49 protein-coding genes, 3 pseudogenes and 1 other annotated feature (1 of these 53 running past the window's edge) are annotated in these 57,671 nt (G+C 40.0%); of the genes and pseudogenes, 24 read left to right on the top strand and 28 right to left on the bottom strand.

The genetic code is table 11. From position 1 onward, the window contains the following. Positions 1-344, bottom strand: partial view of a TetR/AcrR family transcriptional regulator gene (locus tag Q0Y52_RS16320; RefSeq protein ID WP_297823470.1) — the 5' portion only. It extends 253 nt beyond the left edge of the window; 344 of the gene's 597 nt are visible here — the first part of the coding sequence; it begins with the start codon at positions 342-344; the stop codon falls past the left edge of the window. Between the two features lie 459 nt (positions 345-803). Here Q0Y52_RS16320 and Q0Y52_RS16315 point away from each other — a divergent pair, with 459 nt between their 5' ends. Next, positions 804-980: a hypothetical protein gene (locus Q0Y52_RS16315; protein ID WP_297823468.1), complete on the top strand. Its 177-nt coding sequence runs from the start codon at positions 804-806 to the stop codon at positions 978-980. Positions 981-1,117: 137 nt separating this feature from the next. Here the strand turns inward: Q0Y52_RS16315 and Q0Y52_RS16310 are convergent, their stop codons facing one another. After that, the gene (locus tag Q0Y52_RS16310) at positions 1,118-3,571 is read right to left on the bottom strand and encodes a CHRD domain-containing protein (RefSeq protein ID WP_297823466.1); all 2,454 of its coding nucleotides are present in this window, start codon (positions 3,569-3,571) and stop codon (positions 1,118-1,120) included. 304 nt (positions 3,572-3,875) lie between these two features. Between Q0Y52_RS16310 and Q0Y52_RS16305 the strand changes: the two genes are divergently transcribed. Next, positions 3,876-4,999 (top strand): IS3 family transposase gene (locus tag Q0Y52_RS16305; protein ID WP_297820814.1). Its coding sequence is split into 2 segments (ribosomal slippage): positions 3,876-4,107 and positions 4,107-4,999, totalling 1,125 coding nucleotides; the frame shifts between segments, so codons are not numbered across the junction. A gap of 94 nt (positions 5,000-5,093) precedes the next feature. Here Q0Y52_RS16305 and hisIE read toward each other — a convergent pair. The 9 genes from hisIE to hisG are packed head-to-tail and all read right to left on the bottom strand — an operon-like array spanning position 5,094 to position 13,340. Next, on the bottom strand, positions 5,094-5,714 hold the full coding sequence (hisIE, locus tag Q0Y52_RS16300) for a bifunctional phosphoribosyl-AMP cyclohydrolase/phosphoribosyl-ATP diphosphatase HisIE (RefSeq protein WP_297823464.1): 621 nt from the start codon (positions 5,712-5,714) through the stop codon (positions 5,094-5,096). A 1-nt stretch (position 5,715) separates the two neighbouring features. Further along, positions 5,716-6,489 carry an imidazole glycerol phosphate synthase subunit HisF gene (gene hisF, locus Q0Y52_RS16295; RefSeq protein ID WP_297823462.1) on the bottom strand — a complete coding sequence of 258 codons (774 nt, stop codon included), beginning with the start codon at positions 6,487-6,489 and terminating at the stop codon, positions 5,716-5,718. 8 nt (positions 6,490-6,497) lie between these two features. Continuing rightward, on the bottom strand, positions 6,498-7,496 hold the full coding sequence (locus Q0Y52_RS16290; RefSeq protein WP_297823460.1) for a branched-chain amino acid aminotransferase: 999 nt from the start codon (positions 7,494-7,496) through the stop codon (positions 6,498-6,500). 50 nt (positions 7,497-7,546) lie between these two features. Then, positions 7,547-8,290, bottom strand: coding sequence for a 1-(5-phosphoribosyl)-5-[(5-phosphoribosylamino)methylideneamino]imidazole-4-carboxamide isomerase (hisA, locus tag Q0Y52_RS16285; RefSeq protein WP_297823458.1), 744 nt, complete (start codon positions 8,288-8,290; stop codon positions 7,547-7,549). 36 nt (positions 8,291-8,326) lie between these two features. Next, positions 8,327-8,932 (bottom strand): imidazole glycerol phosphate synthase subunit HisH, encoded by a 606-nt coding sequence (gene hisH / locus Q0Y52_RS16280; RefSeq protein ID WP_297823456.1) that lies wholly within the window; start codon positions 8,930-8,932, stop codon positions 8,327-8,329. A 2-nt stretch (positions 8,933-8,934) separates the two neighbouring features. Then, on the bottom strand, positions 8,935-10,005 hold the full coding sequence (hisB, locus tag Q0Y52_RS16275; RefSeq protein ID WP_297823454.1) for a bifunctional histidinol-phosphatase/imidazoleglycerol-phosphate dehydratase HisB: 1,071 nt from the start codon (positions 10,003-10,005) through the stop codon (positions 8,935-8,937). Next, complete coding sequence (gene hisC / locus Q0Y52_RS16270; protein ID WP_297823451.1) at positions 10,002-11,099, bottom strand: histidinol-phosphate transaminase; 1,098 nt, start codon at positions 11,097-11,099, stop codon at positions 10,002-10,004. Before hisC ends, hisB begins: the two co-directional genes overlap by 4 nt. A gap of 2 nt (positions 11,100-11,101) precedes the next feature. Continuing rightward, positions 11,102-12,406 carry a histidinol dehydrogenase gene (gene hisD / locus Q0Y52_RS16265; protein WP_297823449.1) on the bottom strand — a complete coding sequence of 435 codons (1,305 nt, stop codon included), beginning with the start codon at positions 12,404-12,406 and terminating at the stop codon, positions 11,102-11,104. Positions 12,407-12,440: 34 nt separating this feature from the next. Continuing rightward, positions 12,441-13,340 (bottom strand): ATP phosphoribosyltransferase, encoded by a 900-nt coding sequence (hisG, locus tag Q0Y52_RS16260; RefSeq protein WP_297823447.1) that lies wholly within the window; start codon positions 13,338-13,340, stop codon positions 12,441-12,443. Positions 13,341-13,409: 69 nt separating this feature from the next. Continuing rightward, positions 13,410-13,519, bottom strand: a sequence feature (His leader region). Between the two features lie 235 nt (positions 13,520-13,754). On the opposite strand from hisG, the gene Q0Y52_RS16255 reads away from it, so the two are divergent. Further along, on the top strand, positions 13,755-14,033 hold the full coding sequence (locus tag Q0Y52_RS16255) for a hypothetical protein (protein WP_297823445.1): 279 nt from the start codon (positions 13,755-13,757) through the stop codon (positions 14,031-14,033). Positions 14,034-14,090: 57 nt separating this feature from the next. Here the strand turns inward: Q0Y52_RS16255 and Q0Y52_RS16250 are convergent, their stop codons facing one another. The 5 genes from Q0Y52_RS16250 to tsaA form a co-directional block, all read right to left on the bottom strand. Next, a complete protein-coding gene (locus tag Q0Y52_RS16250) occupies positions 14,091-14,639 on the bottom strand; it encodes a cupin domain-containing protein (RefSeq protein WP_297823444.1) in 549 nt (182 codons plus the stop codon). 526 nt (positions 14,640-15,165) lie between these two features. Further along, on the bottom strand, positions 15,166-17,163 hold the full coding sequence (locus Q0Y52_RS16245; protein WP_297823442.1) for an ATP-binding protein: 1,998 nt from the start codon (positions 17,161-17,163) through the stop codon (positions 15,166-15,168). Between the two features lie 1,192 nt (positions 17,164-18,355). Next, on the bottom strand, positions 18,356-19,195 hold the full coding sequence (locus tag Q0Y52_RS16240; RefSeq protein ID WP_297823440.1) for an MBL fold metallo-hydrolase: 840 nt from the start codon (positions 19,193-19,195) through the stop codon (positions 18,356-18,358). A 140-nt stretch (positions 19,196-19,335) separates the two neighbouring features. Further along, entirely contained in the window at positions 19,336-21,051 is a 1,716-nt protein-coding gene (locus Q0Y52_RS16235) for a proline--tRNA ligase (RefSeq protein WP_297823438.1), read from the bottom strand. Positions 21,052-21,141: 90 nt separating this feature from the next. Then, positions 21,142-21,843: a tRNA (N6-threonylcarbamoyladenosine(37)-N6)-methyltransferase TrmO gene (gene tsaA, locus Q0Y52_RS16230; RefSeq protein ID WP_297823436.1), complete on the bottom strand. Its 702-nt coding sequence runs from the start codon at positions 21,841-21,843 to the stop codon at positions 21,142-21,144. 179 nt (positions 21,844-22,022) lie between these two features. Here tsaA and serB point away from each other — a divergent pair, with 179 nt between their 5' ends. Next, positions 22,023-23,087, top strand: a complete 1,065-nt coding sequence (gene serB, locus Q0Y52_RS16225; RefSeq protein ID WP_297823548.1) for a phosphoserine phosphatase SerB — start codon at positions 22,023-22,025, stop codon at positions 23,085-23,087. A gap of 111 nt (positions 23,088-23,198) precedes the next feature. Here serB and Q0Y52_RS16220 read toward each other — a convergent pair whose 3' ends face one another. Both Q0Y52_RS16220 and Q0Y52_RS16215 read right to left on the bottom strand, forming a co-directional pair. After that, positions 23,199-23,342: a hypothetical protein gene (locus tag Q0Y52_RS16220; RefSeq protein ID WP_297823434.1), complete on the bottom strand. Its 144-nt coding sequence runs from the start codon at positions 23,340-23,342 to the stop codon at positions 23,199-23,201. 688 nt (positions 23,343-24,030) lie between these two features. Next, entirely contained in the window at positions 24,031-24,270 is a 240-nt protein-coding gene (locus Q0Y52_RS16215) for a hypothetical protein (protein WP_297823433.1), read from the bottom strand. Between the two features lie 160 nt (positions 24,271-24,430). Between Q0Y52_RS16215 and radA the strand changes: the two genes are divergently transcribed. Beyond that, the gene (gene radA / locus Q0Y52_RS16210; RefSeq protein WP_297823431.1) at positions 24,431-25,795 is read left to right on the top strand and encodes a DNA repair protein RadA; all 1,365 of its coding nucleotides are present in this window, start codon (positions 24,431-24,433) and stop codon (positions 25,793-25,795) included. A 524-nt stretch (positions 25,796-26,319) separates the two neighbouring features. Here the strand turns inward: radA and ettA are convergent. After that, positions 26,320-27,987 carry an energy-dependent translational throttle protein EttA gene (gene ettA, locus Q0Y52_RS16205; protein WP_297823429.1) on the bottom strand — a complete coding sequence of 556 codons (1,668 nt, stop codon included), beginning with the start codon at positions 27,985-27,987 and terminating at the stop codon, positions 26,320-26,322. A gap of 159 nt (positions 27,988-28,146) precedes the next feature. Between ettA and Q0Y52_RS16200 the strand changes: the two genes are divergently transcribed. The 9 genes from Q0Y52_RS16200 to Q0Y52_RS16155 all read left to right on the top strand — a co-directional run bounded on the left by Q0Y52_RS16200 (position 28,147) and on the right by Q0Y52_RS16155 (position 36,310). Then, positions 28,147-29,142, top strand: coding sequence for a Gfo/Idh/MocA family oxidoreductase (locus Q0Y52_RS16200; RefSeq protein WP_297823427.1), 996 nt, complete (start codon positions 28,147-28,149; stop codon positions 29,140-29,142). Positions 29,143-29,299: 157 nt separating this feature from the next. Next, the gene (gene glyA, locus Q0Y52_RS16195) at positions 29,300-30,556 is read left to right on the top strand and encodes a serine hydroxymethyltransferase (protein WP_297823425.1); all 1,257 of its coding nucleotides are present in this window, start codon (positions 29,300-29,302) and stop codon (positions 30,554-30,556) included. A gap of 248 nt (positions 30,557-30,804) precedes the next feature. Then, positions 30,805-31,254, top strand: a complete 450-nt coding sequence (gene nrdR / locus Q0Y52_RS16190) for a transcriptional regulator NrdR (protein WP_297823423.1) — start codon at positions 30,805-30,807, stop codon at positions 31,252-31,254. 51 nt (positions 31,255-31,305) lie between these two features. Further along, positions 31,306-32,457, top strand: a complete 1,152-nt coding sequence (gene ribD, locus Q0Y52_RS16185) for a bifunctional diaminohydroxyphosphoribosylaminopyrimidine deaminase/5-amino-6-(5-phosphoribosylamino)uracil reductase RibD (RefSeq protein ID WP_297823421.1) — start codon at positions 31,306-31,308, stop codon at positions 32,455-32,457. Between the two features lie 229 nt (positions 32,458-32,686). Next, positions 32,687-33,787, top strand: a complete 1,101-nt coding sequence (gene ribBA / locus Q0Y52_RS16175) for a bifunctional 3,4-dihydroxy-2-butanone-4-phosphate synthase/GTP cyclohydrolase II (protein ID WP_297823546.1) — start codon at positions 32,687-32,689, stop codon at positions 33,785-33,787. A 73-nt stretch (positions 33,788-33,860) separates the two neighbouring features. Continuing rightward, the gene (gene ribE / locus Q0Y52_RS16170) at positions 33,861-34,337 is read left to right on the top strand and encodes a 6,7-dimethyl-8-ribityllumazine synthase (RefSeq protein ID WP_007642230.1); all 477 of its coding nucleotides are present in this window, start codon (positions 33,861-33,863) and stop codon (positions 34,335-34,337) included. After that, positions 34,338-34,760: a transcription antitermination factor NusB gene (nusB, locus tag Q0Y52_RS16165; RefSeq protein ID WP_271864090.1), complete on the top strand. Its 423-nt coding sequence runs from the start codon at positions 34,338-34,340 to the stop codon at positions 34,758-34,760. It begins immediately after the preceding gene. 59 nt (positions 34,761-34,819) lie between these two features. Then, positions 34,820-35,782 (top strand): thiamine-phosphate kinase, encoded by a 963-nt coding sequence (gene thiL / locus Q0Y52_RS16160; RefSeq protein ID WP_297823416.1) that lies wholly within the window; start codon positions 34,820-34,822, stop codon positions 35,780-35,782. Between the two features lie 45 nt (positions 35,783-35,827). Next, entirely contained in the window at positions 35,828-36,310 is a 483-nt protein-coding gene (locus tag Q0Y52_RS16155; protein WP_297823414.1) for a phosphatidylglycerophosphatase A, read from the top strand. 350 nt (positions 36,311-36,660) lie between these two features. On the opposite strand, the gene dxs is transcribed toward Q0Y52_RS16155, so the two are convergent. Genes dxs through xseB form a run of 3 tightly spaced genes read right to left on the bottom strand, consistent with a single transcriptional unit; the run spans position 36,661 to position 39,711 of the window. After that, positions 36,661-38,523 (bottom strand): 1-deoxy-D-xylulose-5-phosphate synthase, encoded by a 1,863-nt coding sequence (gene dxs / locus Q0Y52_RS16150; protein WP_297823412.1) that lies wholly within the window; start codon positions 38,521-38,523, stop codon positions 36,661-36,663. Positions 38,524-38,578: 55 nt separating this feature from the next. Then, positions 38,579-39,469 (bottom strand): (2E,6E)-farnesyl diphosphate synthase, encoded by an 891-nt coding sequence (ispA, locus tag Q0Y52_RS16145; protein WP_297823410.1) that lies wholly within the window; start codon positions 39,467-39,469, stop codon positions 38,579-38,581. Next, positions 39,469-39,711, bottom strand: a complete 243-nt coding sequence (gene xseB, locus Q0Y52_RS16140) for an exodeoxyribonuclease VII small subunit (RefSeq protein ID WP_297823544.1) — start codon at positions 39,709-39,711, stop codon at positions 39,469-39,471. Before xseB ends, ispA begins: the two co-directional genes overlap by 1 nt. 306 nt (positions 39,712-40,017) lie before the next feature. Between xseB and pomA the strand changes: the two are divergent. The 3 genes and pseudogenes from pomA (at position 40,018) to Q0Y52_RS16125 (ending at position 43,270) form a co-directional block, all read left to right on the top strand. Beyond that, positions 40,018-40,786, top strand: a pseudogene (gene pomA / locus Q0Y52_RS16135) (flagellar motor protein PomA). Between the two features lie 3 nt (positions 40,787-40,789). Continuing rightward, entirely contained in the window at positions 40,790-41,704 is a 915-nt protein-coding gene (locus tag Q0Y52_RS16130) for a flagellar motor protein MotB (protein WP_297823409.1), read from the top strand. 390 nt (positions 41,705-42,094) lie between these two features. Continuing rightward, positions 42,095-43,270, top strand: coding sequence for a hydroxymethylglutaryl-CoA reductase (locus tag Q0Y52_RS16125; protein WP_297823407.1), 1,176 nt, complete (start codon positions 42,095-42,097; stop codon positions 43,268-43,270). Positions 43,271-43,686: 416 nt separating this feature from the next. On the opposite strand, the gene Q0Y52_RS16120 is transcribed toward Q0Y52_RS16125, so the two are convergent. From Q0Y52_RS16120 to Q0Y52_RS16100, 5 genes are all read right to left on the bottom strand, one after another. Then, positions 43,687-44,235 (bottom strand): DUF3833 domain-containing protein, encoded by a 549-nt coding sequence (locus Q0Y52_RS16120; protein ID WP_297823405.1) that lies wholly within the window; start codon positions 44,233-44,235, stop codon positions 43,687-43,689. Next, positions 44,232-44,681: a chalcone isomerase family protein gene (locus Q0Y52_RS16115; protein WP_297823404.1), complete on the bottom strand. Its 450-nt coding sequence runs from the start codon at positions 44,679-44,681 to the stop codon at positions 44,232-44,234. The genes Q0Y52_RS16120 and Q0Y52_RS16115 overlap by 4 nt, the downstream gene beginning before the upstream one ends. Before the next feature lie 92 nt (positions 44,682-44,773). After that, complete coding sequence (locus Q0Y52_RS16110; protein WP_297823402.1) at positions 44,774-46,027, bottom strand: cyclopropane-fatty-acyl-phospholipid synthase family protein; 1,254 nt, start codon at positions 46,025-46,027, stop codon at positions 44,774-44,776. 2 nt (positions 46,028-46,029) lie between these two features. Then, complete coding sequence (locus tag Q0Y52_RS16105) at positions 46,030-46,758, bottom strand: DUF1365 domain-containing protein (protein WP_297823400.1); 729 nt, start codon at positions 46,756-46,758, stop codon at positions 46,030-46,032. Then, positions 46,758-48,023 (bottom strand): FAD-dependent oxidoreductase, encoded by a 1,266-nt coding sequence (locus tag Q0Y52_RS16100; RefSeq protein ID WP_297823398.1) that lies wholly within the window; start codon positions 48,021-48,023, stop codon positions 46,758-46,760. Before Q0Y52_RS16100 ends, Q0Y52_RS16105 begins: the two co-directional genes overlap by 1 nt. A 190-nt stretch (positions 48,024-48,213) precedes the next feature. Here Q0Y52_RS16100 and Q0Y52_RS16095 point away from each other — a divergent pair, with 190 nt between their 5' ends. From Q0Y52_RS16095 to Q0Y52_RS16085, 3 genes are read left to right on the top strand one after another with little or no spacing between them, the layout of a single operon-like run. Further along, entirely contained in the window at positions 48,214-48,792 is a 579-nt protein-coding gene (locus Q0Y52_RS16095) for an LON peptidase substrate-binding domain-containing protein (RefSeq protein ID WP_366939305.1), read from the top strand. Between the two features lie 56 nt (positions 48,793-48,848). After that, on the top strand, positions 48,849-49,463 hold the full coding sequence (locus tag Q0Y52_RS16090) for a sigma-70 family RNA polymerase sigma factor (RefSeq protein WP_297823394.1): 615 nt from the start codon (positions 48,849-48,851) through the stop codon (positions 49,461-49,463). Then, a complete protein-coding gene (locus Q0Y52_RS16085) occupies positions 49,456-50,127 on the top strand; it encodes a ChrR family anti-sigma-E factor (RefSeq protein ID WP_297823392.1) in 672 nt (223 codons plus the stop codon). Before Q0Y52_RS16090 ends, Q0Y52_RS16085 begins: the two co-directional genes overlap by 8 nt. Positions 50,128-50,180: 53 nt before the next feature. Here Q0Y52_RS16085 and Q0Y52_RS16080 read toward each other — a convergent pair whose 3' ends face one another. Beyond that, on the bottom strand, positions 50,181-50,954 hold the full coding sequence (locus tag Q0Y52_RS16080; protein ID WP_297823390.1) for an outer membrane protein assembly factor BamD: 774 nt from the start codon (positions 50,952-50,954) through the stop codon (positions 50,181-50,183). Positions 50,955-51,126: 172 nt separating this feature from the next. Between Q0Y52_RS16080 and rluD the strand changes: the two genes are divergently transcribed. The 4 genes and pseudogenes from rluD to pssA all read left to right on the top strand — a co-directional run bounded on the left by rluD (position 51,127) and on the right by pssA (position 57,506). After that, the gene (gene rluD / locus Q0Y52_RS16075; RefSeq protein ID WP_297823388.1) at positions 51,127-52,110 is read left to right on the top strand and encodes a 23S rRNA pseudouridine(1911/1915/1917) synthase RluD; all 984 of its coding nucleotides are present in this window, start codon (positions 51,127-51,129) and stop codon (positions 52,108-52,110) included. A 1-nt stretch (position 52,111) separates the two neighbouring features. Beyond that, positions 52,112-52,870: a peptidoglycan editing factor PgeF gene (pgeF, locus tag Q0Y52_RS16070; RefSeq protein ID WP_297823386.1), complete on the top strand. Its 759-nt coding sequence runs from the start codon at positions 52,112-52,114 to the stop codon at positions 52,868-52,870. A 200-nt stretch (positions 52,871-53,070) separates the two neighbouring features. Next, a pseudogene (gene clpB / locus Q0Y52_RS16065) lies at positions 53,071-55,642 on the top strand (ATP-dependent chaperone ClpB). A gap of 1,071 nt (positions 55,643-56,713) precedes the next feature. Then, a pseudogene (gene pssA / locus Q0Y52_RS16060) lies at positions 56,714-57,506 on the top strand (CDP-diacylglycerol--serine O-phosphatidyltransferase). Positions 57,507-57,671: the final 165 nt, after the last annotated feature.

Here is a 57,671-nt window from a genome sequence, read left to right as displayed (position 1 = left end):
AAGGTTACGCTTAAATATTCTCTAAAAACGTCGAGGTGTTTTTCATAAGGCATATATTCAGATAAAAAAACATCAAATAGATATAAAACTTTTTGCTTAGTCGAAGTCTTCTTGTCGCTTTGATTCAGCAAGTTATGGTGATGTTTTTCAATAAAATTTCGAATTATTTCAAAAACAATTTCTTCTTTGTTGCTGAAATAATCATAGATGGTTCCTTTTCCAATTCCTGCGGTTTTAGCAATCTCAGTGATAGTTAAATTTTTCATTCCCTTTTCTAATAAAAGCTCAGTACAAGCAATCGCTATGTCCCTTCTCTTCTTATCTTTATCTACTTTAATTGCCATTTGATCCACAAAGTGTAAGTTGCCTATGAATGACCGACAGTCGGTCATTCATTAATTCGTGTTCATCATAATTTATACCTGTTAAAAAATATATGGTTATTTAATCGATTCTTAACACAATTTAGGCAAAAAAAGTGTGGACGACGCAGCTAAGCTTTCGACGAGACTGACTGGCCAGAAACAGAGTTGACTGAACGTGTAGCTAAGCTTGTTTTGGTAGATTCAAGTGGCTACCCATTTGAATCCCTTTCTGTGCCTATTGGGTTTCGGCTCTCTCAATCACCTCTGCTCAAATATTTGCTTGGCAATATCATGCTCAGATCAGTAGTGAGAAGCAGTATTGAAAATGTATATGGTAATCCAAAAAAAGGTACCGAAAATTTAGTTGACCGATATTTTGGGCTGAACATCAGATAGGGCAACCGAGAAGCACTCGGAAAGCGTTTTATTGATACAAAAGTGGGTCAACTTGCAGACTGGATAGGTGAGTTGACCCATCCTGCTTTCATCATGTGGGGTGAGCAAGACAGCTTAATACCTATCAGTGTTGGTCAACGTTTTTATCGAGAAATAGCTCATAACGAATTTATATCCTTCAGTGGTTTAGTACATGTTCCCCACGAAGAGGCTCCCTAAAGTGACAGTTGATGCTGCAGAGAGGTTTTTGCATAGCGACTAAACGTCATTCGTTTAGATAATAAAAAAATTTTACTTCTAGAAAAAAAAACGGGCGACTTAGCCCGTTTTTGTTGGTTTATATTTGACTGTTGTCACTAAAAACCTAGGATGATTTGTCCACGAATTTCACCATTTGGATTCTCGGCCGTATGAAAATTAGTGTATAGAGCTTCAGCTTGCATTAAGTCTACTTGTGCCATGTTCAACACTGTACCCGCTGTCACAATGAATCCACCATTTCCTATATCGTTTAGCGCTAGCACTACACCACCATTTACATCCACTTCACCCGCATGAATGTGTGCCATAGTCGGACTTATATCAAATACGTTAATTGTGCCGATGATTAACCCCGTTGTAGTGTTTAATGTAATAGCGCCAGTTCCGCTTGCATCTGTCATCACCGCGGGTACTTCTTGATCACCTGTTGGTGCTACGCCATATACTTCTATGTTTGCGGCGGTAATTTGCCCTCTTAATTCACCGCTAGGATTAGCAGGCGTATGCACATTGACGTAATGCCCTCCTGACAATAATAAGTCTGCGGTGGCTTGATCTAAATTTACTTCCCCCCCTGATGTCCATAAATTTACGTCAGATGTATCTTGGGCCAATGCGACTAATACACCACCATTCACACCCGCATACCCGGTATGGATGTGAGCCATAGTGGCATCTGCAACATCTGTGGTGGCGAGAGCTAAAGTGACACCGTTATCCGTGGTATCAAAAAGTGCATAACCGCCACCCATGCCACTACTCATTACTTGTGGGATCTCTTGTAAACCACTTAGCGGAAAGGTCACGACGACAGTAGTATCTGGGACAATTTGTCCACGTACTTCGCCGCTTGGATTATTTGGCGTATGAACATTCAAATACCAATCACCACTAAGTAAGTCGTTTAATAAGCCTGCTGTAATCCCAGTTTGCTCTAGTGCAAAAGTACCATTACCCATATCGGTTAATCCAAATGCAACACCGCCATTCGTACCAATGTCACCATCATGCACGTGTGCTGCACTAGCATCAGTAACCATGCTGGCATCTAAAGTGATTTTAAATGCGGGCAATGACTCATCTATCTCAACTTTTGCAGTAGCTAAAGACATGGTATCAACCATAGGGACTTCTTGCTCTCCCTGTAGTATGATATTGAAGGTTGTTGAAGCAGTAAAACTAGGTGCTAGATCATCAGCCGTGATTAATGTAGGACCGTCATCTGCAATAAGGCCATCAATAGCAATAGCTGTATATACCTTGTTGACTTCTAAGCTCAAAGTGCCAGTTTCTATCGCCGCATCTTTTGAACCTGCGCCGGTTACGGTGACGACATAATCACCCGCTGCTAATTCAACATAACCTGTCTCGGACAATATAGGTGTGGTAAAAGGCACGCCTGGAAAAGTTGGGTTCACTGCGCTTATGTTACCGTCTACCGTTACATAAATGTCCACTGTGCTAGCGTCTGGCGATGCATGAAATATTCTTACTTTCGCAGCAGTAGCGATTGGACGGGGTACATCTACAACCAGATCAAGGCCAATGCTTGCTAAATCACTGTTAGCAAAAGCTGTATAAAACATACCACTTTCAACACTGATGGCTGCATCGTCGATGGCTACGGTGTCTTCAGCCCCATCTACAGCAATATCAATAGTGTAGTCTCCTGCGTCAACTGCTACATAAGCAGTCACGTATGGATAACTGATACCATCGAATAACGTCAAGGCATTGTTAGCAATTACGTCAACAGCGGGGGCGTCAGATACAGCATGCACAACACGCACATTTGCTTTTGAATTTACGTCCCAAATTTTAAATGATGAGGTGCCGTCTGCAACAAGCAAGGTAACAGGAGAGCTGCCTGTACCAGTATTTTGCGTTGCAACTACTAATAAATCTGCGTCTGCAGGCAAAGCAATTGTGCCAGAATCAAACACAACTGTTTTTGATCCCGCGGGTGCGATCCTGATTTGATAATCACCACCAGCGACTTCTACTTGGCCAGTGCTATCTTTAAATGATGCAGTGGCTAGTGGTTGTTCTGCTTCTATGTCTGCATCTGGCGCAGTGACATAAATGTCTACCATTGGAGCTGCTGCAGCTGCGTGAACTATCTGCACACGCACATTTCCTGCAGTGATGCTAGACCTATCGGTTGATACAACTAATGGTTCAATTGTCCCATCAGTAGTAGAGCCTACTGCCAATACGTTATAGGATTTCTCGCCTTCAAGAGCAAGTGATGCAGTGATGACATCCGCGGTGCCACCAGGGACATTTGCTTCAACTCGCACTGCATAAGTCCCTTCGTCAACGGTGATCCAACCAGAGGAGACTTGATAATCAACGTTTTCTAGGCCAGCGAGCACAGCTGCGCCTGCGTATATGTTTACTGTTGGTGCGTCGGGTACACCATGAATAATTCGAAGATCAGAAGTGAGGGTTGGAGTTTCGTCGATAATAACAACATCATCGTCACCGCCGCATGCTGCTAGCACTGTTGTGAATACCGAAACCGTTAGAAGCTTTTTAAAAATATTCATATACGTACCTTATGATTGTGTATAAGTTTTTATTCGTCGTTTAAATTTACGCCTTTAAAAATATGTTAGATCAATGTTAAGTTTTTAAAATTTAGAATTTAACGTTTATTTATTTGCAGGTTATTGATTGTTATAAAGTTATTTTTTTAACGAATTCAATTAAAATCTTGACATCAGGATGTAAAAGAGGAAGCAGCTTGGTCTTGTTTTTGGGAGTAACTATTTTGCGAGTTATATATAAATGATCTTCCCCTAAATTTGTAGACATTTTTTACTTAGAAAGCGAAGTAAGGTAAAAAGTGTTATGAATAAAAAATATCCTGATGAATTTAAGCAAGAAGCCGTTCGACAAGTGTTGGAAAAAGGCTTCTCGGTACCCAGTGTTGCTAAGCGCTTAGGTATTTCCGATAAATCTTTGTATTACTGGGTCAGTAAAGCGAAAAAACCGCCCCAACAATCTGCTGAGAATGAGGAAATACGGAAGCTCAAAGCTGATTTGAAGCGCGTCACAGAAGAAAGAAACATCCTAAAGGAAGCCGCCGTGTACTTTGCAAGCGAGTCAAAGAAAAGTACACGTTCATAAAATCACGGCTCCAAATCTATCGCGTAAGCACCATGTGCAGAGTGCTGAACGTTCACCGCAGCGGTTTTTACGCGTGGTTAAAAGAACCGCAGTCTAAGGCCGAAAAAGACAACATACGATTGCTTGAGCAGATTAAAGCCAGTTATGTGCAAAGTGGTGGAGTTTACGGCAGTCCACGTATCACGCATGAATTGCGACGTTCAGGTGAAGCTTGTGGTGAAAACCGCGTAGCGAAGTTAATGAAACAAGCTAAATTGAGAGCCAATATTGGCTACAAGCGGCGGTACTTTAAATCAGCTATACCATCGGTCATTGCTGATAATCACCTCCAACAGCAGTTTGTTGTATGTGAGCCTGATGAAGCGTGGGTTTCGGACATCACCTATATAAAAACGTACGAAGGTTGGCTCTACTTAGCCGTGGTGGTGGACTTGTTTTCTCGAAAAGTGATTGGCTGGTCGATGCAATCAACGATGACGTCTGACATTGTCATAAAAGCGATGATAATGGCTATTTGGAGACGACCTAAAGCAACAGGTGTTGTAGTGCATACTGATCAGGGTAGTCAATACGCTAGCGGTGATTACAGGGACTTCTTAACTGCACATAATATGCAACCTAGTATGAGTCGTCGCGGTCATTGTTTAGATAATGCTGTTGCGGAAAGCTTTTTCCATTCACTTAAAACCGAGAGAGTGAAGCGAAAAGTGTACGCAACACGAAGTGATGCAAGAGCAGATTTGTTTGATTATATAGAAATGTTCTATAATCCAACACGACTGCACAGCCACCTTGGTTATGTGTCCCCCGATGAATATGAAAACACATATTCAAAGGCAAGCTGAATGTCTACTAAACTGGGGGAAGATCAAAATTTGTTTCGACATACATTCCTATTCCTTCATATTGCATGAAGGAATAGATAATAACCTTAGACAACTATTTTAAATGACGTTGTTTTAATACTTCGATCACATCAGATAAACTCAAGTCGCTCGCTTGTAGTAATACAATTAAATGATACAACAAATCTGCAGACTCATTTTTTAACTCTTCTACGTCTTTTACCGTAGCGGCAAGTGCTGTTTCAACGCCTTCTTCACCGACTTTTTGCGCGATACGTTTGATACCTTTGCTGTATAAGTGAGCGGTGTAACTAGAGTCAGGATCGGCTCCTTTTCGTGAGGCAATCACATCCTCCAATTCAGCAATAAAGCTGATGTTAGCTGATTGACTATCGTCCCAGCAAGTTTCTGTGCCTTTGTGGCATGTAGGTCCGATTGGATTAACCAAAGCAAGTAAAGAATCATCGTCACAGTCGCTGGTGATTTCAACTAGACCTAAATTATTTCCAGACTCTTCACCTTTAGTCCATAAACGTTGTTTTGAACGACTAAAGAAGGTTACCAAGTTTGTTTCTAAGGTTTTATCCAATGCCTCTTGGTTCATAAAGCCCTGCATCAACACTTTACCACTGACTGCGTTTTGCACGGTGCAAGGGATCAAATTATCCATTTTATCCCAAGCCAGTTTCGCCACATTTTCTTTTGTAATAATCATTTTAATCTCTAATAGCTATGTTTTGCATACGTAAATAGGCTTTTAATACTGGTATAGGAATAATGCCCTTGTGAAATATTGATGCGGCTAATGCGCCATCAACATCTGCTTGTTCAAAAACGTTTTTAAAATGCACGCTTTGACCTGCTCCTCCTGAGGCGATCAAGGGTACACCACAGTTTTTTCGAATAGCCGCCAGTTGTTTGATATCGTAACCTTCACGTACACCATCTTGGTTCATGCAATTAAGTACAATTTCACCAGCACCACGTTGTTGTACTTCTTTAACCCAATCAGCGGTTTCCCAAGCCGTGACTTGGGTGCGAGTTTCATCGCCTGTGTATTGATGAACTTGATATTTAGCCGTTTCTTCATTGAAAAAACTGTCGATACCCACCACCACACATTGTTGGCCAAAGGTATCGTGAAGGCGGGTGATCAATTCAGGATCAGCCAAAGCGGGTGAGTTAACAGATATTTTGTCAGCACCCATTTCTAATATTTTACCCGCTTCTTCAATCGTTTTAATGCCGCCTGCGACACAAAACGGGATATCAATGACCTGTGCAATGCGGGTTACCCAACTTTTATCCACAACGCGCTTATCGCTGGATGCAGTGATGTCGTAAAACACTAATTCATCAGCACCTTGTTGAGCATACTGCTGAGCTAAGGGCACTATGTCGCCGATGATTTCGTGATTACGAAACTTCACTCCCTTGACGACTTTGCTATCTTTGACATCTAAGCAGGGGATAATGCGTCTAGCTAACATAAAAAACCTTATTTAACTTGTGTTAACCAATGGTGCTTGTCTGGCGCTTTGCCCCATTGAATATCGTTTAGTGCTTGGCGTAATTTTTTGGTGGTTGGGCCGTGTTCGCCTACTCCCACTGTGTGCTCTTTACCATTATGGATTAGAGTGCCTACTGATGTCAGAACGGCAGCTGTGCCTGATAAGGCAGCTTCAACATGAGGTTTAGCAGCTCTTTTTAATAATTCTTCAACAGTTAATCGGGTTTCAGTGACTTTCATGCCCATATCTGCCGCTAAGGTTAAAATCGAGTTGCGGGTAACACCATGTAAAAAAGTTGGATCTAATGCTTTGGTGATAATTTCGTCGCCATCAATTAATAAGAAGTTAGCTGCGCCTGTTTCCTGCACGTCACCATTTGGGCAGAACAATATTTGATCAGCCTGTACATCGTGTTTTGCAGCTAAAATTGGACCTAGTGCACTGGCATAATTGCCACCACTTTTGATCATTCCCATATGTGGGGCACAGCGCAAACCTGTTTCGTCAAGTAACACCCTAAGCGGCTTTGAGCCGCCGGCAAAGTAGTCACCTACAGGTGAAATCAGCACATATAACATAGAACTAGCACTTGGTGCAGCGGCTTTACCTATCGCCGCTTCAGTGCCTATATGTGTAGGACGAATATACATCGACCCAGGTGGCTCTGGAATATCGGCACTGTATTGTGCCGTTATGTCTAAAATCATCTTAGATACTTGGTTTTGGTCAATTTCTGGTAACGACAACAATTGGCTGCTTTGTGCAAAACGGGCAAGGTTTTGATCCATACGGAACACATGGACACTGCCGTCGGCATGTTTGAAGGCTTTTAGTCCTTCAAAGCAGGTGCTGGAGTAATGCAACACATGGGCGCCGGGATGTAATTGAATGCTGTCAGATGCAACAATTGCTGCTTCATTCCATTGATTATTTTCAAAGGTAGTGAATGCCATATGTGGCATAAACACTGTACCAAAAGCTGCCATGATAATTTCCTAATTTGTTATTTTAAGTCTGTTGCCAACATGTGGTGCTGTTAATCTTGTGCCGAGTTCCAACATTCAATTGCTTGTTCTACTGTGAATTTACCTTCCAAGAGAGCACGACCTAAAATGACACCACTTACCTTGGTAGGTTTAAGCACTGCGATGTCGGTCAGGTTACCAATACCACCAGACGCTTGCCAACCTACACTCGAAAATTGTTTTGTCATTTCAGTGTAAAGTTGATGATTAGCACCTTGTAAAGTACCGTCACGGCTGATGTCAGTGCAAAGCACATGCTTCGCGCCCACAGATAAGAAGTTTTCAAGTAAAGCTTCAATCGACACGCCAGAGTTTTCTTGCCAGCCATGGGTGGCGATAAATTTGTTACCTGAGTCGTCAATGTTGATGTCCAGCGCGAGCACTATGGCCTCTGCGCCATATTTTGTGATCCAACCTTTAACCAGCTCAGGCTCTTTGACTGCCAATGAGCCAATGACCACACGTTTAACGCCTATATCTAGAAGTTGTTTCACATCAGCTTCGCTGCGAATACCGCCACCTACTTGAAAGTGCATGCGACCAGTGGCAACCATCTTACCAATGAGTTCGAGTTGACGCTTACTGGTATTTTTGGCACCGGTTAAGTCAACAATATGTAACCACTTTGCCCCTTGGTCCGCATAACTATGCACGACATCGATAGGGTCGAGTTTGTATTCGGTTTTCTGTTCATAGTCGCCTTGGTATAAACGCACTACTGAACCTTCTATTAAATCTATCGCTGGGATGATCATATTTTGCCTATTAATCCTTTCTTAAGACTCAGTCTTTTATAAATCGATAAAGTTTTTCAAAAGGTGTGCACCTGCGTCACTCGAACGCTCAGGATGAAATTGCACACCAAAAAAGTTGTCTTTGTGAATAGCTGCAGAAAAGTCCATGCCGTATTGGCAACTGGCCATTGTAAATTCTGAAACTGCCACAGCAAAACTGTGAACAAAATAAAAGTAACTACCCGCATTGATGCCTTTAAATAATCGCGCATCGGCATCGGGCGTCACGGTATTCCAACCCATATGAGGTAAACGTAAATCGCCTACTTGCAATCGTTTTACTTGTCCGGGAATAAGACCTAAACAAGGCGTGTTATTGCTAAGGCTTTCTTCTGACTTTTCAACCATCAACTGCATACCTAAGCATATGCCTAAAACTGGTTGAGTCAGTTCTTGAATACAGCTGATTAATTGTTTTTTCTCAATGCTGGCCATGGCTGCATTCGCACTACCTACACCGGGTAAAAATACTTTGTCGGCTGTTTGAATGATATGTATGTCGTCACTCACTGTGACGTGTGAACCTAAACGTTCAACAGCAAATTTTACCGATGAAATATTCGCGCAGCCAGTATTAACAATAACAATTTGTTGCGATGCCATGTTTACAAGGCACCTTTAGTACTTGGTAACGTTTCACCTTGTTTGTGAATAGCTTGTCGTAATGCGCGGCCAAATACTTTAAACAAACTTTCAACTTGATGGTGAGCATTGCCCTCTGTAGTCGAAAGGTGCAGTGATAAACCCATAGCCTGAGCAATAGAGTAAAAAAAGTGTGGCACCATTTCGGTAGCCATATCGCCTACTTGGTCGCGGCTAAAAGGAGCATCAAATTTTAAATGCGGTCGGTTAGATATATCTAAAATACATTCGGCGCGACATTCATCCATAGGTAATGCAAAACCAAAACGGCCAATACCGCGTTTGTCACCTAGTGCATTTTTAAGTGCTTCGCCAAGTGCAAGGGCGGTGTCTTCTACGCTGTGGTGGTCGTCTATATGTAAATCGCCATCTACCGTTAGTGTTAATTCAAAACCTGCATGAGTGGCAACTTGATCAAGCATATGGTCAAAGAACCCAAGGCCTGTTTGAATTGTCGATTTCGCACTTGAGTCTAAATTTACTGTGACATTGATATTGGTTTCAGAGGTTTTGCGTACTACGTGGGCTACACGTGAAGACGCCAATAACTGTTTTTCAATCCCTTGCCAGTTGTTATTTTCGCGATTGTACTTGATACCTACAATCCCCATGTTTTCAGCTAGCTGGATATCAGTATCGCGATCACCAATCACAAATGAACGGGTAAAATCAATTTTACCTTGTTGCAAATAGTCTTTCACTAAACCTAGTTTAGGCTTTCGGCAAGCGCAGTTGTCATTATCGAAGTGTGGACAAATTAATACATCGTCAAACGTCACGCCTTGGCTAGTAAAAATGTCCATCATCTTGGTGTGGGCTAAGTCAAAATTGGCTTGAGGGAAACTCTCTGTTCCCAATCCATCTTGGTTTGACACCATCACTAAACGAAAACCATTTTGCTGTAGCTTGAGCAACACAGGTAAAACATGTGGTTCGAAGACTAATTTTTCTAAACTATCAAGTTGTTTGTCGATGACTGGCTCTTCAACCAAGGTACCATCGCGATCAATGAAAAGAAGGGGTTGCTGGCTCATGCTGATTTTTCCTGCTGTGTAAAAAAGCTTGCCATTAACGCTAGCAATTTTTCGTTTTGTTGTTGAGTACCAAGCGTAATACGCAGGCAATTAACTAAGTTTACTTGTTTAGACTGGTCACGTATAAGTACTGAGTTGGCCACCAAATAGTCCATTAACCCTTGTTTTTGGGGATGGCGGAACAATATAAAATTAGCTTTATCATCACCGACTAATTCGAGCTCAGGGAATTGACTCAACCGTTGTTTGACTAATTGACTTTGCTGTTGCAAATATTCTACTTGCTCAGTCATTTGCTTGAGCCCTTTTGGACTGAGTGCTTGGGCTGCAATTTGTGCGACCGGCTCTGGCATAGGGTAGGGTGCAATCACCTTCATGATGCTGTAAATAATGTCATTGTTGGCTAAGGTAAAGCCACAGCGTAACCCTGCTAATGCAAACGCTTTGGATAAGGTACGCAACACGACTAAATTTGGATATGTTGCTAATTCAGTGGCCCATGTATTGTTGGCATCAAATTCAAAATAAGCTTCGTCAACCACGACTAAGGCTGAGTCAGCGAAGTGCTCTAATACTTGTTTAAGTTGCGCCTTGCCAATCGATGTACCTGTTGGATTATTGGGTGAACAAATAAACACTAAGTTCACTTTACCTTTGTAAGCACTAATGGCAGAAACATCTAAAGAAAAATCTGCATTCAAAGGCGCTCTCTCGACACCTATATTGCATGTTTCAGCGCTGATGGCGTACATACCATAAGTCGGTGGGCAAATTAAAATACTGTCTTTGCCCGGTGAACAAAATGTACGGATAAGTAACTCAATGCCTTCGTCGGCCCCACGACTCACCAATAACTGGTTGGCTTGTACACCTGCATATTCTGCGTAAGGCAATAACACGCGTTGTGGTTGGCAATCTGGATAACGATTAAAATGCTCAGTGTCGATGTCGAAATCATTAGCAAAAGGTGACTCATTTGCGTTCAGCCAAGTTTCGCTGTCGCTATCACCACCCGCAAAAATTCGTCTAGCTGATTCATAAGGTTTTAAGGCCTTTATATTTTCGCACATTAGCTTATTGACTAATTCGCTCATGGTTATTTACTTTCCAAGTATTCAGCATCTAATCTCAGCTTTACTGCCTGCCTGTGGGCATCTAACCCTTCAGCATCAGCTAAATCCATAATCGCATTGCCGATATTTTGTAAGCCATGGTAACTTAGTTCTTGTACCGTATAACGGCGCATAAAGTCAGCTAAGCCTAAGCTTGAATAATTGCGTGCATAACCATATGTTGGTAATACATGATTAGTACCACTGGCATAATCGCCAGCTGATTCAGGTGACCATTGACCCACAAAGATTGAACCAGCATTAGTCAGTTTATCTAAGCTGTCACGGGCATTTTCTATTTGTATAATGAGGTGTTCAGGCGCATAAGCATTGCTGACTTCAAATGCTTGCTCCAAGGTTTCTGTCAGAATATAGCGACTATGTTTAACCGCTTGCTCGGCAATCGTTTTACGATTTAATGTTGTCAACTGCAAGGTTACTTGTTGTTTAACCGCTGCGATTAAATCAGCACTGTTGGACACTAGTACCGCTTGAGAGTCAGTGCCATGCTCGGCTTGAGACAATAAGTCAGCTGCAACAAATACAGGGTTTGCTTGCTTATCAGCAATCACTAATACCTCAGATGGACCCGCGGGCATATCTATTGCCGGGCCTGCTGGAATAAGGCTGACCTGTTGTTTGGCTTCGGTGACATAACTATTACCTGGGCCAAAAATCTTATCCACCTTAATAATACTTTCAGTGCCCAGTGCTAAAGCTGCAATAGCTTGTGCTCCACCGACTAAATATATTTCGTCGATATCACACAGACTGGCCGCATAACGAATTTCAACAGCTATTTGACCGTATTTATTAGGAGGTGTGCAAAGTACTTTTCTAGCACAGCCGGCCACCTGAGCCGTGGCGCCTAACATTAAAACCGTTGAAGGTAGTGGTGCTGTTCCGCCTGGAATATATAAGCCAACTGACGCTAAAGGCGCATGTTTAAGTTCACAAACCACGCCGGGGGTGGTTTCAACAACAACATCATCGGGGTACTGAGCTTGATGAAATGCTTTGATGTTTGCATAGGCTTGGTCAATTGCCCATTTTACTTCTGGTTTAATTTGGCTGGCGAAGCTGCTGAGTGTCTCATCATTAAAACGTACATTGTCTAATTTTGTGCCGTCAAAACGCTCGGTAAAGGCCAACAAAGCTTTATCGCCATGTTGTTTAACTTGCTCAATAATGTCTGTTACCGTATCACCCAAAGCTTGGCTATTGGCAAGCGCGGGTCTGCTGAGTAATTTAGCTTGTTCAGTTGGGTTAAGTTGTGCCCATATTTGCATGTCTATTTAGCCTTTTAGCTGTTTTCGCTTTACCTTAGGACATCATCTTTTCAATCGGCATCACCAAGATCGAACTACAACCCAATGCTTTGAGTTTTTCCATGGTTTCCCAAAATAGGGTTTCAGGGCTGACTACGTGGACAGCGACAATGTCATCATTACCTGCAAGAGGCAGCACCGTTGGATTTTCAGAGCCGGGAAGTAAGCTTTTTACTTGTGCTAAATATGCCTTAGGCGCATGTAGCATAATGTATTTGCTCTCCTTGGCCTGAGTAATACCATCCATACGCGGCAGTATTTTGCTGATCAGTGCTTGTTTAGCCTCCGGCATTTCGCCGCCACGCTGGATGAATACCGCTTTAGATGTAAATATTTCATCGGCTTCTTGTAAACCATTGGCTTCAAGGGTGGCTCCAGTCGATACAAGGTCACAAATCGCATCTGCCAAACCAGCGCGTGGCGCTACTTCAACCGATCCTGTTAGCATGACTGTACTAGCATTAATGTTCTTTACTTTAAAAAAACGTTCTAATAAAAAAGGGTAAGTAGTGGCGACTTTTTTGCCCTGTAATGACTCTAGTCCTTGGTAATCCATTTCATTAGGCACGGCAATAGATAAGCGACAACCACCGTAATCTAACCGTCTAAGCTCAATGTATTCAGCTTTTTTGCCTGCTGCTTTACGTTCCAACATCTTTTCTTCTAATTCGTTTTGGCCAATAAAACCTAAATCTACTACACCGTCCATCACTAAACCTGGAATGTCATCGTCACGCACTAACAACAAATCAATAGGTTGGTTAGTAGAGTGAGCAATCAACAAACGGTCACGAATTTGCAATTTGATGCCAATCGCTTTTAATAAAGAAATGCTGTCGTCACTTAATCTTCCTGATTTCTGTACGGCAATACGTAATCTATTGTTATCAATCATGTTTATTTCATTCCTATTAAAAAATTATTACTTAACTTGCCGTTGGTCAGTGGCTACTCCAACCCAAAAGAAAAACCCCCGAAAGAGGCCTTCCGGGGGTTTAGAGTGTGTCTGCGCCGCTAGAAGGATTCAATAAACCTCCAAGCATATACCTGAAAGGCTAAGCTATATGATGATGTACGACTACTTTCAAGGTAATATTCATATATTGTGATTCTTTTTTGTCAGTACGCTTTAATGGCGCATACATTATGCAATCGGCCTGATTAATGCAAGAATATTTCGGGGGAAAGTTGTCGCTTGCTTACAATTAAATCAACTATGTTAGTTTACAATCCAGTGATTGAATGTTTTATATACAACGTTGTCGAAATAACTGGCCATTTACTATTTTTAATAAACTGAGGAGGAATAATGACTACCGACCTTTTATTTTCAATGCTACCCCGAGAGGGGAAAGTGCCTATTGCCCATGATAGCCAAAAAGTAGCAAAAATTGATAAGCAAGAACCGTTACGTGATTTAAGCGACGAGGAAAAGGAATTAAAAGGTGAGGAAAGGGAGGCGAGGGAAAAAAATCAACAGCGTAATAAAAATGAGAAAAACTCAGAGCACGAATGTCCCAACGAAAAAGTTGTCAAAATTAAACAGAAGAAACCCAAAGGTCCCAAACATTTGGATATTTATGTTTAAGAACAAAAAGAAGACTTTATTTTTAAGTGCCTTAATCAACGAATACGCAACAGTTTTTTAGCTGGGGTCTAAAAACGGCAGTTTTTTATTTGCTAGTCGCTCAATGACGACTTTATGCTGCGGGAACTGATTGAGTAATTCGTCTCTACTTACGTCTATCATGTCTTCTATTTCCCATCCGGGTGCAACCGCTTCACTTACTAAACCATACGATCCTGAGGTGAGTTCCGCCGCTTTATACGTGCCACCGGGTAAGGCAAGCTGCAACTGCTGACCATTGAATATGTCGGGTCCTAGCACGGCTTTTTCATAATGTCCGTTTGGATAAATCATGTGATACGTGATTGGGGCACCCATATGGTAAAACTCAATGCCATCTGAATACTTAGTATGGAAATGATCAATATTATTGTCGTCGGTCAACATGTAATAAATAGCCGTCATGATGGTACGATCCCCCCGTGCAGTGTTGATTTGGTCCCTGTGTTCGGCTTTAAATGTTTGACGAAAGTATCCCCCTTCGAAGTGATGTTCTAAATTTAGTTGTGATATGAGCTGCTCTTTAGTCAATTTATTGCTGAGGTTGGGAGCGCTTTTGTTATTCATGTTGTTGTAATCCTAGTGGGCATTTTTATTTTTTTATGGGGCTGGGCAACATTCATCAACATATTTGTAATCAAAAGGCCCGTTAATTGTTGCATGTAGTGAGGAGCGTTATTCAGATCTATTTTCAATATATCGTGCACTTCTATAAAATACCAAGCGGTCTATCGTAGTTTGTTGGTATCACACATAAAAGCGAAATTATTTAAAGACATTCGTATCAATTACATTAGGGAGGCATTGTTAATAACTATTTTAAGCTAGAGTTATTGGCCTTGAGACGCTGGAAAATAGCAAAACAACTTGTCAACTCTCAAAAAAGTTAACTAAGGTATTGAGGGTAAGTTGATCCTGGAATTAGTTTACTGAGGCAACTTGATAATCATCAAGGATAAACAACCAATCGAAGTAACATTATAGGTCAATAGCTAAATGGTAATTATCGATAACATGTTACCTAGAAACTTAATTAGTTTTTTTTCAAGTTGTATATCTCTGTTAGTTTAGAACACATAGAGACAATTACATTCTATAACTTGAGATGGCTTAGCCACCTTTGTAGTATCACCGAAAAATCACTCATATCAATCGGTTTGCTTAAATAATCATCCATCCCTGAAGCTAGATATTTTTCTCTGTCTCCCTCCATTGTATTAGCCGTTAACGCGACAATTGGCACATGGGTATCAAAATCGGTACTTGATTCAAAATTACGTATTTCTGACGTTGCTTCAATGCCTCCCATTTCAGGCATTTGAATATCCATAAATATCAGGTCTATTTTGTGTTTTCTAAATTGCTCTAATGCAAGTATACCGTTATTCACAATAATTGATTTGCAAGCAAATACATCTAATACCTCTTCAATAACAAGCTGATTAATTAAATTGTCTTCAGCAACCAATACACAGGCATTATATTTTTGTTCTTTATCTTCAGACACCTCTTCAGCGTCCGATTTTTGCTCTAATGACGTTTCATGGCTATCGAAATATGGCTGACCTTTGTTAGTCGATATTTGCAGAGGTAGGCGAAACCAGAATCGAGACCCTTTACCTTCCTCACTGTCAACCCCGATTTCTCCTCCCATCAATTCAACCAATTTCTGGGAGATAGTCAATCCTAACCCAGAACCGCCAAACCGACGTGTGGTAGAACTATCTGCTTGGGAAAAATTATCAAATATCGTTTTTTGTTTCGAAGGAGCAATACCAATACCCGTATCGCTTACCTCAACTAATAAGGTCACTATTGTGGTATTTTTATTCTCCACTAAAACATTTACATTGACCTTCCCCGAATGAGTAAATTTGATAGCATTACCGATCAAGTTTATCAATATTTGTCTAATTCGCCCCTCGTCTGCCTTAACACTAGAAGGTACGTCTTCAGCGATATGATAAGTTAATTTCAAGCCTTTTTTTTCTGCACTTTCTAATAATAAATTTTTGGATAAATACAAACAATTAGTGAAAGAAACATCGATTAACTCAATACTTAATGCCCCGGATTCGATTTTAGAAAAATCCAATATGTCATTAATAATTGCCAGTAACGAATGGGTGGACACATTAATTGTCTCTGCGAACTGGCGTTGTTTAGCGTTTAGAACGGTTCGAAGTAATAGCGTTGTCATGCCTAATACACCGTTCATCGGGGTACGTATTTCATGACTCATATTGGCTAGGAAATCTGATTTTAGCTTTGTTGCAGCTTCAGCCGTGTTCTTGGCTAATTTTAGCTCTTGCAGCGTAACGTCTAGTTTTTCATCACGACCTTGAATTTGTTCCAACATATTGTTGAAGCCATCGCTTAAAATACCCAACTCATTATTTGCAACCCTTTCAACACGGTGAGAGTAATCACCGCAAGTAGACACCTTTTTCATCGCTTCGGATAAACTATCTATTGGGTCACTGATTAATTTTTGTAAGTATTTTGACATGAAATAAATCAAGATGAATACAAGGAATAAAAATATTATTGCAATCCCACCCTTTTTTAAAACACTTTTATTCAATGGGGTTAAGTCTATTTGAATACTCATGACTCCCAGCACTTGGTCTTCGATAATAATTGGACTGCTTACAGCAAGATAGTCCTTTTGTAGTTCTTTAGTGGTTTGCTTATTTTCCACTATAGATTGAAACTTGCCGCTCATTACTATTTTATCTTGTTTGGTATTTGGCAATAGAGTGACGTTTTTATTAACGGTTGGGTTCGAATAATGGGCAAGTAACGTCATATCTTTGAGGTAAATTTGTGCTGAAATCACTTTAGGATCAACAGCCAAGGCCAATAGTAACGCCTGTGCGGCATCTTTATCGTTAAACATAACTGCAGCAGTACTATTAATGGAGAATACATTGACCAAGGTTGTACTGGACTCAAACAGCGATTCACGCTTTGATATATATTCACCTACCAAGAACGTAACTGAAGTAGCGAACAGCAGCATGGCACTGGTCAACAAGGATAAAGCAAGTATTTTTTGCTTTATGGGCAGATTTTTTAGGATGTCAATCACTATTGGACAGGCCTTTTGCTTTGTAAATATTGGTTGAATTTCATAATTTAAAACTTACTTTTATTTTATGTGGGCTCACCAACTCTAAATTAACATGTACATGTATTTTTGACTTCTCCCGACTTAGCTTAACCATTCCTCTTTTTCAAAAAAACTCTAACATCGCTGATATTTAATAATTTTTACTCCAAAATACTTTTTGACTACAGGTTCAAGTTTTTTCACTGCTTAAAAAATAAAATGTTGTATGTGATAAAGTTAAATCAATCTTTAAGGAATACATATTGGCGTCCGAATCCAGACGCTTTTTTTGAATTGACCAAGATTTGTAATGACTTCTCGACTGACCCTTCACCTAATAAACACTAGCTTAATGTGGATATGGAATCCAACTTTATCCATTTAATAAAATGGGAAAAACTGCTAAGTGCAGCTCCTATCCGATGCTCTTTATATTTACCTATGCTGGCATGAAATGCTCTGAATTTGAGTGCCAGAAATAGAATGGTGGTTAGACTATTTCTGGCAACCTTAAATAATTTACATACATCTTTTTTTGCTACAAAAATTAATTAAGACTGCCAATCTATAAATTTTAATAACTTCGATTGCGAACTTAAATTAATTCAAAATATAAAAAGCTAAATTATGTTTAGATTAATGCCCCCTTCTAACGGAAGATAATTTTATATGCTATTATCTACTTTACTGTATAAATCTAAACTCCATAGCAATATTTCATTGTCAACGGGATGCGATGAAAGTGTTTAGCTGTTTTTTTACGGTTCTTTGTGAGTCATATGCACGATTATTTCGTTTATGTATGTAAGACACTCAAAATTGAATTTTAGCGTGCTGGCAATAAATGATGTCTAGCAGACGAAGCGCAGGAGCGATGCCTTTGCAGAATCAATCCATGACATGAAACCGATTTTTGTTTTTTCAACACTCATTATCAGCACTTTTTTTGCCCTAGATGAATGCTCTGCATCAATGGCGAAAATGGTTGAATAAGCTATTACAGGGGGAACCTTTTAGGTTTATTTCACTTTCTGAGTGACAGTAGCCTATGGACAAAGGTAAACCTTAGTCGCAGGATTAAATTCGCAATGGAAAGGTATCGATGATGTGTGGCTCTCTCCATCGCCTGACAACGACGCATTTTGATTACCTTCTGATAAGACCTTGTTACTTATAATGTAATTGTTAAACCCTCCGCTGCGGCAAAAATTTCTAAGTCAGCGCCACATATTTTAATTATCTCTTGGCATTGACTCTCAATCTCGGCAATTTCATCATCTGTGCGAATGTGATCGTGACTATATAACGCCATACGTTTTGTTCGACTATCTATGGCCAGTTTTACTGCTTCTTCTGCTGCTGAATGACCCCAGCCTGACTTTGCTGGCATGTCTGCACTCATGTATTGTGCATCATGAATAATCAAATCTGAATCACGGCTAAACTCAACCCAGTCTAAAAAATCAGTGTTTTTATTGTACGGTGGATAAAGCTCGTTGTCAGTTATGTAGGCAACCTTTTTGCCATCGGCTTCTATGCAAAACGAGCTGCCGCTTCCAGGGTGGTTCATAGCTAACCGACTGATTTTAGCTTCACCAATTTTCCATTGTGGGACCTCTTTCGGCTGGGGTATAATCTGAATGTCTGATGGCAATTTTTTGTAATCTACAGGGAAGTAACTGCCACTCATTTGTTCTAGAATGGCGTGATCTGCGTCGACGGTTATCTGACCTGGTGTAATAAAGATCTTACGTTGGGGTTGATAAATGGGCGCAAAAAAAGGAAAACCTTGGATATGATCCCAGTGATTGTGGGTGAGTAATAAATGAATATCGTTATTTTGTTTAATCAGCTTTTGACCAAGATTTTTAATGCCTGTGCCTGCGTCTAAAATAATATCAGTGCCGTCGTCTAAACAAACATGCACACAAGCGGTATTACCGCCGTATTTGATAAAATCAGAGCCGGGAGCCGGGCAGGATCCTCGTACACCGAAGAAGGTCACTTGCATTAGATGAGCTCTTAATATGCTGCGAATATCTAAAGAATAGACCTTACCACTAAAAATAAACTAATTTAGTATAAAATTATTATCAGAGGTATGTACGAATATAAGTTTTTAAAATGTCGTTTTCCATGTTTATTAATAACTTATAAGTGCTCAATAAATTCGACTAATTGCTCAACTTCAATAAGCTTTTTCTCACCACTACGACGATTTTTCACTTCTACTTTATTTTCGTCAAGGTTACGTTCACCAATCACTATGGTGTGAGGTATACCAACAAGCTCCATATCATTGAACATGACGCCAGGGCGTTCTTTTCTGTCATCAAATAATACTTCAACACCGGCTTCAGTTAATTGTGTATACAAAGACTCGGCAGTATCTTTAATACGTTGTGACTTATGCATATTCATCGGAACAATAGCCACTCTAAAAGGTGTAATGGCGTCAGGCCAGATGATCCCATATTTATCATGATTTTGCTCTATTGCTGCAGCTACTATGCGTGATACACCTATGCCGTAACAACCCATGCTGAGTATTTTATGTTTGCCGTTTTCGTCCAGCACACCACAGTTCATCGCTTTAGAATATTTATTACCTAGCTGGAAAATGTGGCCTACTTCGATTCCCCGCTTTACCTCTAACGTGCCTTTTCCGTCAGGCGATGCATCACCTGCTATCACATTACGAATATCTGCAACTTCAAACTTAGCTGTGTCTTTTGTCCAGTTAACGCCTGTATAATGAAAGCCAGTCTCGTTAGCACCACAAACAAAGTCTGCTAAATGAGCGGCGCTGACATCCACTATCACTGGAATGTTGATGCTAACTGGTCCAAGTGAGCCGATGGTACAGTTTAGTGTATCTTCTATTTGTTGTTCACTTGCCATGGTAAGTGGAGCAAATATGCCTGATAGCTTTTCTGCTTTGACTTCGTTAAGTTGGTGATCACCACGCAACACTAGTGCCACTAGCCCTTGTTTGCCTTTTTCGTCTGGCTCAGCTAACACAATCAGTGTTTTAACCGATTGCTTAGCTGGCACATTTAAAAATACTGAAACAGCATCGATAGTCTTTTGTCCTGGAGTGGCAACTTTTTGTAAGTTTTGAATACCTTTTGGGCATTCACCCGTCGGCACTAAAGCACTAGCCATTTCAATGTTTGCAGCATAATCAGAGCCATTACTAAAAGCTATATCATCTTCGCCTGATCCTGCCAATACATGAAATTCATGAGACGCACTGCCCCCAATTGAACCATTGTCGGCGATTACCGCACGGTAATCTAATCCAATACGCTCAAAAATGTTGCAGTAGGCTTGATACATATTTTGATAGGTTGTTTCTAAGCAGCTCTGCTCAAGGTGAAATGAATAGGCGTCTTTCATGGTGAATTCTCGGCTACGCATAATGCCAAATCTTGGGCGAATTTCGTCTCTGAACTTCGTTTGCACTTGATACAGGTTAAGCGGCAATTGCTTGTAGCTGTTGACTTCGTTTTTGACTAATGAGGTAATCACTTCTTCATGAGTTGGTCCTAATACAAAGTCACGTGAGTGTCTGTCTTTTATTCGCAATAATTCAGGTCCGTACTCTTCCCAGCGGCCTGATTCTTGCCATAGATCAGCAGGTTGAACCACAGGCATTAATATTTCTATCGACCCCGCTTTGTTCATTTCATCACGCACTATATCGGCTACTTTATTGAGCACGCGTAAGCCTGAGGGTAACCAAGTATACAAGCCCGCAGCTAATTTTCTAACCATACCTGCACGTAACATTAACTGATGGCTAATGACTTCTGCGTCGGCTGGGGTTTCTTTTTGCGTGGATAATAAATATTGGCTAGTGCGCATGAACGATAAAGTCTCTGGTTTTGAAGTAAAAAGCGGCTTCTATTCTAACAGTAATCTTGGTTAAAGCCATTAGTTGTGAATGTGACGGAGTTAAATTATTTGGATTGTTAGCACCACATTTTGCTGATTAATCACTTGCCATTGAATGTTGAGATCGAACAAGGTCATGCCATAGGTTTTATCTGAATGGGAATCTTTGTGGTAGGCAGGGCGAGGATCTTGGCTGAGCACTTCTCGAATAAGTGATCCTAGTGCTGGATAACGCGGTTCAAGTTTATTTAATTGTCTATGGGCTTCTTCGGTAAAATTGACAGCCATCATTGCAGGACTATTCTGCGCCATGCCGGCAGACGCCAGTGGAATACTATCAGCGTAAGGTATATAAGGTTTGATATCTACAATAGGTGTGCCGTCTAATAAATCTACACCTTTTACGGTGAGGGTAAGTTGCTTATCTCGATAACACACTGCCACAAACTCAACCACAGACATGCCAATACCGTTGGGCCGGAAAGTACTGCGGGTGGCAAACACCCCTAGCTTCTGATTACCTCCTAAGCGCGGAGGGCGTACTAAGGGAGAATGGCCTTTATCAGCCGTTTGGTGAAAATGAAACAGTAGCCATAGATGACTAAATTGCTCAATGCCTCGCAGATAATTGGGATAGTTAAACTCCTCTAAAAAGATGATTTTTCCTTGTGCACTTTTTGCCAAACCGGGTTGACGAGGAATGGCAAACTTTTCTTTATAAGGCGTATGGATTTTGCCAATAGGTTGGATATTTATGAACATAAACGAATAGTGTGTTGTGACTTAATAAGATTGAGTATTTTCATGGTTGCTGAAACTAACCGTTTATTCAATAGATATAACCTAACTAAAACTGGCATAAGGGTTGTTGCACGGCTTAATAGCATTCTGTTATGTCATTGGATACCATGCGTTACTTTTATTTTTATGGTTACCCAACAGTGTTTGAAATAAAAATTGCTAATAAAGATTTGTTGTCCCATTTGTATTTAAGTGACTTGATTTACCAACATGGCTTAAGCGATTTCACTTTGACTGGTGACACTTTACGTACCCATAAAATGTTAGGGGGGGCAAAACCAGATATCTCTGAGCCCATTTTATCTCCTGCTAAGTCAAACCTCAGTAAATTAGTTATTTTTACAGAGGGCCTAAATTTGCAGCAATTAACGCAAGTGCTCCAAGCATTAGTCAACGTCTTAAGCTTAGTGTTTTATCGTGTGATTACAGTTGAAGGTGTCAGTGGCTTTGCTGTTTGTGCTCAGGTTGCCTTGAAGACCCAAGATAACATAAATAAACAATTAGAAGATGTGGCTAAGCGTTTTAGTGTTGAATTATGTTTAGTTGAAAAAACCCCTTCTTTAAAAGAACCGGGATTGTTATTGATGGATATGGACAGCACTGTCATCGCCGTTGAATGCATTGATGAACTTGCTGAACTTGCTGGTGTTGGTGAACAAGTGTCGGCAGTGACTATACTTGCCATGCAAGGAAAATTGGACTTTGTACAAAGCTTACGGACCCGAGTTGCTTGTTTAGCCGATGCGGATGAATCGATTTTACAACAAGTGCGAGATGCTTTACCACTTATGCCCGGTGTGGCGAATTTAGTTAAGATATTAAAATCTTACGGTTGGAAAGTAGCGATTGCTTCAGGTGGTTTTAGTTACTTTGCTGATCACCTGCAAGACCAGCTCGAACTTGATGCTGCCGTTGCGAATGATTTGGCGATACAGAACAAAAAACTGACGGGCAAAGTGCAAGGCAATATTGTGGATGCCAATGTCAAAGCGCAAACCCTTAAAAACCTAGCCAAAAAATGGTCTATTTCGCCTAATCAAACTATCGCTATGGGCGATGGGGCTAATGACTTGCTCATGATGAACTCAGCAGCTTTAGGCGTAGCATTACATGCAAAACCTATAGTACGTCAACAAGCAGACATTGCGATTCGCCATAGTGATTTAGACACTTTGCTATGGGTGTTGGAAGCGGGGCAGACTTAACTCAAGATACTACTTGCGATTATTCGGTGTGTTTAAGGTATTGCCATTGACCATATAGATGACGTCTTTCATCAGGCTTTAAGCAATTGCTAAATCTCTACTTTTTTTATTTTATGGGGCGGTGGGGACAGCACTTTCAACAAACTCAATGCGTCTTAATATCTCCTCAGTCACTTCAACAATATCGCCCATCGCCGATACATTCCATAGTCGTTCTTCCAATAACTTGGTTTTGTGCACAGCGAAAACGCTCACGAAGTTGAGCTCTGATTGTATGGTCTCAAAGTTGGGTCTGCCGGTGCGTGCCAGCAAACAGTTTTACAGCAATAAATTGTCCATTTTGTAAAGCTTGAGCAATTAATTCTTTGCTGGGATTAAAGGCAATAAATAATTCGCGAATTTTGGGCGATTACTAGGCTTGGATTCAAATAATAAGTGTATAACTAGGTCAGGTAGAAAAAGCATTCAGCTGAATATATGCTAATCGCTTTTTCTCCGGCAAGAGATGCAACAATGAAAACATATAAACAACTGACCTATGAACAACGATGCCAGATTTATGCCTTGAGTAAAACAGGTATAAGCCAAATAAAATAGCCAATCAACCATTAGCATGGAGTTTTCCCTGGAATACAGGCAAACGATTGTTTTAATTAAGCTCAAACATCGACAGACACATTTTTAACCACATAAGGTAAATATGACAACTCGAACTTTTAAGTGACAGATTGAAATTGTGGAAGACTCAGGGTGATTTTGGCTTGGAAATTTTAGCTTTAGGTTTGACTTCTGCTGATTTGTTTTATGTTATTTTCGACTATTGCTGTTTTTTTATATATCACTCAAAAATTATTTTCAGTTTTAGTGACCGCTTCATAAACACCGAGGGTGTATTCGCCAAAAATACTGATTTGGCATTCAAAGGTTTCAGTGGCAATCTCATCTAAAAAGTGTATTTGCCTTGATGTTCATTCAGCCTAAAGTTGCTTTCTACTAAACTGGGTAAGTCTATTAAACGGATACAAGGACAAGCTAGGCGTATCAATTCCATTTTCAACAAAAAACGTTTTTGCTTTAAAATTGCTGAAGCAACCTGATCCAATACCTTATTAAATTCAGGCTCGTTGATCATAGGCTTAAGTTCTTCAATGATGTCGTGGTATTCTTCTGAATATTGGTTCATGAATTCAGAGCAAATTCATCGTTAATATTATGGGGCTTAGCAAGTGATGTAACAGTTATTGACAATATCCTTAAAACTTTGAATTTTAGGATATGTTGCCCTGATATACTTCAATCGCATAGTGAATATCAATTCAAAACAATAAAAGATAATTATCAATATGGCTAAACGCAAAACTGCTTATGTATGCTCTGATTGTGGAGCTGAATATCCTCGTTGGCAAGGACAATGTAACGACTGCAACACATGGAATTCTATCACTGAATTTGTTGTGTCTTCGACTAGCAATTCAAGTGGTCGAAATACAGGTGGTTATTCAGGCCAAACTCAAGCCAAGGTTGAGTCTTTAGCTAACATTGATTTACAAGCATTACCTCGATTTGAATCTGGTTACAAAGAGCTTGATAGGGTCTTAGGCGGAGGGATCGTGCCGGGGTCGGCCATATTAATAGGCGGCTCACCTGGCGCGGGTAAAAGTACCATGTTGCTGCAAGTTATGTGTCAAATGGCGAACAATAAAAACGCGCTATATGTAACGGGTGAGGAGTCATTGCAACAAGTTGCAATGCGGGCCCAGCGACTTGGACTACCTAATGACAAATTAAAATTGCTAGCCGAGACCAATATAGAAGTGATTTGTGAACTCGCTTTACAGCACAAACCAGAATTGATGGTGATTGATTCTATTCAGGTTATGCAGGTGCCTGATGTTCAGTCAGCTCCCGGGAGTGTCTCACAAGTGCGCGAAAGCGCCGCCTATTTAACTAGGTTTGCTAAACAGCATCATATCGCTATGTTTTTAGTTGGCCATGTAACCAAAGATGGCAGTTTGGCAGGTCCCAAAGTGTTAGAGCATTGTATTGATTGTTCAATGATGCTTGAAGGTGAGAGCGATAGCAGATATCGCACTTTAAGGAGCCAAAAAAACCGCTTTGGTGCTGTGAATGAGCTAGGTGTTTTTGCCATGACCGAAAAAGGCTTAAGAGAAGTAAGTAACCCCTCAGCCATTTTTCTGAGTCGTGACGACCAGCAATCACCTGGTAGCATAGTCATGGTGGTGTGGGAGGGTACTCGCCCATTGTTAGTGGAAATTCAGGCTTTAGTAGATTATTCACAAATGGCCAATCCAAGACGGGTTGCAGTCGGGCTGGATCAAAACCGATTGGCCATGTTATTAGCTGTATTACACCGACATGGCAATGTTCAAATGAACGATCAAGATGTGTTTGCAAATGTCGTTGGCGGCGTAAAAGTGAATGAAACCAGCGCTGATTTGGCGTTGTTGTTGGCCATAGTTTCGAGCTTTCAAAATAAGGTGTTAGATAAAGAGTTAATTGCTTTTGGTGAGGTAGGCTTGTCAGGAGAGATAAGACCTGTCCCTAATGGTTCAGAACGAATCAGTGAAGCCGCTAAACATGGTTTTAAACGGGCTGTAGTGCCTAAAGCCAATGTGCCAAAACAACGTGTTCCTGGTATCGAGATTATAGGTGTCTCAAGGTTGTCAGAGGCGCTCGAGTCAATCTGATTTAGCTGAGACTGAATGTTTTAGTTATAATAAATACTGTAATTAAGTTTATTAGGCCGGCAGCATAAATGGTATTTACTAATGATTTTCAACCGTTTCTTTTAGAATTTTTATACAAATTATGTAAGGGTGTTTGGAGTTTTTGTTTGTAGCAATCATTGTTTTATATCGACACATCATTGCACAGTGGTGAGGAGTTGCTTAATCAATCTCAAATAAATTAGATAAAAAGTTGACTGCCAAGTATCAGAATCATTAGCGAATACATTATTAGTAAAAACGCAGGCAAAGAGTTTTTGATTAGAACTAAAACATTGAATAGGTAGAGGCATGTGGCAATTATGCAAACCTACATATTGCTAATGAAATATATCCGTCTTTCACGACATTTTAAAATTGAGTTGAAATGTCGCTCACTTACCATTAAAAATCAGGCAACTGCTATAAAAGTGATGTATGCGGTATCAATATTGAAATTGCCTGAGGTTTTGTTTAGTAAAAGGGCGCTAAAACGCCCTGTAATGTTATTTACTAATCTTCTTATATTTTAATCTATGAGGCTCAACCACATCTGTTCCATAAGTGGCTTTCAACCATGCTGCATACTCGGTGTAATTGCCTTCATGAAAGATGATTTTACCTTCGTCGCGATAATCCATAATGTGGGTGGCTATTCTGTCTAAGAACCACCTGTCATGAGAAATTACCATGGCGCATCCTGGGAACTCCAAAATGGCATTTTCTAGGGCGCGTAACGTTTCAACATCCAAGTCATTGGTGGGCTCATCTAAAAGCAATACGTTGCCGCCGGCTTTTAACAATTTAGCTAAATGCACACGGTTACGTTCACCACCCGACAAGTTTTTCATAAATTTTTGTTGATCTGAGCCTTTAAAATTAAACCGTCCACAGTATGCGCGGCTGTTTAGTTCAAAGTTTCCAATGCGGATAATATCTGAATCATCAGAAATTTCTTTATAAACCGTATTGTCACCGTTTGTCTGGTCGCGGAACTGATCGACACTGGCTAATTGTACTGATACACCTACATCAATTTTACCGGCATCGGGTTGTTCTTCGCCGCTGAGCATTTTGAATAAAGTTGATTTACCGGCTCCGTTAGGGCCGACTATTCCAACAATGGCTCCTTTTGGTATTTTGAACGTGAGGTCGTCAATTAATACTCGGTCACCATAGGATTTTTTGAGGCCAGTCACTTCAATCACCTTGTCACCTAAACGTTCACCGGGTGGGATAAATAACTCATTGGTTTCATTACGTTTTTGGTAATCACCTGTATTGAGTTCTTCAAACCTAGCCATACGTGCTTTACTTTTTGATTGGCGACCTTTTGCGTTTGAACGTACCCACTCTAGTTCAGTTTTAATAGATTTTTGTCTGGCGCTTTCGGTTTTTTCTTCTTGCTGTAATCGTGCGTCTTTTTGTTCTAACCAAGATGAATAGTTGCCTTCCCAAGGAATACCTTGACCACGGTCAAGCTCTAATATCCAGCCCGCTACGTTATCGAGGAAATATCTATCATGGGTAATAGCGACCACTGTGCCTTCATAGTCATGTAAGAAACGTTCCAACCAAGCCACTGACTCTGCATCTAAGTGGTTAGTCGGTTCGTCGAGTAATAACATTTCAGGTTTTTCGAGTAGCAACTTACACAAAGCAACGCGGCGGCGTTCCCCCCCTGAAAGTTTGCTAACGTCGGCATCCCAAGGTGGAAGACGTAAAGCATCAGCTGCGCGTTCCAAGGTGTTTTCGAGATTATGACCATCTTTACTTTGGATAATAGCTTCTAGCTCACCTTGCTCTTTCGCTAAGGCATCAAAGTCAGCGTTTTCTTCAGCATAGGCGGCATATACTTCATCAATACGTTTAAGAGCATGTGCTACATCAGCCATTGCTTCCTCTATGTTACCACGCACATCTTTGCTTTCGTCTAGTTGAGGTTCTTGGGGTAAATAGCCAATTTTTAATCCAGTTTGAGGGATCGCCTCACCTTCAATGTCAGTATCTATACCAGCCATAATTTTCAGTAACGTGGATTTACCTGAGCCGTTAAGACCTAATACGCCTATTTTTGCACCGGGGAAAAAGCTAAGGGAAATATTCTTTAAGATATGTTTGCCGGGTGGAACCACTTTACCGACACGAAGCATGCTGTAAACGTATTGAGCCATAACTGTCTTTATTGAGTTAATTTGCCAGTAGTGTAATTCAGAGCAAGGGCAGGGTAAAAGGTATTGTGTTTTTTTAGTGTCGATTTTATGAATAATTGATGTGATTTATCGTCGTCTATCGTAGTATTTTATGATGTTTGGCTGTTCACAAGGTAAAATATGCAAAGCTTTAATTGGGGCGTCATAGGTCCTGGAAATATTGCTAATACATTTGCAAAAGCAATTACGACGTCTAAAAAAGGTAAAGTTTTGGCAGTCGCCAGCCGTTCAACAGAACGAGCTGTCGATTTTGCCAACACTTACCACATCGAAAAAACATACTCAGATTATGAGCAAATGATAGCCGATCCCGAAATCGACATAATTTATATTGCCACTCCTCACAACTTTCACTACCAACAAGCAAAAATGTGCCTGGAAGCTGGGAAACACGTATTAGTCGAGAAACCTTGCACAGTGAATGCTAAGCAAATGCAAGCGTTAGTTGAGCTTGCTCAAAGCAAAAACTTACTTTTACAGGAGGCTCTGTGGAGCCGTTTTATGCCTTGTTTATCAAAACTAAGGCAACTGTTAAACGAAGGTATAATAGGCGATATTCAATATATTCAGTCAGAGATTGGTTTTGCATTTCAAAATAGAGAAAAAAGCCGGTTGCTTAAGGCTGAGCTTGCTGGTGGCTCACTTCTGGATTTAGGCATATACAGTATTACTGTTAGTCAATTTTTTCTTCAAGAACACCCTGATAAAGTTGACGCTATGGGACAATTAACTGATCAAAATGTTGACGGGCACGTACTAGCAAATATGCATTATCCTTCTGGACGTTATGCGCAATTTACGTGTTCTATGTTATCTCAAACAAGCAATACCATGAGAATAGTAGGAACAGAAGGATACGTAAAATTACCCGCATGTTTTTGGGACACTAATACCGCTTCAATCTATAGGGATGACAAGTTAATGCAAAATATTGATATTCCTCATCCGGTTAACGGATTTGAATATCAAATTGAAAAAAGTATGGAGTGTATTGAACAAAACATGCAGTGCAGTGATTTGATGTCACATCGTGACAGCATAGGCGTGCTTAATGTGATGGATGATATCCGCAAGCAAATTGGGGTGCACTTTCCGACCTCGGTTGAAGCGCTGTAACTAATGAGTGAATTGTGTGCAAAAAGCGTTACAACTTTTGGTTGTTTCTCATACCACAATACCCCTATACAAATTGTTTAAAATAACTAAACTGTGCCCTGTTTATTTAGGGTGTGATTGCCCAAATCTTAATTACTGATTATGTTGAGGAAAAGTGATGCTAACACGTGATATGAATATTGCTGATTTTGACCCAGAATTGTTCCAAGCAATTCAAAATGAAAACCAACGTCAGGAGCATCACATTGAGCTGATAGCTTCTGAAAACTATTGCAGCCCACGTGTTCTAGAAGCTCAAGGTTCTCAATTAACCAATAAGTATGCAGAAGGTTATCCACACAAACGTTATTACGGCGGTTGTGAATATGTAGATATTGCGGAAGATTTAGCCATTGAACGGGCAAAACAATTGTTTGGTTGCGATTATGCCAATGTTCAGCCACATGCTGGTTCACAAGCTAACACTGCTGTGTTTATGGCATTGATAAATGCAGGTGATACAGTATTAGGGATGAGTTTGGCCCACGGTGGTCACTTGACTCATGGTTCACATGTTAATTTTTCAGGAAAAACCTATAACGCTGTGCAGTATGGCTTACACCCTGAAACGGGTGAAATTGATATGGCGCAAGTTAAAGCATTGGCACTTGAACATAAACCTAAAATGATTATCGCTGGTTTCTCAGCTTACTCAGGCATAGTTGATTGGCAGAAGTTCCGCGAAATTGCTGATGAAGTAGGTGCCTATTTGTTAGTGGATATGGCTCACGTTGCTGGTTTAGTTGCTGCAGGTATATATCCTAGTCCCCTTCCACATGCCCATGTGGTAACTACGACTACCCATAAAACATTGGCTGGTCCTCGTGGCGGGTTGATTTTATCTGCCTGTGGTGATGAAGCTATTTACAAAAAACTGAATAGTTCAGTGTTTCCTGGTAATCAAGGTGGTCCATTGTGCCATGTGATCGCTGCTAAAGCCGTTGCTTTTAAAGAAGCATTAGAGCCAGAGTTTAAAGTGTATCAGCAGCAAGTCGTTCTTAATGCTAAAGTAATGGCCGCGGTGATACAAGAGCGTGGGCATAAAGTTGTGTCGGGTGGTACAGATAACCATTTATTCTTATTGGACTTAATTGGCAAAGAATACACAGGTAAAGATGCAGATGCTGCCTTAGGTAATGCTAATATCACTGTTAATAAAAACTCAGTGCCAAATGATCCGCGTTCACCTTTTGTCACCAGTGGATTACGTCTTGGCTCCCCAGCTATTACTCGTCGTGGTTTTAAAGAAAAGCAAGCTAAACAAGTGGCCAATTGGATTTGTGATGTATTGGATAATATTAATGATGAATCTGTGATTGAGCGTGTTAAGGGTGAAGTGGTTGCATTGTGTGAGCAGTTCCCTGTTTATGCCTAAAACATATACCCTTCATCCTTGAAATTGTGCGTTTGTTGGCTGCATTCATTCGCCCCAATCACTTAGTGAATTAAGTTCATGGGGTCTGTTTCATTTGCCGCTGTGCAATTTCAATGATTTTAGGAATAGATTGATATAAAAAAGCCGACAAAAGTCGGCTTTTTTATTGCTTTTTATTTCTTGTAGTATGACTGGCAGTGGAATTTTGTTAATTTAGTCTTATTCACTACCAAAATTTGAAACTATTTATGTTTTGCCCATTTTGTTCTGTACAAGAAACTAAAGTAATCGATTCCCGTTTGGTGGCTGATGGCAGCCAAGTGAGACGCAGAAGAGAGTGCACAGTATGTAAAGAACGTTTTACGACATTTGAGATGGCAGAATTGGTGATGCCTCGAATAGTCAAACGTGATGGTTCTCGTGAACCTTTTCATGAAGAGAAGTTGCGGGCTGGTTTGCAGCGTGCGTTAGAAAAGCGCCCTGTCAGCACAGAACAAGTAGAGCAATGCATTAGTCGTCTGAAATCTTCGTTACGTGCCACAGGTGAGCGGGAAGTCAGTAGTGAATTTCTCGGTAATTTGATTATGGATGCATTGAAAGAACTAGATAAAGTTGCTTATGTGCGTTTTGCGTCTGTGTATCGTTCGTTTGAAGATATTCGAGAATTTGGAGAAGAGATTGCGCGGTTGGGTGACTAAATTCTGCTCAGGTGATTGTCTATTTTTACTCTTTTTATTGATTGGTAACCCGTGATTCAATTTTCTAAAACAGATCATCAAATGATGGCCCGTGCTATTCAATTAGCTAAACGAGGCGAATATACCACTGCTCCTAATCCTAATGTGGGTTGTGTTATCAGTGATGGCAAAGGTGTCATTCTGGGGGAAGGCTGGCATAAAAAGGCGGGAACGCCCCATGCAGAAGTACATGCTCTAGAACAAGTGGCTATTTCTTTAAAAGGCGCCCCAGCCAAAGGTGCTACTGCCTATGTGACGCTTGAGCCTTGCAATCATTATGGTAGAACGCCACCTTGCACAGATGCATTAGTCCGGGCAGGTGTTACTAGGGTTATAGCGGCTATGGTTGATCCTAATCCATTGGTATCTGGAAAAGGTTTAATCAAGCTACAAGACGCGGGGATCAAAACTGAGCATGGTCTGTTACAAGCTGGAGCTGAACAACTTAACCGTGGTTTTATAAAACGTATGCGTACTGGAAAACCTTGGGTAACAGTTAAACTGGCGGCAAGTTTAGATGGTAAAACAGCTTTAGCAAACGGTTTAAGTCAATGGATCACTGGTTCACTGGCAAGGCAGGATGTGCAAAGGCATCGTGCCAAGAGCTGTGCCATTTTATCGGGTTCTGGCACAGTAATAGCTGATAACCCTATGTTAAATGTGCGTTATTCTGAACTACACTTAGCTGATGATGTGTTAGCGCAAGGAGACTTACGTCAACCTTTGCGGGTCCTATTGGATGGGCGTAATCAGTTGCCGCCATCGTTAAGTTGCCTACAACCTATTGAAAACAATCTTGCGGGTAATATTTTGCTTGTTAACGGCAAACTCAATGAACACCCATTTGAACAACATGTGAGTCAATGGCAAGCGCCTTTTAACGGCAATAAGTTAGACTTAGAGAAGGTCATTGCCAAGTTAGGTGAGATGCAGCTAAATAACATATGGGTTGAAGCGGGCGCGAAACTTGCGGGTGCGTTACTGCAAAATAAACTGATTGATGAATTGATTTTATATCAAGCGCCCAAACTAATAGGGGGTATAGGACAAAACTTGTTTGATACTATGACAATTGAAGTAATGGATGAGGTGGTAGGCCTCACTTGGGCCGATATTAGGCAAGTAGGCGATGATATAAAAATGACTGCATTATTTAAACATTAAACCATTGTGATTGTCATTACCGTATTATCCTGACCATGAATCACGTTATTGAGAGATTGATGTTAAGTGACAAGGCAGCCAATTATTCAAGTGATGATGATAAAAAAGTCATTAGTATGGCGTTTTTAGCAGAAAACGGCTATTTGAAGTAAAGTAGGGTTGCCCAGATATGTTGGCCTCAATAACGAGAGTGATGCCCTCAAAAAAATTTAAAAGAAGACAAGAAACTATGCCATTAAATAACAGTGAAGAAATAATCGAAGATATCCGCCTAGGTAAAATGGTTATCTTAATGGACGATGAAGATAGGGAAAACGAAGGCGACCTCATTATGGCCGCTGAGCATGTTACCCCCGAAGCGATTAATTTTATGGTGACTCATGCTCGTGGATTAGTTTGCTTACCCATGACTGCACAGCGCTGCCAATCCCTTAATTTACCCTTAATGGTAGATGATAATAGCGCCCAGTTTTCAACTAATTTTACTGTGTCAATTGAAGCTGCAGAAGGTGTTACTACAGGGATTTCTGCTTCAGACAGAGCCAAAACTATTTTGGCAGCGGTGGCAAAAAATGCGGAACCCAGCAACATTGTGCAGCCAGGGCATATTTTTCCTTTAATTGGTAAAGAGGGAGGGGTATTAAACCGTGCAGGGCATACTGAAGCGGGTATAGACTTGGCACGATTAGCCGGTTGTGAACCTGCATCGGTTATTGTTGAAATACTCAACGAAGACGGTAGCATGGCCAGACGTCCAGAGCTGGAGGTCTTCGCAGCCAAACATGATATGAAAATTGGCACTATTGCAGATTTAATCGAATATCGAAATTTGAATGAAACCACAATTCAACAAGTCGCTAAGTGTAAACTTCCTACTGAATACGGTGAATTTGACTTAGTTACCTTCAAAGATGTGATTGATAACCAAGTACATTTTGCTATGTGTAAAGGTGAGATTAACAGCGACGTACCTGCTTTAGTGAGAGTTCACTTACTCAATAGCTTCAGTGATTTATTAGGTTCTCAGCGGGCTATTTCACGAAGCATGGGTTTGCCGCAAGCTATTAAATATATTGCTGATCATGGTGGTGTTTTAGTTTTGCTAGGCAAAGATGAAGACTTACTGACTCAGGTGAAACAGTTTGAAGCCGAAGATAATGGCGAGAAACCTGCTAATGCTCCATGGACGGGTTCATCCAGAACGGTTGGCATTGGAAGTCAAATCTTAGCCAGCTTAGGTGTTAAAAAAATGCGTTTGATGAGCAAACTCAAAAAGTACCATGCCTTGTCTGGCTATGGTTTGGAAGTGATTGAATACGTAGAAATCTAAGACTTAAATTTCACAATATTTCCCAATACGGATGTGCTAAACTGCGCGCCGATTTTTCCAGTAAGGTTTATAGATGAATATTATTGAAGGTAACATTCGCGCAACAGGCAAAAAGTTTGCTCTTGTAGTCTCTCGTTTCAACGGATTTGTTGTTGAGAGCCTTGTTGATGGTGCTCTAGATGCCCTTGAGCGGCATGGTGAAGTAAACGAACAAGATATTACTTTAGTGCGTGTGCCGGGTGCTTACGAGCTACCTATTGCAGCAAAAAAACTTGCTGAACAAAACAAGTATGATGCCATTATTGCTTTGGGCGCAGTTATACGTGGTGGTACACCTCACTTTGAGTTTGTCGCTGGCGAATGTAATAAGGGTTTAGCACAAGTCTCTTATGATCATGGTATTCCTGTTTCTTTTGGCGTAATCACTACTGATAGCATCGAACAAGCTATCGAACGTTCTGGCACTAAAGCCGGCAACAAAGGCGCAGAAGCTGCAATTAGTGCTCTAGAAATGGTAAATGTATTAGCCAACATTGAAGAGGCTAAATAGTTGAAACCTAAAGCTCGCCGTCTAGCCAGAGAATTTGCAGTACAAGCGGTTTATTCTTGGCAAATGAGCAAAAACCCTGTTGAACAAATAGAGCTTAGTATCGTCACCAGTAACGATATGAAAAAAGTCGATACTGAGTACTTTTTGGAATTATTACGAGCAGTGGTAAAAGACTGTGCAGAATTAGACAAAAAGATGAAACCTTACCTTGGGCGCCTGCCTGAGGAGCTAGATCCAGTAGAAAAAGCGATTCTTAGAATTGCCACCTACGAACTTGTTGCTAGAATTGATGTCCCTTATAAGGTTGTTATCAATGAAGCCATTGAGTTAGCTAAATCTTTTGGTGCAGAAGAAAGCCATAAATTCGTTAATGGTGTGCTTGATAAAGCGGTTAAAACTCTGCGAAAAGATGAGTTGTCCTAATCCTTTCAAATAGGTTGAGGTCAACTTTTTCTCATCTCCTTTAACTAAAATTAGTATTAATGAAAGAATTTAATGTGATTGAATACTTTTTCAAAGCAAAAAGTGTTCAGCGTAAAGACGTAATAATTGGTATTGGTGATGATGGCGCTGTTACTCATATTCCCCAAGGACAAGCATTAGTCACTACCACCGATACTTTGATTAGTGGCGTGCATTTCTTAGCAGATACGCCTGCCCACGCGATAGCGCAAAAAGCCATGGCCGTAAATTTAAGCGATTTGGCCGCCATGGGTGCAGAACCCGCTTGGATAAGTTTATCTTTGAGTATGCCAACAGTTGATGAAAATTGGTTGCAGGCTTTTTCCAATGGCTTGCAAGAACACGCTGAATATTACTCCGTGCAACTCATTGGCGGGGATACAGTTAAGGGGCCTCTAGCCATAACCATCACGGCGCAAGGATTTGTGCCTTTTAACCAAGCACTAACAAGAAGTCAGGCTAAACCAGGTGATTCAGTATATGTTACTGGTACATTGGGTGATGCAGGCTTAGGTTTACATATAGCCCAAAAAAAGTGTGTGGTGACAAATCAATCTAACCAAGAGTTTCTGCTTAATCGTTTGAATTACCCCACTCCACGGTTATTGGTTGGCACTAGTCTTAGGCGTATTGCCAGTGCTTGTATTGATATATCCGACGGTTTTGTGGCTGACATCAAACATATTCTCAATGCGTCTCAGTGTGGTGCTACAATACATGTTGATAAGTTACCCTTGTCACAAGCCTTAAAAGAATCTGTTAATTATAGTGATGCAGTGGATTATGCCTTAAGTGCAGGCGATGATTACGAGTTATTATTCACTGTGAGTGAAGAACAAAAAGGCCACTTAGAGACAACCTTAGCTAATGCTAATGTTCATGCTACCTATATCGGTCAATTAAATGGCTCTGCAGGTAAATTAGAGTTACGCCAAGCTGATAAGCCTTATGAATATAGCAGCAAAGGTTATGAACACTTCTAATTCCTCAATTAGGATTAATGAATACAACTCAAGAGAGACATAACAGTGGATAATCAAGTACGCCGCCGTGTTAGTTTAACTAACCCCGTACACTTTTTGGCATTAGGGTTCGGTAGTGGTTTGGCTTCAAAAATGCCTGGTACAATTGGGACATTTGCCGCTTTGCCTGTGGTTGTGCTGTTATCTTATTACGCCAATTTTTCTATTTACTTGCTCGTAACAATATTAGTCTGTGTGGCTGGTATCTGGATCTGTGGAAAAACCGCGGAAGACATGGGCGTACATGACGATCCTTCTATTGTTTGGGATGAAGTCGCAGGTATGTTGATCACTATGCTCGCAGTTCCTTTGAGTTGGCAAACATTGCTGGTTGGTTTCGTACTATTTCGTTTCTTTGACATTCTGAAACCTTGGCCAATCAGTTACTTAGATAAATACGTACATGGCGGCTTTGGCATTATGATCGACGATGTGTTGGCAGGTTTTTTTGCTTTGGGTATTCTACATTTTGGTTTGTATTTAATTTAGTTTCTTATTTCTATTAATTAATTCCTATCTTTTTTCCCCTTTATTCACTAAGCAAACTGCTCTTCCATTAAATCACCACCTGAATAATACTTGACATGATACGTCTAGAAAAATTTAATCAATACATAAGAAAGTTTCATGGATTGACTAAGAATACTTAACAGAGCAGTCATCATACTGGCCCGAGTAATTAAATCATCCTTGGTAGCCCCGCCACAGCATTTTCCACGTTTAAAGTTTTAGCAAAAAACGCTTGTTTAGGGAAAAATGGCAAAGATCCTAGTAAGCGTCAGCGCATGTTTTATGTTACGAAATATCTGTAATAGAAATACTAAACATAGGTTCAATAATTAATTATTAAAATCATCGATACGAGCCAATATACCTGGTGTATCTAAGCCCAGCTCTGCATACATTTCTTGCTGTGTGCCTTGCATAATAAATTCATCAGGTAGCCCCAGCTGCAACAATTTACTGGTGTGTTTAGAAGACATTAAATATTCTGCTACAGCACTGCCAGCACCGCCAATAATCGCACCATCTTCAATACTCACAAATAAATGATGGTTTGTCGCGAGTTGGTCAATTATCTCAGTATCCAAAGGTTTAACAAAACGCATATCAATGACAGTTGCATTGATTTCTTCTGCTACTCGTTGAGCGTAGGGCAATAAAATACCAAAGTTAAGAATAGCGACCTTTTCACCGGCTATTATGGTGCGACTTTTACCTAGCTTAAGCGCTGTCATTTCTTGTTTAGGTGACACGCCAGTAGATGCTCCTCTTGGGTATCTTACGGTGGCTGGCTTTTGCAATTTGTGACCTGTGTATAACATTTGACGACATTCGTCTTCATCGGCTGGCACCATGATCACCATATTGGGTATACAGCGTAAAAATGGAATATCAAATGCACCTTGATGAGTAGGGCCATCGGCACCCACTAAACCTGCTCGGTCTATAGCAAATAAAACCGGTAGGTTTTGTATTGCCACATCATGGATAAGCTGGTCGTAGGCACGTTGCAAGAAGGTTGAATAAATAGCTACTACTGCATTCAGTCCTTCTTTGGCTAGACCAGCAGCAAAGGTGACCGCGTGTTGCTCAGCAATCGCCACATCAAAATATTGTGATGGATATTGCTGGGAAAATTTGACCATCCCAGAACCCTCACGCATAGCCGGTGTGACGGCCATTAATTTAGAGTCTTGCGCCGCCATATCACATAACCAATTACCAAATATGGCTGAAAAAGTTGGATTGCTGGGGGCTGCTTTAGGTAGTGCTTGCTCTTTTGGGTTGAATTTGGGTACGGCATGAAATTTAATAGGGTCTTGTTCAGCTGATTCGTAACCTTTACCTTTTTTGGTCACCACATGTAATATTTGTGGACCTTTGATGTTACGCATATTACGAAGCGTATCCACTAGGCCATTCACATCGTGGCCATCTATAGGTCCTATATACTTAAATCCCAATTCTTCAAAAATAGTTCCGGGAACCACCATACCTTTTATATGTTCTTCAGCACGGCTGGCAAATTCTTTTATAGGGGGTACGCTGCTAAGTAATTTTTTACCCCCATCACGGATAGAGTTAAAAAAGTTACCTGTTAACAGTCTGGCTAAATGACTATTTAGTGCGCCAACATTTTCGGATATCGACATTTCATTATCATTTAACACCACTAATAAATCTTTACTAATATCACCGCCATGGTTTAACGCTTCAAAGGCCATACCCGCGGTCATAGCGCCGTCACCAATTACTGCCACAACTTTGCGGTCTAACGCTTCTTTTTCAGCTGCTACGGCCATGCCTAAAGCGGCACTGATAGAAGTAGAGGAATGTCCTACAGCAAATGTGTCATATTCACTTTCTGGCGGCCATGGGAAAGGGTGTAAGCCACCTTTTTTACGGATGGTTGGCATACGTTCACGGCGACCGGTTAAAATCTTGTGGGCATAGGCTTGATGGCCCACATCCCATAACAGGCGATCAAAAGGGGTGTTGTATACATAGTGTAAAGCTACTGTCAGCTCTACTGTGCCTAATCCAGAGGCAAAATGTCCACTACTTTGGCTCACACTGGTTAACAAATATTGACGCAATTCAATACTCAGCTGCTGAAGTTTATCTTGTGATAACTCTCTTAACTGTTCTGGTGTATCAGCTTGAGCGAGAATAGGGTAGTGAGCAATATCTAGGGTCATTAATGATTATCAACTAATTATATTTCATTTTATCCGATCACACGTACATCTATGTTCAGTAAGTACGGTGGATAACAAAGTCGGTAAAAGACACCAACATCTTAGTATTGTAAGGCAAAGCGTGCAAAGCTTGAAGTGCTTGTTGATGAAGATCATCAAGATAAGCTTGTGCTTGCTCTAATCCTAACATAGCTGGGTAGGTACTTTTGTTTTGAGCCTGATCAGAACCTTGTGGTTTTCCAAGCACTGTTGAATCACCGACCACATCTAAAATATCGTCTTGAATTTGAAAGGCTAACCCTAATGTTCTGGCAAAACGCATTAAATATTGCCGATTTTGTGGGGTAATATCTGTAGCCAATGTTATGGCCATCTCAACGCAAGCCCCCAATAGTGCACCAGTTTTTTTGTTGTGTAGGTCTTCTAACCTTTGTTGGGTGATGTTCTGGTCAGTTGCTGCCAAGTCCATAGATTGACCACCACACATGCCATTATAACCAGCTGCTTGACTAACAATTTTAACTAATTCAATACGTTTAATTGCCAGTTCACTTGAAAGTGGATAATCACACAATATTTCAAATGCTAGTGTTTGTAGAGCGTCACCAGCTAAAATAGCGGTGGCTTCATCAAATTTAATATGACAGGTTGGATGTCCCCGTCTGAGGTCATCATTATCCATGGCGGGTAAGTCGTCATGAATAAGTGAATAAGCATGAATGGCTTCTATTGCAGCGGCAGGACCATCGAGATCATTTTTCTGGACTGAGAGCATTTCACCAGTGGCATAGACTAAAAAAGGACGCATTCTCTTGCCACCTATCAGTAATGCATATTCCATGGCATGTTTGAGCCTTTCTGAGTGTCCAGGCAGTACTTTGATGGTGTCAAGTAGAGTCGAATTAACTCTATCGCAACTAATTTTTTGAAAGGTGGAAAGATTCATTAATTATCAGGTTCAAATACATCTAAGGTTGGCTGACCATTTTCAGTGGTGAGAATTTGTACTTTTTGTTCCGCATCTTTTAATTTTTGTTGGCTGTGTCTGGCTAGTACAATACCACGCTCAAAGCTTTGTAATGCGTCTTCCAAAGGCAAATCGCCTTGTTCCATTTTGGTCACTAGTGTTTCTAGTTCCTGCATAGATTGTTCAAAGGTAAGTGATTCTGCTTTTTTCCGAGCCGTCATAATATTTAAAACCGATTCCTTTAGTGGCACGCACCTTACCTGAGCAAAAAAATAGGGTCAAATACTTTTCTAAAACACATTCAAAGTCTAATGGTTACGCCTGTTATGTAAAAAAAGCTTTTCATTAAATTAATTAACATTAATGGTTACTATAGAATTCTTTAGAGTTGTCGATAATGAGTAGTGATTATCTGTTATATTGTTTGGCATTTTTTGTTTACTGTGTGTAAGTAAGGATGCCAATAAGCTGTGTAATCGGCATTTCTTGTTTAATATTTTTAGCTGTATTTTTATTGGGAGCACAATGTGGATTTAGCAACCATAATCGGTATTTTTGGTGCCTTGGCTTTTGTTGTGATGGCGATGACACAAGGTGGTGATATCGTAATGTTTGTCAATTTACATGGAATATTTATTGTATTTGGTGGATGTGTATTTGTGGTGTTATCTCAATACATTCTCGGGCAGTTTTTTGGTGCTGGTAAAATAGCGGGTAAAGCGTTTATGTTCAAAACCGATCCCCTTGAATCACAAATAGAAAAAATTGTTAAAATGGCAATTTCTGCTTAAAAAGATGGATTTTTAGCTTCAGAGGAAGCTGAAATAGCAAACCCTTTTATGCAGAAGGGTGTCGATATGCTGGTGGATGGTCACGATGTCGAAGTTGTCAGAGCTACGTTAGGTAAATATATTTCTATGACCTCAGAACGACATGATTTTGGGAAGTCTATTTTTAAAGGTTTAGGCGATGTTGCTCCAGCAATGGGCATGATAGGGACTTTGGTTGGTTTGGTAGCTATGTTATCAAACATGGATGATCCCAAGTCGATTGGCCCTGCAATGGCAGTTGCTCTTTTAACGACGTTGTACGGTGCGATGTTAGCAAACCTCATATGTTTACCTATTTCAGTGAAATTAGGTCATCGAGCTGATGAAGAAAAACTAAATCAAGTCTAGTCTAGTGTTAGACGGAATTACTGGCATTGCTGATGGACAAAATCCACGGGTTATTGAAGGTATTCTAAAAAGTTATTTAGCCGCTAGTAAACGTGACTCTGCAGAAGAGGCAGAGTAACTGATGGAAAACGAATGCCCTAAATGTTCCCCCGAAGGGCTTGCTCCTTGGATGGCAACTTTTGCTGATTTGATGGCGTTATTGATGTGTTTCTTTGTTCTATTGTTATCTTTTTCTGAAATGGACGTACTTAAGTTTAAACAAATTGCAGGTTCGATGAAGTTCGCTTTCGGAGTTCAAAATAAAATTGAAGTAAAAGATATTCCAAAGGGAACCAGTGTTATTGCTATGGAGTTTCGCCCAGATCTCACACCTATAGATACTATTCAACAACAAACTACCAAAATGACTCAACAGTTCCTCGAATTTCAAGCGGGTTATGAAGACACTGCAGGTGGTCGTCAAAAACAGCGGGGTGAACAACGAGGTGGGGCAGTACAACAAACTGCGTCTAAACAGCAGTCACTAAGCACTAGTCAAAAAGCTAGTCAAGAAGAAGTGGCAGAACGCATGCGTAAAGTTGCACAACAATTAGAAAAACAAATTGTTGATGGTGCGATAGAAGTTGAATTGTTAGGTCAGCAAATTACTATTCGTATTCGAGAAAATGGTTCGTTTTCAGCGGGATTTGCGTTTTTACAACCACAATTTATACCTGTTTTGCGCAAGATTGGCAGTTTGTTAGTCGACATTCCGGGGGGAGTTGAAGTGTCAGGGCATAGTGATAATCAACAAATTTCCAATGAACTTTATCGTTCTAACTGGGATTTGTCATCGCAACGTGCTGTGGCTGTGGCTGAAGAACTTAGGAAAGCTAATGGTTTTGATGAAAGTCGCATGTCAGTTGTTGGTAAAGCCGACACCGTACCCTTAGATGAAGGTAATGAAGAACAGAATCGCAGTCGAAATCGTCGTGTTGAAATTTCCATTAATCAGGGAAAGCCAAAGTACTCCGATCGAATATCTGTTTTAGAATAACCTGCCGGATCGCAGGTTGATTTTTAGTCTGTGGAGAATGGGATGTCTTTGCTGACTTCACAGTGGCGGGTGCCGAAATTTTTCACACCGATTCCTATGTCCGCGACTTACTTTTGGCGTCATCGCTTTTTATTAACTTGCATAAGTGCATCCATATTAATAACCCTGTTTTCTACTTTCTTTCATCTTGTCCTCTCGAATGTACTTCTGCACTATAACGAATAACGTAGCGCACTACTTTTGATCATATTTAGAAGAAAAATGTGAATTTTTCCGAGACTTTCTTTATATGGTCTTCATTTGGTCATTATTCTTAGACATGATTTATTGGCAAACTGTTTGCATAGTCTTGTTATAGGGCACACATAATTTAATGAAGGATCAAATATTATGGCCAGAAAAAATAGGATCCCACGAAATACACTTAATGATCATAGCCATGAGTGGGCACAGAAACGTCGTGAATATTTGACTGAACAAACAGGTGTTGCTTTACCTCACACCGGACACTTCTCCATAGAACCAAGTGCATTACCGGGTAACATTGAAAATTTTATTGGTGTTGTGCAAATGCCTGTGGGTATTGCAGGCCCAATGCTGGTTCACGGTGAGCATGCACAAGGTTATTTTCATGTTCCCTTGGCAACTACAGAGGGCACTTTAGTGGCAAGCTATAGTCGTGGTATGCGCTTGCTTAATGAATGTGGCGGTGTACATACAACAGTGGTCGAGCAATTTATGCAGAGAGCTCCCGCTTTTATTTTTACCAATGCCAGAGAAGCGCGGAATTTTGGTCAATGGATAGATGAACATTTCCTCGAAATTAAGCAACAAGCTGAAACAACAACGCGAATAGGTAAACTTGACCATATTATGCAATGGTCAGTGTCAAAAACACGTTATTTACGATTCAACTACACAACGGGTGATGCGGCTGGGCAAAATATGGTGGGCAAAGCGACGTTGGCTGCCTGCGAATGGATAGTGCAAAAATACCCAGGTAAGTGTGAATACTTATTATCTGGGAACATGGACACAGACAAAAAACACTCTCATTTGAACATGCTGCACTCTCGGGGCAAGCGTGTTATTGCAGAGGTGGTATTGAAAAAAGATATACTTAAAAAAATCATGAAGGTTGATACCAAAATGTTGGCCCGAGCAACAGTATTGGCCAATACTGGGGCCATGATGGCAGGTGCTGCGTACAATGGTCCCCATTCTGCGAATGGCATCGCGTCTTTGTTTATTGCCACAGGGCAAGATGAAGCCAATGTAGTTGAGTCCCATGCGGGTATGCTTTCCCATGAATTGTTAGATAACGGCGACTTTTATCTTTCGGTCACTCTACCTTCCTTAATTGTTGCTACCTACGGAGGTGGTACTGGTTTGCCTACACAAAAAGAGTGTTTAGGAATACTCGGTTGTTATGGTACTGGAAAAGCAAACAAGCTCGCAGAAATTGTTGCAGCCACAGTCTTAGCTGGGGACATTTCTTTAGCCTGTGCTGTAATTGGAGGGCACTGGGTGAGTAGTCATGATAAGTTGGGGAGGAATCGGGATTGATTTAGTTGTTTTTTTTATGCATTGACTGGCAATGATTCTGTATTTTTTTACTCAGCCTAAAGCGTGACTGCTGCTTACTGTATGACTTGATTCTTGTCTACAGTAAACAAATAAAAGCACAAAATATGCGGGAATCATCTTGAACATCTGAAAGATGGCTCATAGGGTGAAATACAAGGACGTATTTCATAAAAAGCCCATCAAGGTCAATGCTCATCATTCGTTTATTAGCCAGATGTATCAGGGTGAAACTGCATTATTTAGAAGCACAGCTTTCACCACTTTAACAGTTCGATAAACGTTGGAAGGAAAAATATCGCCACTTTTATTGAGAAGTCGAACATGGGTGGGGAGCATCAGAGGTGATACATTGATTAGGTCAAAGCGCTTAGAACAAGTAAGGAAGGTGTCATTAACTATCCACACTTCCTTACTGGCTCAGTTTTATCAAAAAAGATAGATATCTCAGCTACCGTAATCCCTAGTTTTTTCATATAAGAACGATTCATCACTCTGTTGGTATCCATCATATACATCCAGTCATCGACGAATAAGTTATATTCTGTGTCATCAACTGGCACACGTAGCGTGTATTGCCAGTTAAATGCGGTGCCTAGGGAACTACCACTGGCCTTGCCGATAACATCTGCTGCTGTGCCGGTAACACTGCCATCGTCAGCAATATTTAAGTTCCAGATGCGAATTTGTTTTTCACCGTCATTATAGAAAAATGTCTCATGTAATTGACCTTCACTGCCTTGCCAAGTGGCAATTATGTCCACACAAAAACGCCTAGTGAGTTTGTTTGAGTAGTCTTGCACTATGCCCCATGCGGTGATTTCTCCGTCAAAATATGTGGGTAAATCGAATTCCGGCTTAGTATTTTCATAGTCATCTAATGAGCTACTGCATGAAAGTACAAAGGGAATAATAAAAAATAAGAGTAGATATTTGAATAACTTCATTTTTTTAATCCAATTAATTTGTTGCGAACCTTAGGGTACCTGCAATTTTCGTCTAGCCAAATGCGTAAAAAGGTTTTTCCAAAGGTTTGGTCAGTTATTTCGCCTATTTTTTTACCATTAAAGAAAAATTCACTTTGCAGATTTTTATCTACGCTTAATAGAAGTGAGTCGCCTTTTTTGATATCTGGAAAAATGTCTGTTAGTAGCGATATCCATGGGGTAAATTTGACTTTTTCAATACCTAGTTTTTCCCATTCATCTTGCGTTTTTTCTATTAAATCATTTGCGTCAATATTTCTTAAATAGTCGATTTTAAGAGCTTGTGGAAATCTTTCTGCTTGGTATTGGCCTGTTTGACTATAGAGACTTGAATTGTAGACATCCCAAAACAACACTTGAAGTTTGGCTTCCCCCACTTTATTTAGCTCAGAAAGTGGATCTGCCATAGTGACTCCTGAAAAGGATAAAGTGCATAAAACGGCTAAAAACCATATCATTAAGTATCTTGGGATTTGATGTTTCATGTCATTCTCAATTTCTAACGGCTAATACTGTTTGAGAAAGCGGGTTTGCTGATCACTAATTGTACGGTGCTAATAGTGCGTTCTAAAAAGCCACCTTCACAGTAGCTAAAGTAATAACGCCACATATTCATGAACCGTTCATCGTAACCGTCTTTAGCCAACGGCTCTTTGTTTTCTATTAGCTTATCATGCCAGTCTTTCAAGGTCCGCGCATAATCTAAACCTATATCGTGGAGATCACGGATCATCAGGTCTGTATGCTTTCTCAAGTGTTGATTAATTAACAACTGCGAAGGTAAGAAGCCACCTGGGAAGATATGTTTTTGAATGAAATCGACACTTTTGCTATAGCTGTCAAAGCGATGGTCGCTGATGGTTATGGCCTGTAATACCATCAAACCTTCATCTTTTAATAGGTTTGAACATTTCTTAAAAAATGTGGGTAAGTATTCTTTACCCACAGCTTCAATCATTTCAATAGAAACTAGCTTGTCATATTTGCCTTCGAGTAATCTATAGTCTTTTTTCAAGAGAGTGATTTTGTCTTGCAGACCTTCTTTGTTGACTAAATCTTGAGTGTATTGATGCTGTTCTTCTGAAATGGTGGTAGTGGTGACCTTACAGCCATAGTTTCTGGCTGCAAATACTGCCAATCCTCCCCATCCAGTACCTATTTCTACTAAGTGGTCTTCAGGGACTAATTGTAACTTTTCACAAATGGCTTTTAGTTTTGTAATTTGCGCCTGTGCCAGAGTACTGTTTTCTGACGTGTAAATAGCCGCAGAATACATCATGCTATCATCAAGAAATCGAGTATAAAGTTTATTGCCTAAATCATAATGGGCAGCAATATTTTTCTTTGAACCTGTTGCAGAGTTTTTGTTAGCAATGTGGCTAATTTTGCGAATAGGGAAAGCTAACCACTCCATTTTTGCCTCCCAGCTATCGAGAAGAGGCAAATTACGTGCAAAAATACGAATGACGTTGGTTAAATTGGGGGTAGTCCACAAGCCTTCAGAATATGTTTCCCCTGACGCTACGCTGCCACCGAACAATAAACTTTGGTAAACACTTAAACATTGAATATCAATTTCTGCGTGTAAGTCAGAATCCTTCTGGCCATATGTATCCACCAAAATGCCTTTTTCTTTAATTATCATCTGGCCTTGAGGCAGACTGGCAAAAACTTTCAACATAATTGTTTTGCACAATTTGTGTTGCCACGATGAGCTTGAAGACTCTTCTAATACTCGTTCTCCGTTTGGCATAATTATTTTTTTCCTTGTACTGTGTGGGAATAAAAAGGCACACCTTTTAAAAATAGTTTGAGTGCTTGCCAATAAATTCCAAAGACGGTTTTTACCGTCATGCTAGGAATGCATATCAGCATTTTAAAAAGGCTCTTTGAGTTCAGTTCTACTCGTGTCAAATTAAGACTTGCTGCAAAGTGTTTGACTTCTTTGTGGCAAGCAAGAGTCAATTTTAGCGATTGTTCTGGTTGAGATATGTTCCACTTATATTGCATATCCATAGGGTTAAAAGGTGATACATGGAAAGCTTTCTGACAGTCTTCTTGTTTAGCTAAATCAACTAAGTAACAATGCCTATCGTTCCAAGGTGTATTGCTTACCTCAGCTAATAAATGACTGAACGTGCCATTTTTTTGCTGTAAGTAATAGAAATTGACGGGGCTAAAATACAAACCAAAAGTGCGTGTTTGTCCTAACAAATAGATTGTACCTGATAGTGGTCGTTGAGCCAGTTCTGACATTTTGTCAATCACAGATTTTTTAAGGGGTATATTCGCATTACCTAAGTAATCGCTGCGTTTAAACCTTAATGCAGCCCATGATTTTGTTGAAAATCCTTTAACCTCAGCTTCAAGCAAATCAATCTCATCAAGGTTGAGCCATAGTAAAAATATCTGATAAGTAAAGGCATGTTTTTTTGGCACAAATCGGCTGTGAAATACACTTCCTTTGTATAAGGCACTTTGCATTAAAGATATTCACCAAATGACTTACATACGTCCAAAGCACTGTGCACGCCATCTTCGTGGAATCCGTTATACCAATATGCACCACAGAAATGTAGACCGTTTTTTCCAGATATTTCTGACCATCTTTTTTGGGCTGCGATTGTTTGGTTATTAAATTGAGGATGAGCGTATTGATATGTACCCAATATTTTTTCTTGATCTATATCTTTACCGTTGTTCAAGGTGACACAAAAAGTAGTGTCCGATTGTATGTTTTGTAGAATGTTCATATTGTAGGTTAAAACTGCTGGCGCCTGATATTCACCGTCGTAACCTTTAATAAGGTAGTTCCAGCTTGCCCAAGCAAGTTTCCTGACCGGTAGAACGCTATGATCAGTGTGCAGAACGACTTCGTTCTTGACATAGGATATATTCTCTAAGATTTCTGACTGAATTAAACTCGGCGATGTCAGTATGGATAGGGCCTGATCACTATGGCAAGCAAAAATAACCTCATCGAACAAATGCTCGGTACCATCCTTTAAGCAAACTAATTTCTGTTTTTCTATGTTTGTTACCGATTTTACCGGGCTGTTGAGTATTATGTTTTCCTCAAAACCAGCAATGAGTGGTTTAATGTATTCTCTAGAGCCACCCACAATGGATCGCCATTGTGGTCTGTCTGTAACATTGAGCAATCCGTGATTATTGAAAAAACGAAGAAAAAATGTAAACGGAAAAGCTTTGATATTCTGTAAACTAGATGACCATATAGCAGCACACATAGGCAATATGTAGTTGTAGGTGAACTCTTCACTAAACTGATGTTTTAGTAAAAACTCGTGAAGTGTCTCTTGTCCGTAATCAGTCTTTTCTACTGCTCCCTTTTTACATATTTTATTAAATTTGAGAATGTCTCTTACTATTCTCCAAAATTTTGGACGAAATAAATTGCGTCTCTGGGCAAATAAGCTGTTGAGTGTATTACCATTATATTCAAGGTTTTGTGCAAGGTTTTTAACACTAAAGCTCATTTCGGTGGCTTGCGATTGGACACCAATTTTATCCATTAATTTAATAAAGTTTGGATAGGTCCAATCATTAAAAACGATAAAACCTGTATCAATTGCATAATGTTTGCCGTTAACTTCAACATCTTTAGTTGCTGTATGTCCACCAATATAGTTGTTTGCTTCAAAAAGAGTAATGTCATGCTTTTGGTGGAGAAAGTGTCCACAGGTTAAGCCTGAAATGCCTGTGCCTATTATTGCAATCTTTTTACTCATTGTTGTCCTGTTATTTATCTTGTTTGTGACCAATAAAGTTAATTGATCGCTGTGTCGATTCACTAATATTCATACAATATACCTAAATGCATCATCTAGAGATCACTTAATCGGTGCGTTATATTAAAAATTCGATCTTAATTTGAGAATGTGGCGTAAGGACTTTATGAATAAAACAAAGAATTTTAATATGAATTCATCATTTGAACTCCCTTTATTTCCACTTTCGGCACATTTGTTACCTGGTGGAAGGATGTCATTGAGAATATTTGAACCCAGATATGTTCGTATGATCAAAGAAGCATGCAGCACTGATTCAGGCTTTGGTATTTGTATGGTAAATGCACAAGGAGACAAAGAAAAAAATGAGCACATTTATTCAATAGGTACCTACGCAAAAGTCATCGACTTTGATTTGCTAGATAATGGCTTGTTGGGTGTGACTGTTGAGGGACATAGATGCTTTAATATCAGAGCTATAACAAATGAGAGTGACGGATTGAGAGTGGGTCAATGTCAATGGTCAGATGTCTGGACAGCACAATCTGCAGAGCACTCAATCGCACCAATAGATGAAAGATTAATAGAAATATTTGACAAGTATCCAGAATTAAAATCGTTATACCAAACCCCAAAATTTAATGACCCGATATGGGTTATTTATCGTTGGTTAGAATTAATTCCAGTTGATGCAGAAAAAAAACAACAATTAGTACAACAAAAAGATTACTTAAAGGCTCTAAGTTTTTTAACAGAGTTAGTAGACTGATCTTTTAATCACAATAATTAGTATAAGTTACGTCGATGATTAAATGGTATAAACTTATGTTAATTGGAATATCTCAGGAAACAAAACAAATTAATTCCGTAAAGCCAATAGAATGTGCTGAAGAAATGTCTGAATATCTGAGTATTATTGCATCAGAACGCTGCAAACGTTCTTTTTCTAAGATATTTAGTTATTTTGCTCCCAGACTTCGCTCTTACGCCCTGAAGCAAATGGGCAATGAAGCTCTTGCAATGGAGCTTGTCCAAGACACTATGTCTAACGTATGGCAAAAATCACATTTATTTAATTCAGAGAAAGGTTCACCATCTACATGGATCTTTACTATTGCTAGAAATATCCGCTTCGACATGCTCAGAAAGCAAAGAAATCGCAAGGAAGATATATGTTCAGACGATCTATGGCCTGTCTTGTGTGAGCAAACACCAGACGCCAACGAGGTGTCTTTGGACCACCAAGTTACTATGGATGAAATTGGTGTCATGTTTGGTTCTTTACCAGAAAAACAAAGATTGGTGATAGAGGCAATTTATATTGATGGAAAGTCGCAACAAGAAGTTGCTAACGAGCTAGACATCCCACTTGGCACCGTAAAATCACGCACTAGGCTTGCATTGCAACGTTTAAAAGAGATGTTAAAAGATAATGATTAGTTTTCACCCCAGTTTCCAGGATTTACAATCGTTTTCTGCAGGTAATTGCGAACCAGCTTTAGCACTAATGATTTCTGCACATGTTGATATGTGTTCACAATGTCAGCAAGACTGCATTGAGATTCAATCAGAAATGGCTGGTGAATTTATAACCCAGCCATTGCAGGTACCCTCACTCAACAATCAGTATTACAACATGATGTCGAAGATTACCGACTTACCTATTTTAGACAAAATACCACCTGAGTTGAGTGATACTTCAATTGAATTAGATGGTAAATTTTTTGAACTACCCAGAGCTCTTAGACGTTACGTCAAAAACACCGGTAATTGGTCACGTCTAGTGGGCAAATTGTGGCAGGCACCGGTTGACTTAGGCGATATAGGTAAAGCTAATTTTATGTACATGGAAAAAGGTGGCCGGGTACCTGAACATACGCACAAGGGTAATGAAATGACCTTGGTTATCGATGGTCAATTTGGCGATGGTATTGCACATTATGATTGTGGAGACTTTACTGTAATGGATAATAAACATAATCATTTTCCTCACTCGGAAGCAGACGATGGTTGTTTAGTGTTTACAATAGTTGATCAACCACTGCATTTCACTTCAGGTGTTGCAAGATTATTGAATCCATTTAGTCATTTATTCTTCAAATAAAATGCAGACATAAAAAAACGCGCTCTAGCGCGTTTTTTTATGTCTGCATTTTATTAACTAATAAAACTACTGTCTGGATAGTTCAGTTTAAGTGTTTTCATTGCATTGCTTTTTAAGTCGACAAGTTGAAGCTGATCATAACACTCAACCATAATTTCAAGTGCTTCCTGAACATGTGTGGTATCAGGATAATGTTCAATTACATATCTGCCACGGTTAGCTGCTGCCACGTATGCGTCGCGACGCATATAATAACGTGCAATAATTATTTCGTATTTTGCTAAGCGACTTTTGATATGTAACATACGTTTCTGCGCATCAGCAGCATATTTACTATTTGGATACTTTTCAATCAAACGTCTAAAATCATTGAAGGCCTGACGAGAGTTACTCGGATCTCTGTCAGATCTGTCGATGCCTACTAACTCCTGAAAGATATTACTGTCCACTTCCATATTGGTTAAACCACGCATATAAATAGCGTAATCAACATCAGAATGATTGGGGTTGAGCCTGGTAAATCGGTCAATTGTCGCTAATGCTTCATCCGTTTTCCCTGTTTTGTAATAGCCATAAACAAGGTCTAATTGAACTTGATGTGACAATGGTCCAAACGGAAATCGAGAATCCAACGCACTAAGAGTCTCAGTTGCAGCGTTAAAGTTGCCAAGGCGCATTTTTTCTTTAGCATCTTCATATAGACTTTGAGCGCTTCTGTTGCGAAGGACTAGGTCGACATCTTCGTCTTCTGGAGCCGATGAACATCCAGCCACTACAACTAAAACACTGGTTAGTATAATTTTTCTTAAGTTGATTTTACTGATCATATTTCTCTTATTTACCCTCATTTCTATTTCGATTGGTTATGTATGATTCATTAGGGGTAAAAATCCGTTAGAATAGCGTTTTACCAAATCGATAACTCAAATGCATTCTACCCCAGCAAATTGGGCTATGCACATATAAATCGTTACGAAACACATTCAGGATGTTTAATACATGTCTACCGCACATGAAAAAATACAATTACAGGCAAATGTGCCTGAAAACTTATTTGGCAAACGATTAGATCAAGCTTTGGCCGAAATGTTCCCTGATTATTCAAGATCACGCATAAAAGAATGGATTTTGGCTGATTATGTAAAAGTAGATGGGCTGATACTCAACAAACCTAGAGAAAAATTGATAGGTGAGGAGCTGATTGAGATTGAGGCTAAAATTGAAACTCAAGTTCAACATAAGGGGCAAGATATTGACTTAAATATTGTGTTTGAAGATGAACATATTCTAGTTATTAACAAACCTATGAACTTAGTGGTACATCCAGGGGCTGGAAATAGTGACGGTACCGTATTGAATGCCTTGCTCAATCATGCTCCTGAAATTGCTAATGTACCTCGTGCAGGTATTGTGCATAGACTCGATAAAGATACCACTGGCTTAATGGTTGTGGCTAAAACGATCCCTGCACAAACTCATTTAGTTGAACAATTGCAGGCTAGAGAAATTAGTAGAGAATACGAGGCCGTTGTTGTTGGTACTATGGTCGCTGGTGGTTCGGTCGACGAGCCTATTGGACGTCACCCTACTAAGCGAACTAGTATGGCGGTTCGTGAGTCAGGCAAACCTGCAATGACGCATTATCGGGTAAAAGAAAAATTTAGGGCTCACACTTATATAAGATTAAAATTAGAGTCTGGTCGCACTCACCAAATTCGAGTACATATGTCGCATTTACGTTACCCTTTAGTGGGTGATCAGGCTTATGGTGGACGCCCAAGACCACCTAAAGCCTGTAATGAAAATATGGTTAACATGTTAAGAATGTTCCGCCGTCAAGCGCTACATGCAATTCAACTTGAATTGACTCATCCTGTCACAGGTGAGTGGTTAAGTTGGCAGGCTGAGTTACCAGAAGATTTTGTGGAACTTTTAGACGTATTAAGAGAAGACAAATCTGCGAACGGCAGTGGAGAAGTGTAATTTGCTTCAGCATAATTACATTCAACCTAATTGGCCAGCGCCTAATAATGTTAGAGCCTTTACTAGTTGTAGAAGTAAAGGTTTTAGTCATCCTCCTTATGATTCGTTTAATCTTGCTCAGCATGTTGGCGATGACAAATATTTAGTGAATAAAAACCGTCAACTATTACCTAATTATCAGAATTTTATCTGGCTCAATCAAACCCATAGTAACATTTGTGTCGACTTAGATATGATTGACAATGTTATAGACGGAACGCTTCAAGCCGATGCCTGTTTTTCCACCAGGAAAAGCCAAGTTTGCGCTGTTATGACCGCAGATTGCTTACCTATTTTATTGTGTGATAATCAAGGTACTTGTGTTGCGGCAGTGCATGCAGGTTGGCGAGGATTAGCAAACGGTGTGATAGAAAATACCGTGTCTAAGATGCCTATTCATGCAAATAATTTAATTGCTTGGATAGGACCAGCCATCAGTCAAAGACATTTTGAAGTAGGGAAAGAAGTAAAAGAGGCATTTATCGATTATCCACAGGCTTTTAGCCAAAAGACCGAAGAGAAATATTTTACTGATCTTTATTACATAGCTAAGCAAAAAATGTCTGATTTGGGAATTTCCCGTGTTTTTGGCGGCGAATATTGTACTTATCAACAAGCCGATTTATTTTTTTCACACCGTCGAATAACACATCAAGCCGCGAACGGGTCAAATTCTATTCCTACAACTGGCAGAATGGTCAGCGCAATTTACCTTGATTAATATTGATATTTTAAAGCTGAGGTTAATTATTAAGCTCTGTTTGTACAATAGATAAATAGTTGACTATTAATCTATATATAGCTTTACGTATGGTTAGAATTTTTATCCATGCTTTAAGTGCTGACTTTCTTCAACAGACTTGATTAGTAGGTAAATTATACCCATAACCAAGCTATGCAAAGTAGTAGCGGAAAGATTTTATGCGCTTAGATAGTTTTACCAGTAAATTTCAAACAGCCATATCAGAGGCTCAATCTTTAGTTTTAGGCCGCGATCATCAATATATAGAGCCAGTACACTTGATGACTGCCTTGCTTAATCAGCAAGGAGGATCTGTACGTCCGTTATTTGACCAAGCCAATATAAACGTTAATAGTTTACGCTCTGCATTGTCAGTGGCAGTAGATAGGTTACCAAGGGTTGAAGGAACTGGCGGAGATGTACAGCTTGGGAAAAGTACCATAATACTGCTTAATTTAAGCGATAAAATTGCACAAAAACGTAATGACGATTACATCACTTCAGAAGTGTTTGTTTTGGCAGCGCTTCAAGATAAAGGCAGTTTGGGAGAATTACTTAAACAATCTGGTGCTGATAAAGAAAAGATTGAAAAGGCCATTGAAAAAATGCGTGGAGGTCAAAAGGTTACCGATCAAAATGCAGAAGATGTTCGTCAAGCACTAGACAAATTCACCACCGATCTGACTGCCCGAGCAGAGCAGGGCAAACTAGATCCTGTCATTGGAAGGGATGATGAAATTCGGCGAACCATTCAAGTATTGCAACGCCGAACTAAAAATAACCCAGTATTAATTGGTGAGCCAGGCGTGGGTAAAACTGCTATTGCTGAAGGGTTAGCCCAGCGTATTATTAATTCTGAAGTTCCAGAAGGGTTAAAAAACAAACGTGTGTTGTCTCTTGATATGGGGTCACTAATAGCAGGTGCTAAATTTCGTGGTGAGTTTGAAGAGCGTTTAAAAGCTGTGCTTAATGAGCTTAGTAAAGAAGAAGGTCGAGTCATTCTATTCATCGATGAATTACATACTATGGTCGGTGCAGGTAAAGGCGAAGGGGCTATGGATGCTGGCAATATGCTTAAGCCTGCATTGGCAAGGGGAGAGTTACATTGTGTTGGAGCCACGACCCTAAATGAATATCGGCAACATATTGAGAAAGATGCAGCGTTGGAGCGTCGTTTTCAAAAAGTATTAGTAGAAGAACCAAGTGTGGAAGATACCATCGCAATTTTACGGGGTTTAAAAGAACGCTACGAATTGCACCACTCTGTTGAGATAACCGATCCCGCTATTGTAGCTGCAGCAACGTTATCCTGTAGATATATCAGCGATAGACAATTACCTGATAAAGCGATTGATCTTATTGACGAAGCTGCATCAAGCATTCGGTTGCAAATGGACTCCAAGCCTGAAGATATGGATAAACTTGAGAGGCGTATCATTCAGCTTAAACTAGAAGAACAAGCTTTAGCAAAGGAAAAAGATGAAGCGAGTCATAAACGTTTGGAGCTTATTGAGTTAGAGCGAGAGCAGGCCGAATACAAGTTTTCTGCTTTTGAAACAATCTGGATTGCAGAAAAACAAGCAATGCAAGGCACGCAAGCGATACGTTTCTGAGTTAGAACAAGCCAAACTCGACTTAGAAATCGCCCGCAGGGCCTCTGATCTCAGCCGTATGTCCGAATTACAATATGGCAGAATACCTGAACTTGAATCGAAACTAGAATTAGCCACCGAGTCGGAAACGCAAGAGACAACTTTGTTGAAAAACAAAGTAACTGAAAACGAAATAGCAGATGTACTATCTAAATGGACTGGCATACCTGTTTCTAAAATGCTCGAAGGCGAAAGAGCTAAGTTATTGGCAATGGAAGAGGCTGTGCATAAACGGGTGGTTGGTCAGGATGAAGCTGTCACTGCAGTTGCCAATGCTATACGCCGATCACGGGCAGGGTTATCTGATCCTAACCGTCCAATAGGTTCTTTTTTATTTTTAGGCCCAACGGGTGTGGGTAAAACAGAGCTCTGCAAAACACTGGCTAATTTTTTATTTGATACTGATGATGCCATGGTGCGAATTGACATGTCTGAATTTATGGAAAAACACTCTGTTGCGCGCATGGTAGGTGCACCTCCTGGATATGTCGGTTATGAAGAGGGAGGTTACTTAACAGAAGCTGTCAGACGTAAACCTTACTCAGTCATTTTGCTCGATGAAGTGGAAAAGGCCCATCCTGATGTGTTTAATATTTTATTACAGGTATTAGATGATGGTAGGCTAACTGATGGTCAGGGGCGAACTGTCGACTTTAAAAATACGGTGATTATTATGACCTCTAATCTTGGCTCGGATATTATTCAAGAAGTCAGCGGTGAAAATAATTATCAACAAATGAAAGGCTTAGTAATGGGGGCTGTCGGCGAGCATTTTAGACCAGAGTTTCTTAATCGAGTGGATGATATTGTGGTATTCCATCCGCTGGGTAAAGAACAGATCACAGCAATAGCTAAGATACAACTGCGATCGTTAAGAGAACGACTTGCAGATGAAGGTTATAAATTGGAGTTAAGCCTTGCTGCCTTGGAAAAAATCGCTGATGCAGGTTTTGACCCTGTTTATGGTGCAAGACCTCTGAAACGTGCAATTCAAAGTGAAATTGAAAATCCACTCGCACAGAAGATATTGGCTGGAGATTTAGGTGAAGATGGAATAGTTAAAATTGACGTAATGGGTTCAGAGATCACTATACATTAAGACAATTGGGCGTTATATATTTGATGTAATGCCACTTTTTATAATGAATTAAATACGTTTTCCAATGCAAAAATTACAAATATTACAGAGACTAGTGTGATTTTTCATCATCAACTCGTTCAGGAAAATCCGAAGACGTTTTTTAAATTTTACTTAACTTCGTTTCACTGTATTGTATTGATTGTTGTAATGTTTAGGCAATATGAAAATAAATAGCTTGTGCTTGTTTAAAGGGTACTAGACGCTCTTCATAGAGGACTAATTTAACTAAAATCTACTATGAGTTATAATACTGTCAGCACAGTTTTGGGATTTTCTGATACTGTTTTGACATCCTCAACTAACATTAATTATAAAGGTTCTGCTAGTTGCCATTTATTTTGATTCATCAAATGTTCGGCTAGGTACTCTATAAGCCAGTTGTATTTAAGCTCTTCTTCTACTGATTAACCGTAAATGTTTGTGGTTAAATTATATAGCCAAATGCTAGTTAGAAATAAGATGCTATGGTTCGAGATTTATTGTCCCATACATGAATAATCAGACCACTCCTTAAATAGAAATGCGTAAATTGATATTGTTTGTTGTGGCGACACTAGGACTAGCATTTAATGCTTAATCGTCTGGTAACTCAATAATTGACATGTTAACTGTTCATGTTCTCAAAGTTCTATTTTGCCATTCCTTCAAACTTTGGTCTTACAGTAATCTACTTAAATGAAATTAGCTTAAGATTTCTTAATTACTAGGGTAGGTAATTTATTAATTATTGGTAATAAATATATATGAGCTACACATGATATATCTTGTATAAATTTATAAAGAGGGGAAGTCTGATATTGTCATTATCTTTTGTGAAATCAGGCTTATCAGGTAATGATGGTAGTCATTTAGATTTATGTGATTTCCGTATTAATCAATCTGTAGTGATTCGCATTACTGATAGGTGATTCATAAGGGAGGCATTGGGATGTACTGCGCTATATAAGTGTTTACCTATATACTAACAACAGGTAAACACGATAAACTCAACTTATACATTAATAAGATATAAACTTTGGGATGCAAGCAATGACTGAACAGAAACGCAGGGGAATTTACCTTCTACCAAACTTATTAACCACTGCAGGTTTGTTTTCTGGATTTTTCGCCATTGTATCTTCAATGAACGGTCGTTTTGAAGCAGCCGCAGTTGCCATATTTGTGGCAATGATCTTTGATGGGTTAGATGGGCGTGTTGCTAGGATGACCAATACCCAGAGTGAGTTTGGCGCTGAGTATGACTCTATGGCGGATATGGTTTCTTTTGGGGGTGGCACCTGCAATTGTAGCTTATAACTGGGGATTGACCGGATTAGGTAAAATTGGCTGGCTTGCCGCTTTTATCTATGTAGCAGCTGCTGCATTAAGACTTGCACGCTTTAATACGCAAATAGGCATAGCTGATAATAGGTATTTTCAAGGTCTCGCTAGTCCTGCTGCTGCTGCACTAGTCGCTGGATTGATATGGGTAGGAGTAGAATACGATATAAATGGTCAAGACTATGGGATCATAGTCGCTATCATCACAGGGGTAGCAGGCTTATTAATGGTAAGTAACTTTAAATACAACTCGTTCAAAGAATTAAATTTGCATGGCAAAGTACCTTTTGTTGCCCTGTTGATTATCATGCTGATTTTTGTGGTGGTCGCAACTGAACCTGCTTTAGTTCTTTTTATAGTGTTTGCCTTATATGCGTTGGCAGGTCCAATCAATACTTTTAGAACAGTTGATAAACTAAGGATCGAAGATGTAGTTGGAGATGCCAAAGAACATGATGAAGAATGCCAAAATGGAGAAGATAAAAATACAGAAGATAAATAGGTATCTCGGTATTTAAAAAGGGTATTTGTATTATAAATTGTTAGTATTGTAAGGTTTTAACTTGCTATAAAAAACTATAGACAATAAGAACTATTTTAAAAGGCATTCACTTAGTTGAATGCTTTTTTTATGGTTTAAACCCAAAATTCCCTTTAGTAAAAAAGT

It is taken from the genome of uncultured Paraglaciecola sp., assembly GCF_943787955.1.
GTDB lineage: Bacteria > Pseudomonadota > Gammaproteobacteria > Enterobacterales > Alteromonadaceae > Paraglaciecola.
The sequence above is the reverse complement of the archived record's forward strand: the minus strand, read 5'-3'. Positions and strand labels throughout refer to the sequence as shown.

What these genes read in the sequence shown, in the direction of transcription:
- ribBA (WP_297823546.1), top strand. Translation starts at nt 32,687, where the DNA reads ATGCCATTAAATAACAGTGAAGAAATAATCGAAGATATCCGCCTAGGT.
- Q0Y52_RS16100 (WP_297823398.1), bottom strand. Translation starts at nt 48,023, where the DNA reads ATGAGTAAAAAGATTGCAATAATAGGCACAGGCATTTCAGGCTTAACC.
- xseB (WP_297823544.1), bottom strand. Translation starts at nt 39,711, where the DNA reads ATGACGGCTCGGAAAAAAGCAGAATCACTTACCTTTGAACAATCTATG.
- hisC (WP_297823451.1), bottom strand. Translation starts at nt 11,099, where the DNA reads ATGAGCGAATTAGTCAATAAGCTAATGTGCGAAAATATAAAGGCCTTA.
- Q0Y52_RS16120 (WP_297823405.1), bottom strand. Translation starts at nt 44,235, where the DNA reads ATGAAGTTATTCAAATATCTACTCTTATTTTTTATTATTCCCTTTGTA.
- ettA (WP_297823429.1), bottom strand. Translation starts at nt 27,987, where the DNA reads ATGGCTCAATACGTTTACAGCATGCTTCGTGTCGGTAAAGTGGTTCCA.
- hisIE (WP_297823464.1), bottom strand. Translation starts at nt 5,714, where the DNA reads ATGATTATTACAAAAGAAAATGTGGCGAAACTGGCTTGGGATAAAATG.
- Q0Y52_RS16125 (WP_297823407.1), top strand. Translation starts at nt 42,095, where the DNA reads ATGGCCAGAAAAAATAGGATCCCACGAAATACACTTAATGATCATAGC.
- Q0Y52_RS16235 (WP_297823438.1), bottom strand. Translation starts at nt 21,051, where the DNA reads ATGCGCACTAGCCAATATTTATTATCCACGCAAAAAGAAACCCCAGCC.
- Q0Y52_RS16080 (WP_297823390.1), bottom strand. Translation starts at nt 50,954, where the DNA reads ATGATCAGTAAAATCAACTTAAGAAAAATTATACTAACCAGTGTTTTA.
- Q0Y52_RS16115 (WP_297823404.1), bottom strand. Translation starts at nt 44,681, where the DNA reads ATGGCAGATCCACTTTCTGAGCTAAATAAAGTGGGGGAAGCCAAACTT.
- dxs (WP_297823412.1), bottom strand. Translation starts at nt 38,523, where the DNA reads ATGACCCTAGATATTGCTCACTACCCTATTCTCGCTCAAGCTGATACA.
- Q0Y52_RS16290 (WP_297823460.1), bottom strand. Translation starts at nt 7,496, where the DNA reads ATGGCAGCTTTTGGTACAGTGTTTATGCCACATATGGCATTCACTACC.
- ribE (WP_007642230.1), top strand. Translation starts at nt 33,861, where the DNA reads ATGAATATTATTGAAGGTAACATTCGCGCAACAGGCAAAAAGTTTGCT.
- nrdR (WP_297823423.1), top strand. Translation starts at nt 30,805, where the DNA reads ATGTTTTGCCCATTTTGTTCTGTACAAGAAACTAAAGTAATCGATTCC.
- Q0Y52_RS16105 (WP_297823400.1), bottom strand. Translation starts at nt 46,758, where the DNA reads ATGCAAAGTGCCTTATACAAAGGAAGTGTATTTCACAGCCGATTTGTG.
- Q0Y52_RS16250 (WP_297823444.1), bottom strand. Translation starts at nt 14,639, where the DNA reads ATGAATAACAAAAGCGCTCCCAACCTCAGCAATAAATTGACTAAAGAG.
- Q0Y52_RS16255 (WP_297823445.1), top strand. Translation starts at nt 13,755, where the DNA reads ATGACTACCGACCTTTTATTTTCAATGCTACCCCGAGAGGGGAAAGTG.
- tsaA (WP_297823436.1), bottom strand. Translation starts at nt 21,843, where the DNA reads ATGTTCATAAATATCCAACCTATTGGCAAAATCCATACGCCTTATAAA.
- Q0Y52_RS16200 (WP_297823427.1), top strand. Translation starts at nt 28,147, where the DNA reads ATGCAAAGCTTTAATTGGGGCGTCATAGGTCCTGGAAATATTGCTAAT.
- rluD (WP_297823388.1), top strand. Translation starts at nt 51,127, where the DNA reads ATGTCTACCGCACATGAAAAAATACAATTACAGGCAAATGTGCCTGAA.
- Q0Y52_RS16215 (WP_297823433.1), bottom strand. Translation starts at nt 24,270, where the DNA reads ATGAACCAATATTCAGAAGAATACCACGACATCATTGAAGAACTTAAG.
- hisB (WP_297823454.1), bottom strand. Translation starts at nt 10,005, where the DNA reads ATGAGCCAGCAACCCCTTCTTTTCATTGATCGCGATGGTACCTTGGTT.
- Q0Y52_RS16110 (WP_297823402.1), bottom strand. Translation starts at nt 46,027, where the DNA reads ATGCCAAACGGAGAACGAGTATTAGAAGAGTCTTCAAGCTCATCGTGG.
- hisD (WP_297823449.1), bottom strand. Translation starts at nt 12,406, where the DNA reads ATGCAAATATGGGCACAACTTAACCCAACTGAACAAGCTAAATTACTC.
- Q0Y52_RS16130 (WP_297823409.1), top strand. Translation starts at nt 40,790, where the DNA reads ATGGAAAACGAATGCCCTAAATGTTCCCCCGAAGGGCTTGCTCCTTGG.
- Q0Y52_RS16095 (WP_366939305.1), top strand. Translation starts at nt 48,214, where the DNA reads ATGAATTCATCATTTGAACTCCCTTTATTTCCACTTTCGGCACATTTG.
- Q0Y52_RS16085 (WP_297823392.1), top strand. Translation starts at nt 49,456, where the DNA reads ATGATTAGTTTTCACCCCAGTTTCCAGGATTTACAATCGTTTTCTGCA.
- hisA (WP_297823458.1), bottom strand. Translation starts at nt 8,290, where the DNA reads ATGATCATCCCAGCGATAGATTTAATAGAAGGTTCAGTAGTGCGTTTA.
- Q0Y52_RS16240 (WP_297823440.1), bottom strand. Translation starts at nt 19,195, where the DNA reads ATGCAAGTGACCTTCTTCGGTGTACGAGGATCCTGCCCGGCTCCCGGC.
- radA (WP_297823431.1), top strand. Translation starts at nt 24,431, where the DNA reads ATGGCTAAACGCAAAACTGCTTATGTATGCTCTGATTGTGGAGCTGAA.
- hisF (WP_297823462.1), bottom strand. Translation starts at nt 6,489, where the DNA reads ATGTTAGCTAGACGCATTATCCCCTGCTTAGATGTCAAAGATAGCAAA.
- glyA (WP_297823425.1), top strand. Translation starts at nt 29,300, where the DNA reads ATGCTAACACGTGATATGAATATTGCTGATTTTGACCCAGAATTGTTC.
- thiL (WP_297823416.1), top strand. Translation starts at nt 34,820, where the DNA reads ATGAAAGAATTTAATGTGATTGAATACTTTTTCAAAGCAAAAAGTGTT.
- Q0Y52_RS16090 (WP_297823394.1), top strand. Translation starts at nt 48,849, where the DNA reads ATGTTAATTGGAATATCTCAGGAAACAAAACAAATTAATTCCGTAAAG.
- Q0Y52_RS16310 (WP_297823466.1), bottom strand. Translation starts at nt 3,571, where the DNA reads ATGAATATTTTTAAAAAGCTTCTAACGGTTTCGGTATTCACAACAGTG.
- ispA (WP_297823410.1), bottom strand. Translation starts at nt 39,469, where the DNA reads ATGAATCTTTCCACCTTTCAAAAAATTAGTTGCGATAGAGTTAATTCG.
- hisH (WP_297823456.1), bottom strand. Translation starts at nt 8,932, where the DNA reads ATGGCATCGCAACAAATTGTTATTGTTAATACTGGCTGCGCGAATATT.
- hisG (WP_297823447.1), bottom strand. Translation starts at nt 13,340, where the DNA reads ATGATTGATAACAATAGATTACGTATTGCCGTACAGAAATCAGGAAGA.